The sequence below is a fragment of the Neisseria sp. HMSC070A01 genome (assembly GCF_001810165.1).
Lineage (GTDB): Bacteria > Pseudomonadota > Gammaproteobacteria > Burkholderiales > Neisseriaceae > Neisseria.
The window spans coordinates 56409-113291 of sequence record NZ_KV800123.1 but is presented as its reverse complement, the minus strand read 5'-3'; the positions used below and the strand labels follow the sequence as shown (position 1 = coordinate 113291).

General features: G+C 48.0%; 54 protein-coding genes, 1 tRNA gene and 1 riboswitch (2 of these 56 running past the window's edge). Of the genes, 25 read left to right on the top strand and 30 right to left on the bottom strand.

Features of this window, described 5'->3' with window-relative positions; all coding sequences use genetic code 11:
* The 9 genes from HMPREF2711_RS06030 to HMPREF2711_RS05990 form a co-directional block, all read right to left on the bottom strand.
* Positions 1 to 868: the 5' portion of a U32 family peptidase gene (locus HMPREF2711_RS06030; protein WP_003748768.1), read on the bottom strand. Its footprint begins 50 nt before the window's first position; only the first 868 of its 918 coding nucleotides appear in the window; its start codon is at positions 866 to 868; its stop codon lies beyond the left edge, outside the window.
* 10 nt (positions 869 to 878) lie between these two features.
* Positions 879 to 1886: a ubiquinone anaerobic biosynthesis protein UbiU gene (locus tag HMPREF2711_RS06025; protein ID WP_003748766.1), complete on the bottom strand. Its 1008-nt coding sequence runs from the start codon at positions 1884 to 1886 to the stop codon at positions 879 to 881.
* Between the two features lie 334 nt (positions 1887 to 2220).
* Complete coding sequence (locus HMPREF2711_RS06020; RefSeq protein WP_003748765.1) at positions 2221 to 2841, bottom strand: DUF2238 domain-containing protein; 621 nt, start codon at positions 2839 to 2841, stop codon at positions 2221 to 2223.
* Between the two features lie 108 nt (positions 2842 to 2949).
* Entirely contained in the window at positions 2950 to 3939 is a 990-nt protein-coding gene (locus HMPREF2711_RS06015) for a phosphatidate cytidylyltransferase (protein WP_003748763.1), read from the bottom strand.
* Positions 3936 to 4643, bottom strand: a complete 708-nt coding sequence (locus tag HMPREF2711_RS06010) for a lysophospholipid acyltransferase family protein (RefSeq protein ID WP_003748762.1) — start codon at positions 4641 to 4643, stop codon at positions 3936 to 3938. Before HMPREF2711_RS06010 ends, HMPREF2711_RS06015 begins: the two co-directional genes overlap by 4 nt.
* Positions 4644 to 4705: 62 nt before the next feature.
* Positions 4706 to 5080 (bottom strand): hypothetical protein, encoded by a 375-nt coding sequence (locus tag HMPREF2711_RS06005; protein WP_003748759.1) that lies wholly within the window; start codon positions 5078 to 5080, stop codon positions 4706 to 4708.
* A 2-nt stretch (positions 5081 to 5082) separates the two neighbouring features.
* Positions 5083 to 6381, bottom strand: a complete 1299-nt coding sequence (locus HMPREF2711_RS06000) for a phosphatase PAP2/dual specificity phosphatase family protein (RefSeq protein WP_003748757.1) — start codon at positions 6379 to 6381, stop codon at positions 5083 to 5085.
* Between the two features lie 51 nt (positions 6382 to 6432).
* Positions 6433 to 8175, bottom strand: coding sequence for a bifunctional alpha/beta hydrolase/class I SAM-dependent methyltransferase (locus HMPREF2711_RS05995; RefSeq protein ID WP_003748755.1), 1743 nt, complete (start codon positions 8173 to 8175; stop codon positions 6433 to 6435).
* Between the two features lie 157 nt (positions 8176 to 8332).
* Positions 8333 to 9103 carry a PP2C family protein-serine/threonine phosphatase gene (locus tag HMPREF2711_RS05990; RefSeq protein ID WP_003748753.1) on the bottom strand — a complete coding sequence of 257 codons (771 nt, stop codon included), beginning with the start codon at positions 9101 to 9103 and terminating at the stop codon, positions 8333 to 8335.
* A 231-nt stretch (positions 9104 to 9334) separates the two neighbouring features.
* Here HMPREF2711_RS05990 and HMPREF2711_RS05985 point away from each other — a divergent pair, with 231 nt between their 5' ends.
* A complete protein-coding gene (locus HMPREF2711_RS05985) occupies positions 9335 to 9619 on the top strand; it encodes a PepSY domain-containing protein (protein WP_003748751.1) in 285 nt (94 codons plus the stop codon).
* A 166-nt stretch (positions 9620 to 9785) separates the two neighbouring features.
* Complete coding sequence (locus HMPREF2711_RS05980) at positions 9786 to 11648, top strand: Pycsar system effector family protein (protein WP_070615814.1); 1863 nt, start codon at positions 9786 to 9788, stop codon at positions 11646 to 11648.
* 139 nt (positions 11649 to 11787) lie between these two features.
* Here the strand turns inward: HMPREF2711_RS05980 and HMPREF2711_RS05975 are convergent, their stop codons facing one another.
* Positions 11788 to 12387 carry a CDP-alcohol phosphatidyltransferase family protein gene (locus tag HMPREF2711_RS05975; protein ID WP_070615812.1) on the bottom strand — a complete coding sequence of 200 codons (600 nt, stop codon included), beginning with the start codon at positions 12385 to 12387 and terminating at the stop codon, positions 11788 to 11790.
* Between the two features lie 71 nt (positions 12388 to 12458).
* A riboswitch (PreQ1 riboswitch) is annotated at positions 12459 to 12504 on the top strand.
* A gap of 3 nt (positions 12505 to 12507) precedes the next feature.
* Here HMPREF2711_RS05975 and queC point away from each other — a divergent pair.
* Complete coding sequence (gene queC, locus HMPREF2711_RS05970; protein ID WP_003748743.1) at positions 12508 to 13167, top strand: 7-cyano-7-deazaguanine synthase QueC; 660 nt, start codon at positions 12508 to 12510, stop codon at positions 13165 to 13167.
* A 95-nt stretch (positions 13168 to 13262) separates the two neighbouring features.
* Here the strand turns inward: queC and HMPREF2711_RS05965 are convergent, their stop codons facing one another.
* Complete coding sequence (locus HMPREF2711_RS05965; protein WP_070615891.1) at positions 13263 to 14324, bottom strand: L,D-transpeptidase; 1062 nt, start codon at positions 14322 to 14324, stop codon at positions 13263 to 13265.
* A gap of 140 nt (positions 14325 to 14464) precedes the next feature.
* On the opposite strand from HMPREF2711_RS05965, the gene rlmD reads away from it, so the two are divergent.
* From rlmD to HMPREF2711_RS05920, 9 genes are all read left to right on the top strand, one after another.
* Positions 14465 to 15790, top strand: a complete 1326-nt coding sequence (gene rlmD / locus HMPREF2711_RS05960; protein WP_003748740.1) for a 23S rRNA (uracil(1939)-C(5))-methyltransferase RlmD — start codon at positions 14465 to 14467, stop codon at positions 15788 to 15790.
* Between the two features lie 124 nt (positions 15791 to 15914).
* The gene (locus HMPREF2711_RS05955; RefSeq protein ID WP_003748738.1) at positions 15915 to 17402 is read left to right on the top strand and encodes a hypothetical protein; all 1488 of its coding nucleotides are present in this window, start codon (positions 15915 to 15917) and stop codon (positions 17400 to 17402) included.
* Between the two features lie 23 nt (positions 17403 to 17425).
* Positions 17426 to 18529, top strand: coding sequence for a response regulator (locus HMPREF2711_RS05950; protein WP_003748735.1), 1104 nt, complete (start codon positions 17426 to 17428; stop codon positions 18527 to 18529).
* A 10-nt stretch (positions 18530 to 18539) separates the two neighbouring features.
* Positions 18540 to 19076 (top strand): GTP-binding protein, encoded by a 537-nt coding sequence (locus tag HMPREF2711_RS05945; protein WP_003748733.1) that lies wholly within the window; start codon positions 18540 to 18542, stop codon positions 19074 to 19076.
* A gap of 1 nt (position 19077) precedes the next feature.
* Entirely contained in the window at positions 19078 to 19719 is a 642-nt protein-coding gene (locus HMPREF2711_RS05940; protein WP_003748732.1) for a hypothetical protein, read from the top strand.
* Between the two features lie 39 nt (positions 19720 to 19758).
* Positions 19759 to 20118: a roadblock/LC7 domain-containing protein gene (locus HMPREF2711_RS05935; RefSeq protein WP_003679682.1), complete on the top strand. Its 360-nt coding sequence runs from the start codon at positions 19759 to 19761 to the stop codon at positions 20116 to 20118.
* 98 nt (positions 20119 to 20216) lie between these two features.
* A tRNA-Asn gene (locus HMPREF2711_RS05930) sits at positions 20217 to 20292 on the top strand.
* A 245-nt stretch (positions 20293 to 20537) separates the two neighbouring features.
* Positions 20538 to 20933: a hypothetical protein gene (locus HMPREF2711_RS05925; protein WP_036494005.1), complete on the top strand. Its 396-nt coding sequence runs from the start codon at positions 20538 to 20540 to the stop codon at positions 20931 to 20933.
* A gap of 455 nt (positions 20934 to 21388) precedes the next feature.
* A complete protein-coding gene (locus HMPREF2711_RS05920) occupies positions 21389 to 22948 on the top strand; it encodes a TerC family protein (RefSeq protein ID WP_070615810.1) in 1560 nt (519 codons plus the stop codon).
* 67 nt (positions 22949 to 23015) lie between these two features.
* Here HMPREF2711_RS05920 and HMPREF2711_RS05915 read toward each other — a convergent pair whose 3' ends face one another.
* Positions 23016 to 24119 carry an anhydro-N-acetylmuramic acid kinase gene (locus HMPREF2711_RS05915; RefSeq protein WP_003748727.1) on the bottom strand — a complete coding sequence of 368 codons (1104 nt, stop codon included), beginning with the start codon at positions 24117 to 24119 and terminating at the stop codon, positions 23016 to 23018.
* Positions 24120 to 24272: 153 nt separating this feature from the next.
* On the opposite strand from HMPREF2711_RS05915, the gene HMPREF2711_RS05910 reads away from it, so the two are divergent.
* Positions 24273 to 25847, top strand: a complete 1575-nt coding sequence (locus HMPREF2711_RS05910; protein WP_003748724.1) for an inorganic phosphate transporter — start codon at positions 24273 to 24275, stop codon at positions 25845 to 25847.
* Between the two features lie 348 nt (positions 25848 to 26195).
* On the opposite strand, the gene HMPREF2711_RS05905 is transcribed toward HMPREF2711_RS05910, so the two are convergent.
* From HMPREF2711_RS05905 to secA, 3 genes are all read right to left on the bottom strand, one after another.
* Complete coding sequence (locus tag HMPREF2711_RS05905) at positions 26196 to 26636, bottom strand: ProQ/FINO family protein (protein WP_003748722.1); 441 nt, start codon at positions 26634 to 26636, stop codon at positions 26196 to 26198.
* 117 nt (positions 26637 to 26753) lie between these two features.
* Entirely contained in the window at positions 26754 to 27854 is a 1101-nt protein-coding gene (aroC, locus tag HMPREF2711_RS05900) for a chorismate synthase (protein WP_070615808.1), read from the bottom strand.
* A gap of 128 nt (positions 27855 to 27982) precedes the next feature.
* The gene (secA, locus tag HMPREF2711_RS05895) at positions 27983 to 30736 is read right to left on the bottom strand and encodes a preprotein translocase subunit SecA (RefSeq protein ID WP_003748718.1); all 2754 of its coding nucleotides are present in this window, start codon (positions 30734 to 30736) and stop codon (positions 27983 to 27985) included.
* Between the two features lie 154 nt (positions 30737 to 30890).
* Between secA and HMPREF2711_RS05890 the strand changes: the two genes are divergently transcribed.
* The 7 genes from HMPREF2711_RS05890 (at position 30891) to argF (ending at position 36681) form a co-directional block, all read left to right on the top strand.
* Positions 30891 to 31313: a DciA family protein gene (locus tag HMPREF2711_RS05890; protein WP_003748714.1), complete on the top strand. Its 423-nt coding sequence runs from the start codon at positions 30891 to 30893 to the stop codon at positions 31311 to 31313.
* Positions 31314 to 31604: 291 nt separating this feature from the next.
* The gene (gene azu, locus HMPREF2711_RS05885; protein WP_003748712.1) at positions 31605 to 32183 is read left to right on the top strand and encodes an azurin; all 579 of its coding nucleotides are present in this window, start codon (positions 31605 to 31607) and stop codon (positions 32181 to 32183) included.
* 92 nt (positions 32184 to 32275) lie between these two features.
* Positions 32276 to 32785: a hemerythrin domain-containing protein gene (locus HMPREF2711_RS05880; RefSeq protein WP_003748710.1), complete on the top strand. Its 510-nt coding sequence runs from the start codon at positions 32276 to 32278 to the stop codon at positions 32783 to 32785.
* 33 nt (positions 32786 to 32818) lie between these two features.
* Positions 32819 to 33439: a glucose-6-phosphate 1-dehydrogenase family protein gene (locus HMPREF2711_RS05875; protein WP_003748707.1), complete on the top strand. Its 621-nt coding sequence runs from the start codon at positions 32819 to 32821 to the stop codon at positions 33437 to 33439.
* Between the two features lie 111 nt (positions 33440 to 33550).
* Complete coding sequence (dapE, locus tag HMPREF2711_RS05870) at positions 33551 to 34684, top strand: succinyl-diaminopimelate desuccinylase (protein WP_003748705.1); 1134 nt, start codon at positions 33551 to 33553, stop codon at positions 34682 to 34684.
* 98 nt (positions 34685 to 34782) lie between these two features.
* Complete coding sequence (locus HMPREF2711_RS05865; protein ID WP_003748702.1) at positions 34783 to 35538, top strand: methylated-DNA--[protein]-cysteine S-methyltransferase; 756 nt, start codon at positions 34783 to 34785, stop codon at positions 35536 to 35538.
* A gap of 147 nt (positions 35539 to 35685) precedes the next feature.
* On the top strand, positions 35686 to 36681 hold the full coding sequence (gene argF, locus HMPREF2711_RS05860; protein ID WP_003748699.1) for an ornithine carbamoyltransferase: 996 nt from the start codon (positions 35686 to 35688) through the stop codon (positions 36679 to 36681).
* Between the two features lie 98 nt (positions 36682 to 36779).
* Here argF and HMPREF2711_RS05855 read toward each other — a convergent pair whose 3' ends face one another.
* The 3 genes from HMPREF2711_RS05855 to hemN all read right to left on the bottom strand — a co-directional run bounded on the left by HMPREF2711_RS05855 (position 36780) and on the right by hemN (position 39533).
* Positions 36780 to 37766, bottom strand: a complete 987-nt coding sequence (locus HMPREF2711_RS05855; protein ID WP_003748697.1) for a TraB/GumN family protein — start codon at positions 37764 to 37766, stop codon at positions 36780 to 36782.
* A gap of 33 nt (positions 37767 to 37799) precedes the next feature.
* Positions 37800 to 38045 carry a DUF1289 domain-containing protein gene (locus tag HMPREF2711_RS05850; protein WP_003748694.1) on the bottom strand — a complete coding sequence of 82 codons (246 nt, stop codon included), beginning with the start codon at positions 38043 to 38045 and terminating at the stop codon, positions 37800 to 37802.
* 66 nt (positions 38046 to 38111) lie between these two features.
* Positions 38112 to 39533 (bottom strand): oxygen-independent coproporphyrinogen III oxidase, encoded by a 1422-nt coding sequence (gene hemN, locus HMPREF2711_RS05845; protein WP_003748693.1) that lies wholly within the window; start codon positions 39531 to 39533, stop codon positions 38112 to 38114.
* 162 nt (positions 39534 to 39695) lie between these two features.
* On the opposite strand from hemN, the gene fnr reads away from it, so the two are divergent.
* Positions 39696 to 40430, top strand: a complete 735-nt coding sequence (gene fnr / locus HMPREF2711_RS05840; RefSeq protein ID WP_003748691.1) for a fumarate/nitrate reduction transcriptional regulator Fnr — start codon at positions 39696 to 39698, stop codon at positions 40428 to 40430.
* Positions 40431 to 40516: 86 nt separating this feature from the next.
* Here the strand turns inward: fnr and HMPREF2711_RS05835 are convergent, their stop codons facing one another.
* On the bottom strand, positions 40517 to 41467 hold the full coding sequence (locus tag HMPREF2711_RS05835) for a CysB family HTH-type transcriptional regulator (RefSeq protein ID WP_003748688.1): 951 nt from the start codon (positions 41465 to 41467) through the stop codon (positions 40517 to 40519).
* Between the two features lie 442 nt (positions 41468 to 41909).
* Between HMPREF2711_RS05835 and HMPREF2711_RS05830 the strand changes: the two genes are divergently transcribed.
* Positions 41910 to 42671, top strand: a complete 762-nt coding sequence (locus tag HMPREF2711_RS05830) for an OmpA family protein (RefSeq protein WP_003748686.1) — start codon at positions 41910 to 41912, stop codon at positions 42669 to 42671.
* 135 nt (positions 42672 to 42806) lie between these two features.
* Here the strand turns inward: HMPREF2711_RS05830 and HMPREF2711_RS05825 are convergent, their stop codons facing one another.
* Positions 42807 to 43235: a DUF4149 domain-containing protein gene (locus HMPREF2711_RS05825; protein ID WP_003748681.1), complete on the bottom strand. Its 429-nt coding sequence runs from the start codon at positions 43233 to 43235 to the stop codon at positions 42807 to 42809.
* A gap of 98 nt (positions 43236 to 43333) precedes the next feature.
* Positions 43334 to 43810 (bottom strand): transcription elongation factor GreA, encoded by a 477-nt coding sequence (greA, locus tag HMPREF2711_RS05820; protein ID WP_003748679.1) that lies wholly within the window; start codon positions 43808 to 43810, stop codon positions 43334 to 43336.
* A 344-nt stretch (positions 43811 to 44154) separates the two neighbouring features.
* On the opposite strand from greA, the gene HMPREF2711_RS05815 reads away from it, so the two are divergent.
* On the top strand, positions 44155 to 45564 hold the full coding sequence (locus tag HMPREF2711_RS05815; protein ID WP_003748677.1) for a PepSY-associated TM helix domain-containing protein: 1410 nt from the start codon (positions 44155 to 44157) through the stop codon (positions 45562 to 45564).
* A gap of 201 nt (positions 45565 to 45765) precedes the next feature.
* Here the strand turns inward: HMPREF2711_RS05815 and rplS are convergent, their stop codons facing one another.
* The 9 genes from rplS to HMPREF2711_RS05770 form a co-directional block, all read right to left on the bottom strand.
* Positions 45766 to 46131, bottom strand: coding sequence for a 50S ribosomal protein L19 (gene rplS, locus HMPREF2711_RS05810; protein WP_003679470.1), 366 nt, complete (start codon positions 46129 to 46131; stop codon positions 45766 to 45768).
* Positions 46132 to 46145: 14 nt separating this feature from the next.
* Positions 46146 to 46895: a tRNA (guanosine(37)-N1)-methyltransferase TrmD gene (gene trmD, locus HMPREF2711_RS05805; RefSeq protein ID WP_070615806.1), complete on the bottom strand. Its 750-nt coding sequence runs from the start codon at positions 46893 to 46895 to the stop codon at positions 46146 to 46148.
* Positions 46895 to 47404 carry a ribosome maturation factor RimM gene (gene rimM, locus HMPREF2711_RS05800; protein WP_070615804.1) on the bottom strand — a complete coding sequence of 170 codons (510 nt, stop codon included), beginning with the start codon at positions 47402 to 47404 and terminating at the stop codon, positions 46895 to 46897. Before rimM ends, trmD begins: the two co-directional genes overlap by 1 nt.
* A gap of 15 nt (positions 47405 to 47419) precedes the next feature.
* A complete protein-coding gene (gene rpsP / locus HMPREF2711_RS05795) occupies positions 47420 to 47668 on the bottom strand; it encodes a 30S ribosomal protein S16 (protein ID WP_003684452.1) in 249 nt (82 codons plus the stop codon).
* Positions 47669 to 47743: 75 nt separating this feature from the next.
* Positions 47744 to 50134, bottom strand: coding sequence for a bifunctional acetate--CoA ligase family protein/GNAT family N-acetyltransferase (locus HMPREF2711_RS05790; protein ID WP_070615801.1), 2391 nt, complete (start codon positions 50132 to 50134; stop codon positions 47744 to 47746).
* A gap of 55 nt (positions 50135 to 50189) precedes the next feature.
* Entirely contained in the window at positions 50190 to 51587 is a 1398-nt protein-coding gene (locus HMPREF2711_RS05785; protein WP_070615799.1) for a HAMP domain-containing sensor histidine kinase, read from the bottom strand.
* A 15-nt stretch (positions 51588 to 51602) separates the two neighbouring features.
* Positions 51603 to 52280 carry a two-component system response regulator MisR gene (gene misR / locus HMPREF2711_RS05780; RefSeq protein ID WP_003748666.1) on the bottom strand — a complete coding sequence of 226 codons (678 nt, stop codon included), beginning with the start codon at positions 52278 to 52280 and terminating at the stop codon, positions 51603 to 51605.
* 206 nt (positions 52281 to 52486) lie between these two features.
* Positions 52487 to 54319: a PglL family O-oligosaccharyltransferase gene (locus tag HMPREF2711_RS05775; protein WP_070615797.1), complete on the bottom strand. Its 1833-nt coding sequence runs from the start codon at positions 54317 to 54319 to the stop codon at positions 52487 to 52489.
* Entirely contained in the window at positions 54316 to 54672 is a 357-nt protein-coding gene (locus HMPREF2711_RS05770) for a DUF2069 domain-containing protein (RefSeq protein WP_070615794.1), read from the bottom strand. The genes HMPREF2711_RS05775 and HMPREF2711_RS05770 overlap by 4 nt, the downstream gene beginning before the upstream one ends.
* Before the next feature lie 218 nt (positions 54673 to 54890).
* Between HMPREF2711_RS05770 and hisC the strand changes: the two genes are divergently transcribed.
* Positions 54891 to 55976, top strand: a complete 1086-nt coding sequence (gene hisC / locus HMPREF2711_RS05765) for a histidinol-phosphate transaminase (protein WP_070615792.1) — start codon at positions 54891 to 54893, stop codon at positions 55974 to 55976.
* An 18-nt stretch (positions 55977 to 55994) separates the two neighbouring features.
* On the top strand, positions 55995 to 56883 hold the 5' portion of the coding sequence (hisB, locus tag HMPREF2711_RS05760) for an imidazoleglycerol-phosphate dehydratase HisB (RefSeq protein ID WP_070615790.1). Its footprint extends 68 nt past the window's final position; only the first 889 of its 957 coding nucleotides appear in the window; its start codon is at positions 55995 to 55997; its stop codon lies off the right edge, out of view.

Genomic DNA, 56883 nt, shown 5'->3' with positions numbered 1-56883 from the left:
CGCGCCAATAGCCGTCAACCAGTGTTCCGGTAGTCAGTCGTTCCAATTCGGGGCGGACATCTTCCCATGTGGCTTTTCCGTCCAATACATCGCGGTGAATTTGGATAATTTCAGCCATGCCGTGCATTTGTGGCGACAGTCTGAGCATATTCACGCCGATTTTATTCAAATCTTCATGGTGGGGCAGTAGGTTTTGGCAGCCGTAAGACATGGTTTGGATGCCGTTGATGGTGAGAAACGGCTGGCCTTCTCGCGTATTCATGGCCATACCGTGCTCGTGGTCGAGACAGCGGAACTCGCAACTGTCTTTATTCAGATTGTAATGGCGGGCGGTAAAGCAACGTGATGAATAGGCGAGTGGCATTTTACCCCAAGCAAAGAGTTCGGTTTCAATGCCGTCTGAAGCCTTGATGATTTCGGCAACCTTATCGCGGCTCAGCTCGGACGGTGCAATCCAGCGGAATGCCCCTAATTTTCGGAATACGTCCAAAGTGGTTTCGTTGTAGATATTCAGGCTTGCACCGGCAACAAACGGGATGCTGTGTTCGCGTGCCAATTTGACCGCACCCATGTCGTTGGCTTCAACTTTAAACTTTCCCTGCTCCGTGATTTTACGCAGGCGTTTCAGATCGGATTCGCTTTCGAGCAGGACTTGTGAGGAAAGAATAATCTCCTTACCGCTTTCTGCCAGGTCTTCAGCCAGTCCGAACCAGTCGGCAAAGCGCATTTTCTGACGGCGTGAGCAGACTACCTCACCCAAATAGACCGTATCCAACGGCGTATCCAGCATGGAAACGTAAAATTCCAGCAGGGCTTCTTTTTGCCAGAAAAATAAAATAGGGCCCAACGACAATTTCAATGAATTCATTTTCTTCCCCTTATTTCCATGGGCGGTTGTATGCGCCCAAAGTTGTCTGATGACCTTCCGAAACTTTGCTCAAGGCATTGTTCCAGGACGGATTGACTTTGAAATGCGACGGGTCGGCTGCGGCTGCATCCAGTGCTTGGCGCAGGGATTTGGTTACTTGTGCCGTATACATCGGACTGCGTTGGCGTCCCTCGATTTTGATGGCGGACACACCGATTTTGATGAGTTCGGGCAACATTTCCAAAACATTCAGGCTGGTCGGTTCTTCCAAAGCATAGTAGGTTTCATCATTGACTTCAAAGCGGCCTTTGCACAAGGTTGGATAACCTGCCGGTTCATTGGGTTTGTATTGGTCTATTAATACTTGGTTTAGACGTACGTTCATGCGGTCGGGCAGTTGTTCCCAGCGGACGGATTTTGCCGGAGAGCAGACACCTTGCATATTGGGCGATTCGCCTGTTGCATAGCTCGACAAGATGCAACGGCCTTCTACCATCACACACAAACTGCCGAAGCCAAAGACTTCAATTTCCACATCAGTATTGTCAATCACATGTTTGACCTGATCGATGGTCAGTACGCGCGGCAAAACGGCACGACGGATGCCGAACAGCTCCTTCATCATATTGATGGCTTCGTAATTGGTAGCCGAACCTTGTACTGACATATGCAGGCGTAAATTCGGATGTTTGTCTGCCGCATACGCCATGATGGCGGGGTCGGCAACAATAATCGCATCGGCACCCAAATCCGCCGCCGTATCCACAGCGGCGTGCCAACGCTCCACTTGACCCGCTTGTGCAAATGTATTGATGGCCATCAGTACATTGCGCCCGCGCGCATGGGCGTAAGCTACACCTTCCCGCGCCGATTTCATATCGAAATTCAGTCCCGGAAAGTTTCGTGCATTGGTCGCATCTTTCAAACCCATGTAAACCGTGTCCGCACCGTTGTCCACAGCGGTTTTCAGTGCAGGCAGGTTGCCGGCGGGGCAGACCAATTCTGGAATTTTCTGCATTTTGTGTTCCTCGTCTTGATGATAACCTCTATCGGGTTAATCAATATTTTGTAGAATTCCGGATATTTTATGGATTAATGACACAAGATATGCTGATTTAAATCAAATTGAAAAATTCAGGTTGACGTAGGCATATTGTTTACAAAATCTTAACAGACGTTGTTTTTTATATATTTCATGTGCTTAAAAATTTTGATGACGGATTTTGTTTCAAAATCGGCTTATGTTTTTAACTATCGTATTTATTAATTTTTACAATAATAGCGATGGAAAAATGAAAAAAGGCCGTCTGAAAATCTGGTTTCAGACGGCCTTTTGCTTTAAAGGGATGTATTTAAGAGAAACCCAAACGCTTATCGGGTCGGGTAAACACAAAAATAAACAGCGAGGTTAACGCGCCCAAAGTATCGGCAAGCATGTCTTTTTGCGCGTCCCAAATATCGCCTTGAGAACCCAAGAACTCCAGTCCGGCCTCTCCGCCGTCGATAACGGCATATTGCCATTCGATGATTTCATAGGCGGCAGCCACGCTCATGATGAAGAACAGGGAGAAAAACAGAGCCAGCGGCAGATTACACAGCTTGCGGCGCAGCAGCCATTCAGCCATCGGGTAGGCATAAAAGCCGATGATGTAGTGGGCAATACGGTCGTAATGATTGCGGTTTTCGCCCAAAATCGGTTCGACAAAGCGGTTGATGGATTCAAACGGCACATCGGCAAAAGTATAGTATGCGCCGATGGAATGCATAATCAGCCAGAAGCTCATGAATAAGTAGGCCAAGTTGCTGAAGCGGAAAATGCGGTAAGTGGCAACCAGAAGGAAAAATGCGGAGGCTACGGGGATGATTTCGGCGTACCAAACCGCGCGGTCATGGGGATTGATACCTGACCAAACAATGAGGGCGAAGATAAGCGTAGCAAGAAAAATGGGAAAGATTGGAGAGGGTTTATTCATATTGTGTATATGTAATAACAAGAGTTGCGTATTGTATAACGAATCGGCGGATTGGCGGTTTCGGATATTAGAGGCCGTCTGAAAAATAGTTTTCAGACGGCCTGAAGTTTAGCCGTTCCAGAAATAGCGGGTGATGTGGAAAAACACGGGTGCGGCAAAGCAAATCGAATCCACGCGGTCAAGCATGCCGCCGTGGCCGCGTATCATATTGCCCCAGTCTTTGACACCATAATCGCGTTTGATGGCAGACATAACCAGGCCACCAAAGAAGCCCATCAGGCAGACGATAAAGCCGATAACGGCCGCTTGGCCGTGGGAGAACGGCGTGATCGGCGCCATCAACGCGGCAATGGCCGTGGCCGACAAAATACCGCCGACTGTACCGGAAATGGTTTTGGACGGGGAAAGCGAGGGCATGATTTTTGCACCGCCGATCAGTTTGCCCCAAACGTATTGCAACACATCCGATACTTGCACCACGCCAATCAGAAAAATCAGCAACAGGATATTGTTGCCGTTGTCAAAGCCGTCCAAGTCGAGAAACATCAGCGCCGGAACATGGGACAGGCAGAAGATGCAAATCATCGCCATCCATTGTGTTTTGGCGGCGCGTTCCAAAAAGTGCGCGGTTTGGCCGCTGAGGCTGGCAATAATCGGCAGTATCAAAAAGCCGTAAACCGGAATAAAAATGCTGAACATGCCGTACCAGCCGTCATAGACGAAATAGTATTGCACCGGCAGCAGCAGGTAAAAGCAGACCACCATGCTGTAATAGTCGCTGCGGCGGCGATAGACGAGGGTCATGAATTCGCGCAGTGCGGCAAATGAAATCAGGAAAAACAGTACAACCGTTCCGATTTTGCCGAACCAAAACGCACCCAGCAACACCAGCGTCATCAGCCACCATGCGTAAATGCGGGCGTTGAGGTTGGCGATGGTGGCATTATCTGCGCCGTTTTTGCGCTTGAGCCATTGCCCGATGATGCTGGCGAAACACAATACGGCAAATACGCCGACAAAAATATAGCCGGCTTGCGGAGTCAGATGAGCGGCGGTTTGTTCGACGATGATTTGTTGGGAAGTCGTAGAAAGGCTCATGCTTGTCCTCCTTTGTTTTGCTGAACTTCAGATTCATTTTGGCGAAGCTCGCTGCGGTCGTTTTCAGACGGCCTGAGTGCCAGCAATGCCTCACGGCTGCGTGTCAAAAAGCTGTCTTTGTCTTCGTTTTCCTGCAAGGTAAGCGGTTGTCCGATATGGACTTCACACAAAAGCGGGATAGGCAGGATTTTGCCTTTGGGCAACACGCGGCTGATGTTGTCTATCCAAATCGGCACAAATTCGGTATTGGGTTTGCTTTTCGCCAGGTGATAAATGCCGGACTTGAACGGCAGCAGGATGGTGTTGTCGTCAGTGTTACGCGTGCCTTCAGGAAAAATAATCAAGGAGTCGCCCGCGTTCAGCGCGTCTTTCATCTGTTCGGTAATCGCCTGCGGATTATCGCTATGGCGCGGAATCAGCAAGGCATTGAAAACGTTTTGAATGATGAAGCGTTTGAGTTTGCTCGTCAGCCAATAATCCGAACCGGCGACAGGGCGCGTGGACAAACGCCAGCGGCGGGGCAGGGAAATCCACACCAACACAAAATCGCCATGGCTGCCGTGATTGGCGTAATAAACTTTTTGGTGCTGATTGAATGTCAGCTCGCGCGGACTTTTAGGACGTACGCCCGTAAGAAAAGAGACCGACAGACACAAGGCTTGGTCGGTTAGCCAGGCAAGTTGTTTTTTAAGGAGGTTTTTCATTGTTTCTGCCTTTTGGGGTGAGATACCGCTAAGGATTCGATTTGAGTAAATCAGCAAAATAATCAAATGCTTTGGATAAGCAAAATTAAAAATTGGGCGGCGGTCAGGTATAAGCATTTGCGCCATAAGGAAAGTGCGCCGTTTATCCGTTGGGTCAAAGTACGGTTGCCTGAAATTTGGCGCAAACCGTTTTGCTGTAAGGATTGGTCAAAGTCTTCAGGCGAGTAGCGGTTGTCGGCAAAGTCTTGGAACACGCGGCGGTCGAAGTGAATGCGGATATGGCAGTACAACAAAACCGCTGCTAAGACGAGTTGCACCGCAAACCATGTGCCGCCATATTTTGCCGATAAGGCAAGCAGCAGGGCATTGCAGACGGCAATATAATGTGCGGTAGAGAGTAGGTGGGCAGTAATACGGCTATCGGTTGCGTTGTCCATCATTATCCTTGTTTTAAACGGTTGGCCGCAGCTTCGACTGCTTGGGCAGTGGCCGGCGATAATACCATTTGCGGCCGAGCCTGTTTGAGTTCGGCCTTCGCTTGCGCCAAGTCTTTGCAGCCACCATAGACCAGCAGCCACGTCAGCATCACTGCGGCACTTCTTCCATAACCTAAAGCGCAACATACCAATACTTTACCGTGTTTTTGGCGCAAGGTTTCCAATATCAAGGCCGTCTGAACCAAATCGTTTTCAGACGGCGTTGCCATATCCAGTAAAGGCAGAGCGCGATATTCTCCTTGATGGCTACGGCAGGGATATTCGGCGCATACATCCAATACCGCAGGCTGATGGTTTGAAATCCCTAAAACGCTGCCAATCCATACATTATGGTGGACTGGTACCGTTTTCGCTTTACCGCGTAACCAATACGCCATGTTTAGCCGTACGCCCACTAGATAAGGCAATAGTAAAACCGTCGCTGCTGCCGATAATTTACCGTTAGCCTGTTTTTGGAATACGTTTGCATTTCCAGTCAAATAGGCAAAAGCCACCATCAACAAAGACATGCTAATCCATATCAACCACAGCCACGCGCCACCCAGCAGCGCAGGTAAAGCCATCAAACACGCACCAAGTAAATACAGCAGCGCAATCTTTTGTGAGCGTGCATGACTCAAGCCCAGTTTTAGCGGTGAAGCCATCTGACGCGGGAAAGCCCACAACACCAGCCAGCCGAGCAATGCTCCGGTTGGCACGTCAATAAAATGATGTTGATAAGTCGTCAATACCGACAAAGCAATCAGGCTTTGCCATAAGAAAAGCGGCAGGCGGATTTTTGGAAAGCGCGTCCAATAAAACGCACCCACGATAATCGCCAACGCGATATGCAAAGATGGCGCTTGGTTGTACGGCAAATCAAATGCAGCCAATGAATCAAACAGCCAGCCCGACAGCCCATCGGCAGGCGGTTTAGACCACCCGAAACGCAGCGGAAACAGCACGAAGCAAAGAGTCGCAATCAGTTGGGCAGCTACAAGGTGCGCTACATATCGGTTTTGTTCATGTGTATCACGGCAAAGGAAAAATGCCGCGGCATACATCAGGTTTAGCGACCAATAAGGCACAATCGTCCATGCCCAAAACGGAATATTGCGCTCCCATGCAAAAGCGATTTCAGGCACATAGTCCAGCGATGCCGCAAAATGGTTGGACAGGCCGTAGCTGGTGTAGAACAGGATACCGACTGAAATCAGCTTGATTAGGGAGGTTTTGAGGGCGGGTTTCATGGATAGGTACATGGTTTAATAAGGCCGTCTGAAAGTTAAAAATTTGTTCAGACGGCCTATATTTTATTTCTTCACTGCCAAGCTCACGGTGAAAATACCGTCTTCGTCTATCCATTGATGGATTTTTTCAAAACCGGCTTTTTCAACCAGCTGATCCATTTCCTGTTGACTGCGGCGGCGCATTACCCAGTTTGGGCTGCCTGCTTTGTGGCTGGTCAGGGCGCGGGCAATCATTTCCAGTTGCGGATGCCAAGGTTGGCCGGTGTAAATCAGGTAGGCGCCGGTTTCAATGGCTTCGCCGAAGCCGTAGAGTGAGTTCAAAATTAAATCGTTGTCGGCAAACAATTCGTGCAGGCCGGAGACGATGCCCAGCGTTGGACGCGGCTGTAAATCGTGATAATTGGCGCGGTCGTAGGCATTGACTTCATTGAAGGTTACCGTGTTTTGCAAGCCGCGCTCGGCAATCAGTTTGCGTCCGGCTTCGACATTAATCGGGCTGTAATCGCGCAAGCGTACGGAATCAGGCAACGTATCGGTAGTCAGGGCATCCAATACATAGCGGCCATGACCGGATGCAATATCCAAAACGTGTACAGGTTTGCCTGCTTCACGCAGTTTGGCTGAGGCCGTCTGAATGGCTTTGCCGATATTGACTTTGCGTTGGCGGATGCCGCGCCAGCCGATGGCATTGAGATAGTATTTGTCCACCCATACACCGAAAGCGTTGCTGCCTTGCGGTTGATTGCGGTAGACGTAGTCCAGCGTGCTGCCTGAATCAAAACCTGTTTCTTGACCGATTCTCAAGCCTTCACTCCAGCGCGCACCCAGTTTGAGCGAGGCACGATATATTGCCCAAAATGCGCCGCGTGGCGAACAAATAGGCAAAGGCGTAGCCAGTTCGTCAGCTTCGCGGCGGCTGTCGCTGTACAAATGTGCTTGGGTTAAATCAACTGGTTGCAAAGGTTGGTTGAAACGCTCGCGGATAAAACGGCGCATTTCTACAAACGCAATTTCACGGTCTTGCTCGCCTAAAGTATCGTGGTAGAAACCGGGCAGGATATGGCGCTCTTTAATATGGCTGCCCAAACGATTGTAGAAATCGTGTTGCGGTTTGTGATGAACGACCCAATCGCTGCCTGAAATTAACAGTTGTACAGGCGTAGTAATCGCTTGTGCATCGGCAACGACGCGTTCGGCCGCTTCATATAAACCCAGCAGGATGCGCACAGAAATGGCGCGGGTAATCAGCGGGTCATTGTCGTAGCTTTTTTGACGTTCGACATTGTGGGTCAGATAGTGGGCTTTGACGTAGCTGTTGACAAAGAAATTGCCGCGCCATTTTTGCATGAGTTTCAAACCGGTACGGGCAAACGGAACATAGAGTTTGACTTTGAACGCAGGCGAAGCCAATACGGCGCAACGGATTTTCGGTGCGTAATCGTGCAACCAAGTAGAAACCAATACCGCGCCGACACTTTGCGCAATCACGCAGATGTTTTCAGGTTTGATGCCGTATTCGCTTTGAATGTGTCGGATAAAATCATCTACATCAGCAACCGAAGTGCCGATACTCGGACTATCGCCACGTTCACCGGGGCTGTAACCATGACCGCGCGCATCCCAAGCGAAATAGGAAAAATCGTTGAAACCCAGCTCATCCGCCACAAACATCATCCGGCCGGAATGCTCATGTCCGCGATGAAACAGCACAATGGCTTTATCGGAAGAACCATCGGCAGCAGGGCGATAGCGGTAGAAAAGCGAAGTCCCGTCTTGGGTTGAAAAGAATTTTTGCTGTTCGGACATGAGAAACTCCTAATAGTCATATTTTTTGAACAGTATCATGACATATCGAATAAATGCAATGATTATCCGATAGACGGATGAATGCAATGATGGAGAGATATGGTAAAAGATGGTTTCAAATTTCACTTAAAACTGATGACAGTGATTGTTAAAAGAGTTAGATAGAGGGCGTTTGGATAACCTTACAAACTACTACCGACATATCATCATAAACTTTTTGTTTCGCCATTAATTTACGAAATACAGTCAGACGGGACTTATCGTTATCATATTGTTGCCAAATTTTTTCTCTTATTTCTTCTGAAAGAGCGTCACTTAGGCCGTCTGAACAAAGCAGCAGGCTTTCTCCTGCTTTAAGCGTAAGCTCGACATGGCACATTTTGTCTTGGAAATCGGAATAATCTGCTACTAGATAAGAAGAAACACCGCCATATATGGTGGCAAACCCTTCTTCTTTTTTATCCGACAAACCATCCAGCAATTCGGAGAGTATCGAGTGATCTTGGGTCAGTTGCTTCCATTTTCCTTGTGTATCAATCAAATAGGCGCGGCTGTCGCCTACGCTGATGATTTTGGTTTTGCCGGTGGTTTGGTCGATTTCGGCGGCAACAAAAGTGGTTGAGGAACCAAAATAATCCTCTGCCAACTCTTTAGATAAAGCGGTTTGTACATGATTGATGGTTTGACGGCTGAGTTTGGTTGTATGGCTTAATAGGTGCATGGCTAATTTGCTGGCTTTTTCGGGACGATTGCTATTGGAAATGCCGTCGGCTATCCTGATGATAAAGCGTGGACGGGTTTCAAGACGTGTTTCAGCGGTTTTGAGTTTATATTGAAACACTTGCTCGCCGTTAAAAAGGGCATCTTGGTTGTGTTGTTTGTTGCTGCCGATTTGTTGGCAAAAGGTGATTTCGCAAAAGTTGTTCATGGTTTTTCCATTTGTTGGGTGAATATTCGCTGCAGGCTTTTCATTGTTTCTAACTCTCTGGATTTACACTTGAGCAATACGTTTGAAATTTGATGATTAAGGTTAAAGGCTGTCTGAACAGTTTTCAGACGGCCTTTACTGCGTTTAACCAAGCACTAATTAACTGCTAATTTTACTGTGTTTTAATACATCCATCGAAACCCGAATACACATTTGAAAAGGAAATCAAACATGAAAAAATTCTTATTGACCGCCATCGTTGCTTTGTCTGCCGCTACTGCCGGTGCCAGCGATTACATTGAACAAAAAATCTACAGCGACAAAAACTTCGAGCAAAATCGTGCTAAAGCCGTAAAAATATTGGAACAACGTGGCTATCAAGTTCACGATGTTGAAGCCGATAGCCGTCGAGGCCAGCCTGTGTTGGATATCGAGGCTTTTAAAGATGGTCGTGAGTACGACATTGTTTTGTCTTATCCTGATTTGAAAATTATTAAAGAACGCATCGACTATTAATATTTTGATGCAAAGCGGGTTGTCGCAGGACTTTGGGGTTCTGCGGCAGTTTGCTATTTAGGTATTTAAAGAATGTAAGCGGCATGTAAATTACCTAAAATAAATGAACTAAATATGCTTTTTATTTTCCATTTAATTCAAAGTGTTTGATGTTGGGAGTCATGATATGGATTTGAATGATTGGAAGGAAGACGGCCGGCAGAAGCAGATGGGCGACCAAGGCAGACCTTTAAACGGCGGTATATCTGCCGATTCCCAACAGGACGTTGATTTTTGGGATCGCGATCGAAACAATACTGTTGAAAACGAAGTTGGTGTTGCGGCTGAAGCGGTAGAAATTCAGGAGGCGGTAGAAGGTCAGGAAGCAGTTGAACATCCTGAGATGCCGTCTGAAAAAAGTGAAAAGAAAGCCAAACGCAAAAAAGACAAGGCGAAAAAGAAAAAAAATAAAGCCGAAGATTTGAATGCGCCTGATTTGTTGGGTACGAATAAGGGCGTGGAAACCATGTTCCGCAATGCCGTACGCTCGGAGATGGAATTGTTGGCGCTGGCGGCAACCAAAGCGAATATTATGATTTCGCTGAATGGTTTTATCGTGTCTGCACTGATGATTTCGGGTGCGTTTATTTTTTCATCGTCGCCCGAATTTCTGATTCCGGCCAGTACGTTTATGATTACTGCCGCCGCGTCTATCGTGTTTGCATTGCTTTCTGCTTCGCCGGAACGTATCGGCAAAATGCAGGCGGCGCGGACATGGTTTAAGGATTTTATCCGCGGCCGTTCTAAGCTGAAGGATTTGAAAACCCGTCTCAGCAGTACCGAAACGCGCTTTTTTGGCGGCAGCCAACCCAATATTTTGATTTATGAAGACCGTGTGAAACTGCAAAAAGATCAATATTGGGAAATGATGCAGGAGATTATGGGCGACCGTAAACAAATCTATGAAAAGATGAGCGACCATCTTTATTGGCTTGGTTTGTTGGCGGACAAACAGTTCAAATACATCAATTTGTCTTACGCGGTATTCCGCTGGGGCTTGCTGGCTTCACTGGTGGCATTTATCGGCGTGAAAACATTGCCGTCATTGCTGATACCGCCGGCCAACAATGCGGCAGAGCTGCGTTCGCTGGGAATCAATATGTTTAACGGTGTGTATGAGCCTTCCGCCGTACAACAGCTTCTGGACGGCAATTTGTTGATTGCGGAAGACGAACCCAACCATGCGTTCAGTATTGTCAGCATTGATAAAACCGGCAGGTTTGTGGAAGACGAGGCATTGGATACGCGCGTGATTACCGGTTTCAAACGCCGTCTCAGCGACTTGGAGGCTCTGGCGCGCGATGATGAAGGCTTTATCTACGCGCTGACTTCACATTCGCGCACCCGTAAAGGCAACCGTTCGCCCGACCGCGAACACCTGATGCGCTTTAAAATCCAAGACGGCAATGTGTTGGGGCTGACCAGTTACGACAATTTGACGCAGGTTTTGGAAACCGATCATAAGCTGCATGATTTGATTCGCGAGCGAACCAAGGCTGAAGTTTCTTTTGAAGAAATCAATATTGAGGGCATGGCGTTTGATCCGGTGAAAAAACGTCTCGTTTTGGGATTTCGTGATCCTGAGTTCAACAACATGGCTTTGGTCGCGTTTATCAGCAATCCGAAAGATGTATTTGAGCGCAACGCCAAACCTGAATTTGATGAAGTGGCGGTGATTGATATTGATGGCGGCGGTATCCGTTCCCTCAACTATGATCCTGTGTTGAAAACCTATGTGATTGCCAATGAAGTGAAGGATGAGAATGGACAGAAATTCTCGCAACTGTGGACTTGGAGCGGTAATCCGACCGATGAACCGCAAAAAATCTCTCTGCCTAATCTGCAACACATCACCAACGTTGAAGCCGTCGATTCGATTACCGTTAACGGCAAGCCGCAGATGATTTTGATGGGCGACGAAGGCAATGCTTCACAGAAAATTACTGCCAAGTATATGTTGGTAGATTACAGTCAACTGGGTAAACAGTAAGTTATCTTGGCTGACGGATAAAAGGCCGTCTGAAACCGATAGTTTATGGTTTCAGACGGCCTTCTTGTTTTCAGTAAAACAGGTTGATGGGTTTAAATACTCCAATCAATGATGATTAACCCAAGAACGTGGATAAATTTCAGACGGCCTTCAAGCCATTGATGACACGTTTGTAGCAGGTATAAACCAATGCCGCGCAGGCGAGCCACATAAGGATATAGAAAAGAGAATGGAAGCTGCCGGCGACTGCATACCATACGGCCAATGCGCCGATAAAGAATGCACGGTCGCTTTTGCCGAATGGCCCGTCATAACGCCGGCCGTTGCCGTGGATTTGCCCCAAAACGCCGCAAAACTCAGTCATTGCCGCCAGCCAAATAAACAGGGCAATTTGCACACCGCCGAAGGGCGCGATAAAGGCAAAAGGCAGATACAAAGCAGCATCGGCGACAATGTCGGTGATTTCATTCAAATAGCCGCCCAATGCCGATTGTTGACCGAACTCCCGTGCCAGCATACCGTCCATCGCATTCAGCGCCATGCGGACAAACAACCAGATCGGCAAAAGCCAGAATAATGTGGATACACCTGCAAACAATGCTAAAAGCAAACCGATCAAAATGGAAACGGTGCAGGCAAACAGGGTAACCTGATTGGCAGTAATGCCTTTTTGATACAGTCGCTTAACAATGGGGCGCAACAGGTTTTGAAATTTTGGTTTCAGGGCGTAGATGCTCATGATTATGCTATATAAAAGAAAATGAAGTGCCGTGATTATAGACGAAATCCGTTATAATCCGTCAATCTTCGAATCACGCGGTTCGCAAACCTCCCGCGTTAACAAAACTAGGAATTTACTATGGAAAAACAGCAGGCCCTCGTTATTTTTTCGGGCGGGCAGGATTCAACAACCTGCCTGATTCAGGCAATTCAAACCTATGGCCTTGAAAATGTGCAGGCCATCACTTTTCAATATGGACAACGCCACGCCATCGAATTGGAGCGCGCGCGTTGGATTGCCCAAGATTTGGGCGTGAAGCAGACCGTGCTCGATTTGAGCCTAATGCAACAGATTACGCATAACGCCTTGATGGATGATACGGCGGCGATTGAAACGGCTTCAGACGGCCTGCCCAATACATTTGTAGATGGGCGCAATGCTTTGTTTTTGCTTTATGCCGCCATTTACGCCAAAGGGCAGGGGATACGCCATATCATTGCCGGCGTGTGCGAAACCGACTTTTCCGGTTATCCCGACTGTCGCGATGTGTTCGTCAAGTCGATGAATGTTACGCTGAATCTGGCCATGGATTACGCTTTTCAAATCCACACGCCCTTGATGTATTTAACCAAAGCGCAAACTTGGGCATTGGCGGATGAAATGGGTGTGTTGGATTATATTCGCGAGCATACGCATACTTGTTATAACGGCGTGGTCGGCGGTTGTCATGAATGCCCGAGCTGTATTTTGCGCGAGCGCGGCTTGTCAGAATATTTGGAAAGCAAAAAGGCCGTCTGAATTAAGAGGGGCATCTATTTCCAATATCCAATTATACGAAAAGGCCGTCTGAACAATTCGTTTCAGACGGCCTTTGGTTATGTGTTTTGTTCTGCTTAGAACAGCAAATCTTCCGGTTCGCTGCTTGCCGGAGCCTCTTTCACAGGCGCAGAGGCCGGGGCAGTAGCCGGTTCGGAAGCGGCTTTAGGCTCCGAAGCAGGCGTCTCGGCAGGAGTGGTTGCCGGTTTGGCAGCTGGTTTTGCCGGTTTCACCGGAGTCGGACGAACGCTTTGTTTCGGTTCGGATGCTGCTTTGTTTGTATCGTCGGTAGCATCGACTTCGATTTCAGTGCCTTGAGGCAATACCACATCTTTAGCAGGAGCCGGTTTCGGCATGACTTTGGGTTTGCTGTAAGCATCCGTGCCGCTGGTCCATGCCAAAGATTTTAAAGGCGATTTGAGTTTCACGCCTTTGGCGCAGGTCAGACAGTTTGCCGCACCGGTGCGTCCTTTCAGGATTGCATCCACACGTGCGGCAGGAATGGTTTTGCCGTGCGCTTTTGCCCAAGCGGCAATGCTTTTTTTCAGGGCAGCCGTATCAAGGTTTTTCTTGTCGTACGGGTCGCGATAGGCAGCCAGCCACAAGTTTTGGTTGGCATCTTCGTTCAGGCTTGCCATTTGGTAGATAACGGAGGCAGGAGCACCTGTTGCGATGGTTTTGGCAAATTCCAATGCGTCAGGCGATTTCATGCGCACGCAACCATGGCTGCGGACGCCGGGTACGCTGGCAGGGGCATTGGTGCCGTGAATGCCCAGGCTCAATTTAGGGTCGCCAAGGCGGACAAATACGGGGCCCAGCGGGTTATTTGGGCCGGCCGGTACGCTTTTTACGCCGTCATTGCGTTCTTTTTGGATGGATTTAGGGATGTGCCAAACCGGGTTGTAGGCTTTGGCGCCGATTTTGTGTTCGCCCAGAGTGGTTTGGGTCATGGCTTTGCCGACGGCAACAGGATAAATTTTGCTCAGTTTGCCGTTGTCGTAGAGGAACAAACGCTGTTGCGTAATATTGATAACGACGTGTTGTCCGGAAGAGGCGGGAGAGACGTCTGGAATAAGTGTGTTTGCAGCAGCGGCCGAGGTCAGAAGGGCGGCTGTCAGGCCAAGGAATAATTTTTTCATGTCGTCTTTTTTTTGTAGGGATTGAAATGAAAGTTTTTGGCGCATGATACCTGAAACTCTGTGTTTTTGTGAGAAAATATGCGCTTTCGGTATTGGAAAGCAGTCAGACGGCCGGTAAGAGGCTGTCTGACGGAAACGGTATGAGTGTGAAAGAACGGTATCAAGAGGCGGAAGTTTTTTCTTTGGATTATGAGGGCAGGGGTGTTGCCAGAGTCGATGGGAAGACTGTATTCATCGGCGGTGCGCTGCCCGGAGAGCGTGTAACGTTTGCCATTCATAAAGAAAAAAAGCAGTTTGCAGAAGCTCAGGTCGAAACGGTTTTAAAACCTTCTTCCGAACGCGTTGAGCCAGCTTGTTGCTATTTTGATACATGTGGAGGTTGTTCGCTCCAACATGTTTCCTTTGGTGCGCAAGTTGCATTAAAGCAACGGATTTTAGAAGAACAATTGGAGCGGATAGGTAAGGTCAAACCGGAGATAATTTTGCCTCCTTTATATGGTTTCTCCTGGTATTATCGCGATAGGGCACGTTTAAGTGTTGCAGTGGATAACAAAGGCCGTCTGAAACTCGGTTTTCAGGCTAAAAAAAGCCATGATGTCGTCAATATCCGCCATTGTTCTATTTTGCCTAAACATGTTTCCGATAAATTGCCTGATGTCCGAAATTTGCTGCAAAAGCTGCATGATGACGGTGTAAAAGTGAAATTTGTTGAGTTTTATTGCGGGAGAAATGTGACCGTACTCAACATTCGTTTCGTAAATCAACCGTTTGGACAAATATTAAGCGAATTGCGTAATTGGTTTGATAAGATATTGTCGGGTGCTGAAAAAGCATGGCAAATATGGCTGCAGGATCATGTCGAGTCCTTGCCGTTTTATCCCGAGAATGCGCCTGCTCTGAACTATAATTTTGCTCAATTTGACGTGGAAATGCCTTACAAACCGGGTGATTTTACGCAGATTAATGCGCAATTGAACGAAGTGATGGTGGCAAGGGCGGTCAGGCTTTTAAACCCTCAAAAAGGGGAGCGGATTGCCGATTTGTTTTGCGGTTTGGGCAATTTCAGTTTGCCGCTGGCGAAAAGTGGCGCATCGGTTGTCGGTATTGAAGGCGCCGATTATTTGGTCGATAGGGCAAGGGAAAATGCCCGCCTGAATCGTTGTGCCGAGAATATGACGTTTTCTGTTGCCGACTTGTTCGATACCGATGAAAAAACTGTTGAGTCATGGGGAAAATTTGACAAGATGCTGCTGGATCCGCCGAGAAGCGGGGCTTATGCTGTTGTCAAATCGCTACATAAACCGTTTTTGCCCCAAAAGATAGTATATGTTTCATGCAATCCATCAACATTTGCACGGGATGCCGGTGTCTTGGTGGATAAGGGCTATAAGTTTAAGGCGGCAGGAATCATGAATATGTTTGCACAAACCTCGCATGTTGAATCCATCGGTGTGTTTGAGTTGTAAATTGGTATCAAGTCCTTTATGTGAGTAGGGTTTTTAATGTAAAAATGAGTGCATTCATGTTATCATCATTCGTTTGGGGAATTCATAACGTTGAAGTTGCGTGTAAAGCAACAGATGTTAATAAATGCAGTTTGCAGCACAAGACCGGGAGGTGTTCTTGAACTATCAACTTTTAACTATTTTTTTGCTGGTGCTTTTTTTGCTGGTGTTGTTTTTTGTTCGTCATAAACAAAGTAGCGAACAAAGAGGCAACTCAGGCAAGCAAAGCACACATGCATCAAAAGGCGGCCATAAATCTGCCGCTCATACAGCCTCCTCTGAGGATGGAAACGACTGGATTGAGAAAGTCAATCAGACAGTTTCCAATGTGGATAATCAAGATTGGGAATGGGGCGGAAGCGGCTCAAGCAATGCTACGGCTTCTGTTTCTGCACAAGAAGTCGATCCATTGACCGAATACCAGGTTTATAAACAATTCGGTTATGAGAGTAAGGCTGCAGAGTCTTTGGCCGGTTATCTCAATACCTTGGAAGACGGTGCGCCGGAAAAACTGGTTCATGAATTAATCGGTTTGAATCTGCGCGTCGGCAATATCGACATGCTCGCAGATACGCTTGAGCGCCATAGTGCTTCCCTTTCTGAAGACAGTGTTGCCGAATACTTGAAAGCCGGTCTGGCTTTGGATTCAACCAACCTGCGCTTGCGCGTTTTTGCCGAACATCATCTCGGTTGGAATATGCAGGAAGTGGATCGTCAAATTGGCGAACAAAGCGGTTTGGAAGTTGCTTCCGATGAGCATATTGCCTTTGAGAACGATTCGGCCGAACGCATTGTCATGCCAGGTATGGGCAAACGCGCGCCTATCGTATTAGGCAAGAAAGACTTTGGCGAAATCAGCCCTGAAGAGATGGGTGCGGTGATTGGTTTTGCCAAGCCGGAGCGTAGTGCAAAAATCCTGAAAAACAAGATTAGTTACGAGACTGCTTTGCATCAATACAACAAAGCAATCCAAACTTCTGCGAAACCTGCTGGTCTCATTATCGATGCCTTGCGTCTGGATTATCAGAATGAAGAAGTAGGGCAGTTTGCCAAGCATCTGTGGAAGCTTTACCACTCTTTGGGCCAATATGGCCGTCAAGTAAAAGAACGTATGCTTGGTTGGGGTTATAGCCTTGGTTATCACGAAATTTTTGATGATTTGGAAAAAGGGCCGTCTGAACAGCAAATTAAAGAGATTGGTTTGAAGCGCGGTTATATTCAGCCAAGTTCTTTGCAGATGAAAGCCAAATATCGCGATTTGGTTCAAAAAGATTCTTCTGTCATCAGTGCAAGCTCTTCACCTGCTGATGAAGCTCTGAAAGAAGTGGAATCTCTGTTGGCTTACGGTCAGTTGGATTTGGCTATCAGCACTCTGGAACAAGCTGTTTTACAGTATCCTCAAGAATCGCAGCTGTACATCATCTTGTTTGATTTGTACGAACGCGTCGAAGACTGGGGACGTTTAGAACAATTCCTGCGCCTGTTGCGCGAGCGTGTTGTCAGCCTGCCTGAAGAGGTTGTCTTGGCAATGAGCCGTCTCTTGCAACGAATGAACCAATATTCAAAAAAATAAGATAATCGTAGAAAGTACGAGTAATGAATAATCATTTACCAAAAATTAAAACCATACGGGTTATGTTACAGGAGATGGGTGAGCAACAGCAGGCGGTATTCCGTATGGCATTTAAAATGCACAATACGACGAATTACGTCATCGTTTCTCCTGATTCTGATGAAAAACCGGATTTGGTATTGGTTGATACCGATACGCCGGCAGGTGTAGAAGCTTGGAAAGAGTCGAAGAAAACTTATCCGGAAGTACCTGTGGCGATGTTTTCTTCCGAGTTGCCAACCGTAACGACTCCTTATTTGGCCAAGCCGGTTAAATTCGATACCTTGTTTCCTGTTTTGCGCAGCCTGGCTCAGGGCGGGAATGTTTTTGAGCCGTCTGAACAACAAGCGGCTGAAGAGAATAAAGGACAATCAAATTCTGATGGCGCAAGAAAAGCCACCATTCGCCGATTTAATCCAAATAAAGGCTTGTTGGGTGCGTTGAAATTTGCCAGTCAAGGACACCAAGATATTGCCGTCTTGCATGAAGGCAAGCCGATATTGATCGTGTTTCCTAGTATCCAGCGAGTACTGTTGACAGTCAGCGCCAATGAGTTGGAGAAATTGTGTAAGAACGATAACTTGGCTGTCGTGTGTAAGGCCGTTCCTGATAATCCTCAATGGAAAGAAAAAGCCAAAGTTACCATTATGTCATGCTTGTGGCAAATGGCTATTTGGACTGCATCAGGCCGTCTGATTTATCCGATGACGCCGCAAACTGTCTTTACACTCAAGCGTTGGCCAAACTTAACCCGTTTGGCGCATGTTCCGGAATCTATGCGTTTGTCGGCATTTCTGACGAAAACATCCGTTAATCTGAATGTTCTCTATAAAGTCATGCCATTAGAGATGCCTGATATTTTGAATTATTTATCGGCAACATATATAACAGGCTTTTTGGCGACAGATACAGAGTTTGCAACAGATGCGAACAATACGCCTTCCTTGAATGAACAGATTGATGTGAATAGCAAAGACGTACCTGAAACAGCAATGAGCAAAGAGGCTCAAAAAGTTGCCGGTCCGTCTAAAGAACAACCTCGCGGCCTGTTGCAACGCCTGATGCGTAAGTTGCTGGGTAAATCGTAAAGGACACGTCATGAAAGAAAATAAAATTATCTTTACCGGTCCTGTTGGCGTAGGTAAAACCACTGCAATTTCAGCTTTATCTGATGAACCGCCAGTTCAAACCGATGCATCCGCATCCGATATGACACTTGTCCGCAAGGGGTACACGACTGTGGCAATGGACTACGGTGTCATTCATTTGGATGAGGAAACCAAGGTTCACCTTTACGGTACGCCTGGTCAGGAGCGTTTTAATTTTATGTGGGAAATTCTGAGCCAAGGCAGTATGGGCTTGGTGCTTCTTTTAGATAATACAAGAAGCAACCCATTGAAAGATTTGCAATTCTTCTTGGATGCGTTCCGAGAGTTGCTAAAAAAAGCGCCTTTGGTTGTAGGGGTAACGAAGATGGATATCCGCTCCTTGCCAAGCGTAGATGTTTATCAAAAATATTTAGCACAGAATAATTTTAATGTACCGGTTTTTGAGATTGATGCACGTCGAGAAGACGATGTAAAACAATTGGTTACTGCCATGTTGTTCTCAATTGACCCCGGATTAGAGGTATAAGATGGAAGCGACACTCTCTTTACAATCAAATTTATATCCTAAGATTACACCGGCAGGTGCGTATTATGCCGTTTCAAGCGATACGCCTAGTGCCAGCAGAACTTTATTGTATGGTTTGTTACGCGCAGAGCCGTCTGAAACCATCAGCAGTGAAAAACTTTTGGCGTGGGCAGACACCAGCGATATCAATACCGCTTTAAACCTATTGTATCGCCTCCAACGCTTGGAGTTTTTGTACGGTGACGAGGAAATCAGCACAGAGGACATCCATCTGACTGACGAACAATTACCGACATTATTGGAACAGTTGTCTAATTCTGGCAAAGCTTTGTTGGCTGATGAAAACGGCTTGTATTTTGCCAATGCCAATTTCCATCACGAGGCTGCGGAAGAATTGGGCCTTTTGGCGAGCGAAGTGGCCAAAATGGAAGACAATCACCGTCTTTTGATTCGCAATAACCTGCATATCAATAATAGCGCATGGGGTATTTGTGATCCTTCAGGCCAAAGTGAATTGACCTTTTTCCCTCTGTATATTGGCATGACCAAACTGATTTTGGTAATTGGCGGCATGCCTGACTTAAATAAAGAGGCTTTTGTTACTTTGGTTAAAGTGCTGTACCACCGATACGGCAGCCGTTGATTTTTGCCTGACCGATATTTATTTTAGAATGGAGCGACTATGCAACAACTATTAATCTCTGTATTAAGCGATTTGAACAATACCTCTGCGGATATCACTGCTTCTGCAGTTATTTCTACAGACGGCCTGCCAATCGCAACCATGCTGCCTTCGCATTTGAATGCAGACCGTGTGGGTGCGATGTCGGCAACGCTTTTGGCGTTGGGTAATCGTTCCGTACACGAGTTGGCTTGCGGTGAGTTGGATCAGGTAATGGTTAAAGGTAAAAATGGCTATATTCTGCTGAGTCAGGCAGGTGAAAATGCAGTGTTGGCATTGATGGCAAAAGAAAGCGGTAAATTGGGTTTGATTTTGTTGGATGCGAAACGTGCGGCCAAACAAATTGCTGAAATCTTATAAAAGTTTTATAAATTAAAAAGATATAAAAATATTTTTGTTTTTATATAGATTGTTGCTTGACAGGTTTCTGATATTTTCTATATAATCTCATCTTTAATTCCCCGATAGCTCAGTCGGTAGAGCGACGGACTGTTAATCCGCAGGTCCCTGGTTCGAGCCCAGGTCGGGGAGCCAGATTTGAAAACCACCATCTTGTATGGTGGTTTTTGTTTTATCTATTGGTTAATATTTTAAGATATTTTGATGATAATTGATTAAATGATTACACTTAATTCATCAGCCTTTATAGGAACAAATCATCAAGGTTACATCACAACCATCCATGTGAAAAGTGGAAAAGACTTTTGGAGATCTATAAATCGTAGCAATCCAAAAGATAAAACAATTTATGAAGTAAAATAATTTATGAAAGGTTAAAAATGATTTACTCAGCAAAGCTAAAAAAAATGGATGAAATAATTGAGGAATTTGCATATTTTTCTATAGAAAATAACGACCTATATTGTTTCCTCGATTATTGTCCAATGGCTATTGAAGTAAATAAAGTTTACAATGTGGAACTTGACTATTTCATTGTTGATAAGTTTATATTGGAAGAGGTTAATACAGATGAATCTGTTATTATTCCTTTTGAAAGAATAGGTGATAGTGCACAATATAAGATAACAGGTAGGCTAGATGGCAATACATTTACAGCTGGAAATATTTGCTTTGTAGATGATGCTCTTCAATTAAAATATTCTTATTTAGATGGCAGATTAATTACTTTAACTGTATGGAGATTAAATATATCCGTAATTTCTGAAAGAATATAATTGTTATATTTTCTAAGAAAATTATTGTCTATATAAACCGTGCCGTCTGAAAAAATCCCAATTTTTTAGACGGTTTGAGACCTTGGTAAAAAAAAAATAAATTTTCACTCAGGCATTTAGGGGATTTCTTATAAGAATCTTCTTTCAGCAAACCGAACAAACCATAATCACCAAATATATCGACCGATTCCTTTTGTTAACGCTGGAGAAAGTGATTTGTTGGCAGCTGTAGGCTGTTTTTAAAAGAAAATATGCTGTCGGACTTTGCCTTTCTTTCGTCAAACTGATAAACTGTTTGCCATTATTTTTGACCGGGGCATAAATTTTTCATGAAAGACGCAGAGCAGAGTAGTTGTTATACCGCTTCTTTCCCTTTATTTATGCCCGAAATTTGGCAGTCTGTCCGTTTTAAGCGGAACGGCTGCCTTTTTGTATTTTAAAGGAACGCAATCATTATGGATTTCAGTTGGTTGGCCGAGCCGCATACTTGGATAGGCTTTGCCACGCTTCTGGTTTTGGAAGTTGTTTTAGGTATTGATAACCTTGTTTTCGTAGCGATTTTGGCAAACAAGGTCAAACCGTCGCAACGGGATAGGGCGCGGATAACGGGCTTGGGTTTGGCTGTCGTTATTCGGATTTTCATGTTGGGCTTCATGGCGCACATCATGACGCTGACACGGCCTTTGTTTGAGTTAGGCGGCTTGGAGATTTCCGGCAAAGACATGATTATGTTTGCCGGCGGTATTTTCCTGCTTTATAAAGCGACTACCGAGCTGCACGAGCGCCTTGAAGGCCGCAATCAATTTGCTGTTGCTGAAGGGCAGAAGAAGCATTCTTCCTTTTGGGGCGTTGTGGCGCAAATCTTGATTTTGGATGCGGTTTTTTCTATCGATTCTGTTATTACGGCAGTGGCGATGGTGGATCATATTGTGGTGGCAATGGGTGCAGTGGTTGTGGCGATGACGGTGATGATTTCTGCCAGCAAACTGTTGACTGCCTTTGTGGACAAGCATCCGACCGTTGTGATGTTGTGTTTGGGTTTCTTGTTGATGATTGGTTTCAGCCTGATTGCGGAAGCCTTCCATTTCCATATTCCGAAAGGCTATTTGTATGCGGCGATCGGCTTCTCGATTTTGATCGAACTGTTTAATCAGGTTTCGCAAAAGAATGCCCGCAAAAATGACTACATCAGTACCTCTTGGCGTAAGCGCACCGCTGAAAATGTGTTGGGCATGATGGGTATCCGCGAAAGCATTTTGGCAAAAGCAGGCGATAATGGCGGCGATGACGAGCATTTTGAAGAAAACGAAAAATCCATGATTCGCAGCGTGCTGACTTTGGCGGAGCGTCCGATTATGGGTGTGATGATTCCGCGTCGGGAAATCGAGAAATTGGATATTTCCCAAAGTCGGGAAGAACAAAATGCGCAGTTGAAAAATACGCCGTATAGCCGTTTGTTGGTTGTCGGTAAGGCAGGTGTAGATGAGCCTTTGGGCTATATCAGTAAAAAAGATTTGCTGAACCAGCTGCTTGAATCGGGAGAAATCAATATTCAGACGGCCTTGCGCCAGCCGTTGATTTTGCCGGACAGTACGACGGCGTTGAATGCGATTGAATTGTTCCGTCAAAGCAGCGCGGATTATGCCTTGGTGGTGGATGAATTTGGCGCGGTGTTGGGTATGGTGACCATGAAAGATTTGTTGGAAACCATTGCCGGTGAATTCCCCGAGGAATTCGAGCGTGAGGAAGAAGAGGCTGCTCCAGCCAGTCAGGATGAAACGCTGTCTGTGGATGGTGCATTGGAGTATGTGGAATTGGCTTCTCAATTAAGTCTGCCTGCCCAAGAGGAAGACGCTGACTTTCATACCGTTGCCGGCTTAATTATGGAAGAGTTGCAAAGTATTCCTGATGTAGGCGATTTTATCAATTATCACGGTTGGCGTTTTGAAGTGGTCGAGAAGGACGGACAACGGATTGCCCGTGTGAAAATCAACCGTTTGCCGGAAGAAGAATAAGTAGAGGCTAATTAATATAGATAAGGCCGTCTGAAAATGTTCAGACGGCCTTTTTATTTATCCGACTTTAGTTGCCGTAATGTCCAGAGCCTAAAATTCGGTGTGAATGTGCGCCGGTCGCATGGTGGGGATTGCTCGGAACTTGATTGCACCAACAGGCGGCAAGCCAGGCAAAAGCGGCGGCTTCGACCCATTGCGGGTCAAGATGGAGCTTGGCTGTGCTGTGCAATTGGGTGTCGGGAGAAAACAGGGTTTCCAAGTCTTGCATCAAAACCGGATTGCGGATGCCGCCGCCGCAGATATAAAGATGATGAATCGCCGGGGCAGCTTGTTTGGTCGCGTCAAAAATGGTTTGTGCGGTATAAAAGACCAATGTGCGCATGACGTCTTCCGGCTTTTCATCACCTTTCAGACGGCCTTGAAGCCAGCTTAGGGAAAACAACTCTCGGCCTGTACTTTTCGGATAGGGGCGGCTGAAGTAAGGATGGTCGAGCAGGGAAGCGAGCAGGTCAGGGAGGATTTCGCCTTGTGCGGCTTTTTCCCCATTTTTGTCGTAAGACTGCTGCCAAATATGTTGCATCCATGCATCCATCAACATATTGCCGGGTCCGGTATCGAAGCCGAAAGAAGGGCCGTCGGGCGGGAGGATACTGATATTGGAAATGCCGCCAATATTAAGTACGGCACGGGTTTCATTTACGTCTCGAAACAGCGCTTCGTGAAAGGCTGGGACGAGGGGCGCACCTTGGCCGTTGCAGGCAAGGTCGCGGCTGCGGAAGTCTCCGACCGTGAAGATGCCGGTCAGCTCGGCCAATAGGGGGAGGTTGACCAGTTGAATGCTGTAACCGTGTTCAGGCGCGTGGCGGATGGTTTGTCCGTGGCAGCCGATTGCGGTAATGTCTTTGGCAGACAGGTTTTGCTCTGTCAACAGTTGCTGTACGGTTTGGGCGTATAGGCGGCTGAGTGTTTGCGCCAGGATATTGCTTCTGTGCAATTCATTTTCGCCTATGTCTTGCAGTGCCAACAATTCTTGGCGCAGGCCGTCTGAATAGGGTAGAAAGCTATGGGCGACGGCGCGTTGCCATTGTTTACCCTGCATTTGAATCAGTACGGCATCGGCACCGTCCATGCTGGTTCCGGACATGATGCCGATATAGTATTGGGGTTGCATTTCGGTTACAGAAAGAGAAGGTAAAACGACATTTTAACGCCTTTTGACGTTTTTACGGGAATTTCGGCATTTAATGTAAATAGTTGGTGCAAGAAAGATTACAAAGAGGTTAAAATAGCGCGACTCAACATGTTTTCCAAAAGGAAACTTTCCATGGCTCAAACTCAGTCGAGTGCGAACTTGAAGCTGATTAATACGGCTTTCGCCGCTATGCTTGTGAGCATGGTCGGCTATTTTATTTATTGGGGCCTAGGTTATACCCATTACAACCATTCCGGCCTGTTTATCCTTGCCACCTTTTTCGGCGTCTTCATGGCGTTTAATGTGGGCGGTAACGATATTGCCAACTCTTTCGGTACAAGTGTCGGCTCCGGCACATTGACCATTCCGCAAGCTTTGCTGATTGCGGCGGTATTTGAAGTCAGCGGCGCAGTGATTGCCGGCGGCGAGGTAACAGATACCATCCGCAAGGGTATTGTCGATTTGAATGCGATGCATTTGGATCCGATGCAGTTTGTCTTTATTATGATGTCTGCGCTTTTGGCTGCGGCATTGTGGCTGCTTTTTGCCTCGCACAAAGGCCTTCCTGTCTCAACGACGCATGCCATTATCGGCGGTATTGTCGGTAGTGCATTGTGCATGGCGACGTTAAACGGCGTAGATTCCGTTGCATTGATTCAGTGGGATAAATTGGGTGAGATTGCCTTGTCTTGGATTTTGTCCCCGGTTTTGGGCGGCATCGTTTCCTATCTGTTGTTTTCACGAATCAAGAAAAATGTTTTGGATTACAACTCTTGGGCCGGCAATACGCTGAAAGGCATCAAACTGGAGAAGAAAGCCTATAAAGAAGAGCACCGCCAGTTTTTTGAGGCCTTGAGTGAATCTGAAAAAGTCGAATACGCCACTAAAATGGCGCACGATGCCCAAATTTATGATGAGCCGGACTTTGATCCCGAAGAGTTGCAGTCTGAGTATTATCGCGGCCTATACCGCTTTGACAGCCGTAAGGGCGAAGTGGATTCTTACAAAGCCCTGCATTCCTGGGTGCCGTTTATTGCCTCTGTCGGCGGTATGATGATTGCGGCCATGTTGATTTTCAAAGGTCTGAAAAATCTGCATTTGGGCATGAGCAATGTCAACAGCTTCCTGACCATTTTCATGATCGGTGCGGCTATTTGGATGGGTACGTTTGTATTTGCCAAAAGTTTGAAACGCAAAGATTTGGATAAATCGACTTTCCAAATGTTCTCATGGATGCAGGTGTTTACCGCTTGCGGTTTCGCATTCAGCCATGGTGCGAACGATATTGCCAATGCGATTGGTCCGTTTGCCGCGATTATGGATGTGCTGCGTACCAACAGCATTACTGCTCAAAACGCCGTGCCGCCGATTGCCATGTTGACTTTCGGTATCGCTTTGATCGTCGGTTTGTGGTTTGTCGGTAAAGAAGTGATTAAAACCGTAGGGACCAGCTTGGCGGAAATGCACCCTGCGTCAGGTTTTTCTGCAGAGCTTTCTGCCGCCGCCGTCGTGATGGCCGCATCATTTATGGGCTTGCCTGTTTCCAGTACTCATATCTTGGTGGGTGCAGTTTTGGGTATCGGTTTGGTTAACCGCAATGCCAACTGGAAATTGATGAAACCGATCGGCCTTGCTTGGGTCATTACCTTGCCTGCCGCTGCCGTTTTGTCTGTTGTCAGCTATTTGGTTTTGCAAGCCGTGTTTTAACTGAGTGCTTGATTGAAAAAGGCCGTCTGAAAGATAGATTTCAGACGGTCTTTGCTTATCTTTATAAGGGGTAGTTTTCAGTTTGTTTTAGAGATGCATAAATCATGCTTTTCAATGTTTGAACTGATACAAGAATAATCAAGATGATAGAGAAATACCTTATTGGGAATATTTTAGAAAAGATTTTTGGTTTCAAAACTTGGCTTAGTGAGGGCAAACAAAGTTATTTTTAATCAGTCCACTATAAGGTTAAGGCAATAAAAAGCCCCAATTCATCGACGTTAAAGATGTCGTATTGAATTGGGGTCTCTATTTATTTAGTGCAAGCCTTATCAGGCCGTCTGAACATTATTCAGCAGCGTTGTTGGTCTCCTCAGCTTGAGTAGGGGCCACTTCTGCTTCAGCGGCAGCTTTAGCGGCTTGGCGTTCGGCTTGTGCAGCCAATGCCTGTTGAACGGCAGGATGCTGTTGGGCGATGGTTTGCTCTTCTGCGCTGACTTCGCCTTTGAAGCGGTTGTTTAGGTCGAAACGTTTGCCGCCGCGGGCCAAGGCTTTCAGATAGCGTGGGCGGCGGCAGTGGTTGGCCAGTACGCGTGCAATCAGTGCAGGATCGTATTGGGGCAGGGCGGCAACCAAATCTTGGTCGATGCCGACAGCCAACGGTTTGAATCGTTTGAACACATCATATTTGCCGTAAATGTGGTCGGCAATCATGTCTGTTTGTTTTTTCTTGCTCATGGTTTGGACGGCAGATTTCAGTGCAGCGCCCAAAGCGGTTTCTTGTGCCATTGCGGTTGTATTCCTCTAATCTAAATCCGTATTTTCTTCATACGGCAATAAGGTGCTATTGTAGTATAAAGACTGTGATTTGGCTAAATTTTTCTGAGAATATTCAGAAATAAACGGTTATTTTCCCAGTTTGGCGATGTCCGGTGTATTGACCTGTACATCGGCATTTTGTGCACGATGGCGTAAGGCGTGGTCAATCAATACCAATGCCAGCATGGCTTCGGCAATCGGAGCAGCGCGTAATCCGACGCAGGGGTCGTGGCGGCCGTGTGTGGCAAGCTCGACAGGATTGCCTTCTATATCGATGCTGCGGCGCGGTGTGGCGATGGAGCTGGTCGGTTTGATGGCAATATTCACATGAATGTCTTGCCCGGTGCTGATGCCGCCCAAGATGCCGCCTGAGTGGTTGGATAGAAAGCCTTGTGGCGTGAGCTCGTCGCCGTGCTCGCTGCCGCGTTGCGTTACGCTATCAAAACCCGCGCCGATTTCTACACCTTTGACGGCATTAATGCCCATCATGGCATAGGCAATTTCTGCATCGAGGCGGTCAAAAACAGGTTCGCCCAAGCTGACGGGGACATTAACCGCTTCGATATGCAGTTTCGCGCCGACAGAGTCCAATGCTTTGCGCACGCTGTCCATATAGTTTTCCAAGTCCTCAATTTGGCTTTGGTTGGCGGCAAAAAAAGGATTTTGGGAAATATATTCGTAACCTTCAAACTGGATTTCTTTTTCGCCTACTTGGGTAACGTAGGCGGTAATTTCCGTGCCGAATTTTTCTTTCAGCCATTTTTTAGCGACTGCTCCGGCGGCAACACGTGCGGCGGTTTCGCGGGCGGAACTTCTACCGCCGCCGCGGTAGTCGCGTGTGCCGTATTTGTGCCAGTAGGTGTAATCGGCGTGTCCGGGACGGAAACTGGTGGCGATATTGCCATAGTCTTTGCTGCGTTGGTCGGTATTATGGATCAGGAGGGCGATGGGGGTGCCGGTGGTTTTGCCTTCAAATACGCCGGAGAGGATTTCGACTTGGTCGGCTTCGCGGCGTTGGGTAACGTGGCGGCTGGTGCCGGGTTTGCGGCGGTCAAGGTCAAACTGGATATCCGCTTCGCTCAATTCTAATCCGGGCGGGCAGCCGTCGATGATGCAGCCCAAGCCTGCGCCGTGGCTTTCGCCGAAAGTGGTAACGGTAAAGATTTGTCCGAAAGTATTGCCTGCCATAGGGATACTCTTTTGAAATTGGGTTTGGAAATTTTTTGTTTGGATAATTCTCAGGCCGTCTGAACAGACGTGAGAACGAAATCAAAGATTCTCGTTTCACTGTTCAGACGGCCTTTTGAATTGACTGCTTAGTTCAATTTACCGTGGCACTGTTTGTATTTCAGGCCGCTGCCGCAAGGGCAAGGATCGTTGCGGTGAACAATCAGGCCGTTTTGAGCAAGTGCTTCAGGGCTGAAGTCGGTACCGTCAGGATCGAATGCTTCGGTCACCAAATCGGTTTGCGATTGGCCGAGCAATTCTTCCATATCGGGCGCGTCGGAGTGGACGGTTTGAACATCACTGACGCTTTGTGCGGCAGTGTGGTCGTATTCGCTGTTGCGCTCGATTTGAACGGCAGTCAGCAAAGCGGCAATGTTTTGTTTGATGCTGCGCCACAGGTTTTCAAACATGATGAAAGCTTCACGTTTGTATTCTTGTTTCGGATTTTTCTGAGCATAGCTGCGTAGATGGATGCCTTGGCGCAGGTAGTCCATGGCGGCGAGGTGTTCGCGCCATTGGTTGTCGATAACTTGCAGCATAACGTTGCGTTCGAAATCCGACATGGCTTGTTTGCCGACCAATTCGACTTTCTCGGCATATTCGTCTTCGATGCGTTTGATGAGACGCTCTTTAATGTCTTGGTTGTCCAAAGTGCTGTCTTCTTTCAACCAGCCTTTAATATCGACATGCAGGCGGAAATCGGCGGCAAGTTGGTGCTCAAGTGCCGGAATGTCCCATTGCTCTTCCATGCTGTCAGGCGGAATGTGGTAATCAACCAAGTCGCTGATAACGTCGGCGCGGATTTCGCGGGTCAAATCGCTGACGTCTTTAGTTGTCAGGATTTCGTTGCGTTGATGGTAAATCACTTTACGTTGGTCGTTGGCAACGTCATCGTATTCCAAAACCTGTTTACGCATATCGAAGTTGCGGCCTTCGACTTTACGTTGCGCGCCTTCGATTTGACGGGTCAGCAGGCCGTGTTCGATGGCAACGCCGCGCTCGGGTGCCAGGCGGTTGAGGATGGCGGCGGCACGGTCGAGTGCGAAGAGGCGCAGCAATGGGTCTTCAAACGACAGATAGAAACGGCTGGAGCCGGGGTCGCCCTGACGGCCTGCACGACCGCGTAATTGGTTGTCGATACGGCGGCTTTCGTGGCGTTCCGTACCGATAATGTGCAAACCGCCTGCGGCCACAACTTGGTCGTGTTCGGTTTGCCAACCGCTTTCAAGGGCGGAAATTTGCGCTTGTTTTTGCTGTTCGCTCAGGGTTTCATCGGCGTGGATGGCTTCGATTTGATGTTTGAGGTTGCCGCCCAAGACAATATCGGTACCGCGGCCGGCCATGTTGGTGGCAACGGTAATTGCGCCGACTTTACCGGCTTGGGCCACAATCAATGCCTCGCGCTCGTGTTCTTTGGCGTTGAGGACGTTATGTGGCAGACCGGCTTCGTGTAACAAACGGGAAACCAGTTCGGAGTTTTCGATGCTGGTGGTACCGACCAAAACCGGTTGGCCGTTTTTGTGACATTCGGCGATGTCTTTGACAACGGCTTCAAATTTTTCTTCGGCCGAGCGGAAGATTTGGTCGTTGAAGTCTTTACGTTGTACCGGACGGTTGGTCGGGATGATGACGGTTTCGAGGTTGTAAATGCTTTGGAACTCGAAGGCTTCGGTGTCGGCCGTACCGGTCATGCCGGACAGTTTGCTGTACAGGCGGAAGTAGTTTTGGAAGGTAATGGAGGCAAGCGTTTGGTTTTCGCGTTTGATTTCTACGCCTTCTTTGGCTTCAACAGCTTGGTGCAAGCCTTCGGACCAACGGCGGCCGGCCATCAGACGGCCTGTGAACTCGTCTACAATCACGATTTCGCCGTCTTGAATGACGTAGTGTTGGTCTTTGTGGAACAGGGTGTGTGCACGCAATGCCGCCATGAGGTGGTGCATCAGGGAGATATTGGCGGCAGAGTAGAGCGAGTCGTTTTCCTGCAATAAGCCCATTTGGGTCAGGATTTGCTCGGCGTGTTCGTGACCGGCTTCGCTCAGAATAACTTGGTGTGCTTTTTCATCTACCCAGTAATCGCCTTCGCCTTCTTCGGTTTCTTGGCGGATAAGGTGGGCCGGAACAGCATCCATCACGCGGTAGAGCTGGATGTTGTCATCTGCCTGGCCGGAAATAATCAGCGGCGTACGCGCTTCGTCGATCAAAATGGAGTCCACTTCGTCGACAACGGCAAAGTTCAATTCGCGCTGAACTTTGTCGTATTGGTCAGTCACCATATTGTCGCGCAGGTAGTCGAAGCCGAATTCGTTGTTGGTGCCGTAAGTAATGTCGGCACCGTAAGCGGTTTGGCGTTCGAAAGGTTGCAAATCGGCTACGATCACGCCGACGCTCAAGCCTAAGAAATTGTACAACGGCTCCATAATGCCTGCGTCACGGGAGGCGAGGTAGTCATTGACGGTAACGACGTGTACACCTTTTCCTGACAATGCATTCAGGTAAACGGCAAGGGTAGCCACCAATGTTTTACCTTCACCGGTACGCATTTCGGCGATTTTGCCATGGTGCAGGACCATACCGCCGATCAGCTGTACATCGAAGTGGCGCATGCCCAATACGCGGCGGGATGCCTCGCGGCAGACGGCAAAGGCTTCGACCAAGATGTCGTCCAGGCTTTGTCCGTCGGCGAGACGTTGTTTGAATTCGGCTGTTTTAGCTTGCAGTTCTGCATCGCTCAAGGCCTGCATTTGTTTCTCAAGCGCGTTGATTTTGGCAACGGATTTACGATATTGTTTCAGCAGGCGGTCGTTGCGGCTGCCGAAGATTTTCTTAGCAATGTTTGTCAGCATGAATAATTCCTGCGCCTTGATATAATAGTGGGCGAAACTGGGATTTTAACACAAGCGCTTGTATAACGCGGTAATGCTGTTTGAAATAAAGGCGGTTTTGCTGTATTTCAATTGTAATTGTTTGGTTAATTTACTGAGAGGCCGTCTGAAATATATGGATTTAGCACAATTAGGCAAGCGCGATCATTTATTGGCGGGCTTGTTGCAACAATCGCAACAATGGCGGAAATTGGATACAAAAATCAAAACGGTTTTGCCGGCCAACCTGCATCCGCATTTTCAGACGGCCTGCGTAGAAGACGGAAGATTGGTCTTGCTTGCCGCCAACAATATGGCTGCTTCGCGTTTAAAAATGATCCTGCCCGCCATGCTGCCCAAGTTGCAAACATTGCATGCAGGCGTGAGGGAAGTGGTGGTCAGGGTAGTCCCCAAGCCTCCGGCTCAGCCGAAAACCAATAGTTTGCGATTGAGCGAGGCAGCTTTAGACAGTTTCGATGAGGCGGCAGCCAAATTGGAAGGCAAACATCCCGAATTGGCGGCGGCATTGGCAGAATTGGTACGCAAGCACAGCCGCTAAAATCATGCCGAATGAGATTATGGTTAATAAATGTTAAAACTTATTTCATTTGACCGATAGCATCTAATACTAAAGAAATACGACCTAAACAGTAACTGTTTTCTTTTAGGTAAACTGATGTAAACTTGGCCTGAAACTTTGATTTCGTGCGAAGTTTATAGCAAAATAACGCCTGAATTTCTTATCGCTCTGCGTGAATAAGTTTAAGTCTGGTATTTGCCTTTGTTAATATATTCGCGCGGGTTCTATTAATAGAACTTAACAAGACTCTCATCATTAGGAGATACATCAATGAAAGCTTATCTGGCTCTGATTTCCGCTGCCGTTATCGGCTTGGCTGCATGCTCTCAAGAAGCTGCAAAACCTGCTGAAGCACCTGCTGCTTCCGCTGCTTCTGAAGCTGCTCCTGCAGAAACTACTGCACCTGCCGATGCCGCTCCTGCCTCTGAAGCTGCTCCGGCCGATGCTGCCGCCGCTCCTGCTGCCGGCAACTGCGCAACTACTGTTGAAGCCAACGACGCTATGCAGTTTAACACTAAAGAAATCCAAGTAAGCAAAGCTTGTAAAGAATTCACCATCACTTTGAAACACACCGGTACCCAACCTAAAGAAAGCATGGGTCACAACATCGTCATCGGTAAAGCCGAAGACATGGACGGTATTTTCAAAGATGGTGCCGGTGCTGCTGCAACTGACTACGTTAAACCTGACGACGCACGCGTTGTTGCCCACACCAAACTGGTTGGCGGCGGCGAAGAAGCTTCCCTGACTCTGGATCCTGCTAAATTGGCCGGCGGCGAATACAAATTCGCTTGTACCTTCCCAGGTCACGGTGCTTTGATGAACGGTAAAGTTACTTTGGTTGACTAATCCGCTTTAAGCTTAAAAATAGACAGCCTGCCTTGCGCAGGCTGTTTTGTTATAATCTGGAAACATTAATTTAAGAATAAAACCTCAAAACCATGAATCCGTTTGAAACCAAAAGCGTTACTTTTGCCGAACCCATTGAAATGCTGTACGCCTGTCATGGTAAAGTGCGCCGTTTCTGCAGCCAGGTTGCCATGTTGTCGGACTATATTACCGAAAACGGCTGCAATCAAATCGTTTTGCAAACCATCCACCAGATTGCCCAATATTTTAATGTTGCCGCGCCGTTGCACCATGAAGACGAAGAAGAAAATTTCTTCCCGCTTCTATTGCAATATGCGCCGCAAGCTCAAGAAAGCGTTGACGAGCTTTTGCGCCAACATATCAGCCTGCACAACAACTGGGCGGCGGTATCCGCTGAATTCGCCAAACTCGAAGCAGACAACGCCTATGTCCCCGATGCGGAAGCGTTCAAACGCTTTGTCGCAGGATATGATGTTCATCTGGCGATTGAAGAGCCGCTGTTTGATATGGGCAAAACCTTTATCCCCAAAGAAAAACTGACCGAAATCGGAGAAATTATGGCTGCACGCCGCCGCAAATAAGGCCGTCTGAAACAATCGTCTCAAGGATATATTATGCTGACCCCAAAAAGTTGCGATTTGTTCAATATTCCCTTTTTCCAATTTTCCCAGCTTAAAAAATATCAGCCTGAAAGCATTCCGCAAATCAAGGCCGACTATAAAGAAAACTGGCAAGTATGGCAGCAGCTGATCCAGCAGGTTGCCGCCGAATTGGGTGCACCGTTTGCGCCGCCGCATATCGAACGCTGGTGTAACGGCTGGCAGGTCCGCGCCCATTTCTTTGCCTATTTCAAATACGAACAATATAAAAATTCCGCAGCAATTTTATCGATTTTGCTCAACCGCCGCCGTTTGAGCGTCAGCTTGGATTGGCACTGCTATAAAGCCGATGTTTCCCCCATTGCGCTGCCCGATTACAACCGCTGGCTGGATAATTTTGATACCGAAAAATACGCTTCATTCGATATGTGGCACGGTGCGGAAAGCGAATATGACGATTATCGTACCGTCGCCCAACAAAGCGACGGCGATAGAAAGCTTCGAGACGACAAAGATTTCTTCTGTATCGGCAAACACATCGAACGCGATGATTTGGGCAAGCAGGATGTTGCGAAATGGATAGTGGAAACAGTGGAAGAATTACTGCCGCTTTATGAAGCTTGCCATGGAAAATAACTCAGAATACTGAAAGGCAGACTGCCCATTCAGTATCTTCAAATAAACTCAAGGCCGTCTGAAAATCATATTCAGAACGTTTCAGACGGCCTGTTTTTCAAAGTAAACACAATGACCGAAACCCAATCCCTAGAACTCGCCAAAGCATTGATTTCCCGCCCGTCCGTTACGCCGGATGACCAAAATTGCCAACAACTGCTGGCCGAACGCCTGCAAAAAATCGGTTTTGCCGTAGAAGAGCTTCATTTTGGCGACACCAAAAATGTTTGGTTGCGCCGCGGTACACAGGCTCCGGTGTTCTGCTTTGCCGGACATACCGACGTCGTGCCGACAGGCCCTGTTGAAAAATGGGATTCGCCACCGTTTGAACCGACCGAGCGTGAAGGCCGTCTGTATGGTCGCGGTGCAGCGGATATGAAAACCAGCATTGCCTGTTTCGTTACCGCCTGCGAGCGTTTCGTTGCCGAACATCCCGATCATCAAGGCAGCATCGCACTCCTGATTACTTCGGACGAAGAGGGCGATGCGCTGGACGGCACGACCAAAGTCGTCGATGTGTTGAAAGCGCGCGGCGAGTTGATTGATTACTGTATCGTCGGCGAACCGACTGCCGTGGATAAATTGGGTGATATGTTGAAAAACGGCCGCCGCGGCTCGTTGTCGGGCAACCTGACCGTCAAAGGCAAGCAAGGCCATATTGCCTATCCGCATTTGGCCATCAACCCCGTGCATACTTTTGCCCCAGCCTTGTTAGAGCTGACACAGGAAGTCTGGGACGAGGGCAACGAATACTTTCCGCCGACCAGTTTCCAAATTTCCAATATCAACGGCGGCACAGGCGCGACCAATGTGATTCCGGGCGAGCTGAACGTCAAATTCAATTTCCGTTTTTCTACCGAGTCCACCGAAGAAGGTCTGAAACAACGCGTCCACACCATTTTGGACAAACACGGCGTGCAATACGATTTGCAGTGGTCTTGTTCAGGCCAACCGTTCCTAACCCACGCGGGCAAACTGACCGACGTGGCACGCGAAGCCATTGCCGAGATTTGTGGCGTTGAGGCCGAATTGTCCACTACCGGCGGCACTTCGGACGGACGCTTCATCAAAGCCATTGCCAAAGAACTCATCGAATTAGGCCCATCTAACGCGACCATCCACCAAATCAACGAAAACGTACGTTTGGAAGATATTCCGAAGCTGTCGGCGGTGTATGAGGGTATGTTGAAACGCTTGTTGAAGTGAAAAGGCCGTACCGTAGGCTTTGAAAAACGATAGGGCGATATGATTCTTTTGCTCTTTTTGTTTTCTATGAAGTTATCAATAATTGCATAAGGCAAAATATGATTACTCTGCCTTCTTTAAACGAGCTTCCATCAAAGTGGAATGAAATCCGCGAGCGGCTGGAAACCGATTTTTCCACAGACCTCGAAACCTTGTTACACGAGCGTCTTACGGAACATGAAGCCAAGCAGCTTGAGCAGGATTTTATCGACAGTATCGGTTGCGCCCCTGAAGAATATGTCCGTACCCGCCGAACCATCGGACTGTTGGAAACGCGTTATCCGGATAGTCCGAACGAACTGACTGTTGCCGCAGTTGCCACGCCGTTGGGCGAGATGTTGGCGGTGTTCGGTGGCAAGGGTTTGTGTCTGCTGGAATTTGTCGGTCAGAAACAGCTAGGGCAGGAAATCACGGCTGTCCAAAAAGCTTTGCACGGACAGTTTATTTTCCAAGAAAATGAGCAAACGCAACTTTTGCACCAAGAATTGGATTTATACTTCCAAGGCCGTCTGAAAGCTTTTGCGACGCCTTTGGAAATGATAGGCACGGCCTTTCAGCAGCAGGTATGGAATGCGTTGCTGACTATTCCTTACGGCGAAACGCGCAGCTACAAGGAGCAGGCGCAACAGTTGGGCAATCCTAAGGCTATTCGCGCCGTTGCCGCTGCAAACGGGCAGAACAAGGTGTCCATCCTGATTCCCTGCCACCGTGTTATCGGTAGTGACGGCAAACTGACCGGCTACGCAGGCGGTTTGAACCGCAAACAATCGTTGCTTGCGTTGGAGCGAGGCGAGGTTCAGACGGCCTTGTTTTGAGTTTTGATAGAGCATAAGGGGTCATGCTTCGGGTAGGCTTCGCACGTTAAAAAAAATTGAGCAGCAGAAGGTCGGTGGAAGCCCGACGAAATCTGCATGGAGAAAAATGTTGGGTAACGCCCACGCTAGAAAAAAGAGAAATAAGACATGAGCCTGAAAAACCGTCATTTTTTAAAACTTTTGGATTTCACACCCGAAGAAATTACTGCCTATCTCGACCTTGCCGCCGAATTGAAAGCCGCTAAAAAAGCAGGGCGCGAGGTGCAGCGGATGCAGGGAAAAAACATTGCCCTGATTTTTGAGAAAACATCGACCCGCACCCGTTGCGCGTTTGAAGTGGCCGCGCGCGACCAAGGTGCAGGGGTGACCTATCTGGAGCCTTCTGCCAGCCAAATCGGGCATAAGGAAAGCATTAAGGATACGGCGCGTGTTTTGGGGCGGATGTTTGACGGCATCGAATATCGCGGCTTTGGACAGGATGTGGTGGAAGAGCTGGCCAAGTATGCAGGCGTACCTGTGTTCAACGGTTTGACCAACGAGTTTCACCCGACTCAAATGCTCGCCGACGCGCTGACGATGCGCGAGCATAGCGACAAGCCTTTGAACCAAATTGCGTTTGCCTATGTCGGCGATGCGCGTTACAACATGGCCAATTCGTTGCTGGTGTTGGCTGCGAAACTGGGCATGGACGTGCGTATCGGTGCGCCGAAAAGTTTGTGGCCGTCTGAAAACATTATCGAGACGGTGCAGGCTGTTGCCAAAGAGACCGGCGGACGGATTTTGTTGACGGAGAATGTGAAAGAAGCCGTGAAAGGCGTGGATTTTATCCATACCGATGTGTGGGTCAGCATGGGCGAGCCTAAAGAGGCGTGGCAGGAACGTATCGATTTGCTGAAAGATTACCGAGTTACGCCCGAGTTGATGGCGGCGGCTGAAAATCCGCAAGTCAAGTTTATGCATTGCCTGCCTGCTTTCCATAATCGTGAAACCAAGGTCGGCGAATGGATTTATGAGACATTCGGCCTGAATGGTGTGGAAGTAACGGAAGAAGTCTTTGAAAGCGAAGCCAGCATCGTGTTTGATCAGGCAGAAAACCGGATGCACACGATTAAAGCGGTGATGGTAGCGGCATTGGGCGATTGATTTTGCGCTCAACATTGCTTACCGCTTCATTTAATAGAGATTAAATAAAGGCCGTCTGAAAGAAAGATTTTCAGACGGCCTTGTTGTTGGATTGGGGTTTATTGCCAAATCAGGACTTTGGGTTCGGGGGTTACTTGATAGCCTTCTTGACGTAGCAATTCGATTAAGCCTTTTTCGCTGGGTAAATGGGCAATGCCGACGGCAAAGAGGGTACTTTGTTTGGCGGATTGCTTGCGGATTTCAGGCAACCATGCCTGGTTGCGACGGATCAGGAGGTCGTTTTTCAGCCAATCGGACATGGCTTTGGCGTATTTGGCATCAACACGTTTGAGGGTGCGTTGTTCGGTTTCTTCCAAAAGTGGGATCAGTTCTTCAAAGCGGCCGTCTGAATAGGCTTGATGGAGTTTTTTGACATCTTCGGTTTCTTCTTTATTGGTTTTAATACTGGCTTTCAGAAAGTTGAGCATGGTTTCTTCAGGCTGGGCTTTGAAGATCGCGGTAACATCGTTCAAGCTTTCTAATGAACCACGCGGCTTATTGATGCCGACTGCCGCGTTGGTCAGCAACATATCTGCACCGGTTTCTGAGCTATACTCTTGGGGAAATGTACTGCCGGCAAAAATGAATGCCGCCCACGGATGGAGTTTGTCGGCAATTTGGGCGATGGGTCGGCTTTCTTCATTTTGTGAATAGATTTCTTGTAAAAGACGGAAATCTGTTTTGCCAAGCTTGCGGCTGAGCGGTTCGGTACTCATGACTTCTTTGAAGTATTTTTGATACATTTTTTTTGTTTCCGGACTGCTGTCCGGCAATGCGTTAACTTCTGTGGTCAGTTGGTCGGTGGATTGTAATAGTTTGAGGGCATCGGAAGACAAGGTTTGATTGGTTTGCCCCATGTGGATGGTGCCGAGCAGATAGGAATCGGGTTGGCCTTCTTTGCTGATTTTCCAAACATTGCTGGTCAGTTTAGGCTGCTGCCAGTTAAGTTCGGCAGGTTTGTTGTCGGTTGAAGTTGCGGCGGGTTTGCAGGCACCCAAGGCAAGGGCGGTCAATGGAACAAGCAGGCAGGCGAGTAGTTTTTTCATGTTTTTCCTTTTGGTGTGTGCGGTAAGGGCGGTTTAGAAATCGAGCAGGTTTTGAACCGGTTGTTCGCCCGTGTCGGGCTTTTCTGTTTTGCGGTTGCGGATTTTGGTTTTTCTGAGGGCTAGGAGGTGCATGACTTGATGTTTTTGGCTGTCGGTCATCTGGTGCCAGTACAAGCGCTCTTCCCGGCTGCGCAGGCAGCCTTTGCAATAGCCTTTGGCATTGGCTTCGCAAACGCCGATACAGGGGCTGGGAATGGGGAAGAAATCGGGTTGATCCATTGTGTTGCTTTTGATGTGAAAAAGGCCGTCTGAAATATAACACATACTTTCAGACGGCCTAAGTGTTTATACGGTTTGCGAGTATTTGGCTTTGGTTTCTTTATGGCGCAGATGATAATCGAACACCATGGCGATGTTGCGGATCAGGAAACGTCCCTTCGGCGTAACGGTCAGGCCGTGCGGTTTGAGGCGGACCAGGCCGAGGGTTTCCAGTTGTTTCATGTCCTCCAGTTCGACCGCGAAATAACGGCTAAACGGAATGCCGAACACGCTTTCGTAAATCCGATAGTCGAGCGAGAAGCGGCACATCAAATCCTGAATGATGTTGCGGCGCAAAATGTCGTCTTGATTGAGCTGGTAGCCGCGCATGATGGGCAGGTGTCCGGCGTCGAGTGCGGCGTAATAGGCATCGATGTCGCGCTCGTTTTGGGAGTAGGTGCTGCCGATTTTGCCGATAGAGGACACGCCGATTGCTACCAAGTCGCAGTCGGCATAGGTGGAATAACCTTGGAAATTTCGTTGCAGGAAACCTTCTTTGAGGGCGATGGAGAGCTCGTCGTCAGGTTTGGCAAAGTGGTCCATCCCGATGAAGACGTAGCCGCGCTCAGTCAGGGTTTGGACGCAATATTGCAGCATATCGAGTTTTTCTTCGCTGCCGGGAACGACATTGGTGTCGATACGGCGTTGCGGTTTGAAGATATGCGGCAGGTGGGCGTAGTGGTAGAGGGCGAGGCGGTCGGGGTTGAGGGACAAGACCGTGTCGATGGTGGTTTTGATGCTTTCGGTGTTTTGGTGCGGCAGGCCGTAAATCAAATCAACGCTGACAGATTTGAACCCTGCTTCGCGGGCGGCATCGATGACTTCTTTGGTTTCTTCGTAACTTTGGATACGATTGACGGCTGCCTGCACTTTAGGGTCGAAGTCTTGAATGCCGACACTCATGCGGTTGAAGCCGAGTTTGCCCAGTTTGAGGACGGTTTCGCGGCTGACTTTGCGCGGGTCGATTTCGATGGAGTATTCGCCGTTGGGAATCAGCTGGAAGTATTTGCGGATCATGTCGAAGACGCGTTCGAGTTGGTCGTCGCTTAGGAATGTCGGCGTGCCGCCGCCGAAGTGGAGTTGCGCGAGCTGGTGTCTTCCGCCCAAATGCGGTGCCAGCAATTCCATTTCTTTTTCCAGATATTGGATATAGGCATCGGCACGGCTTTTGTCTTTGGTAATGATTTTATTGCAGCCGCAGTAGTAGCAGATGGTATTGCAGAAGGGAATGTGGATGTAGAGTGAAAGGGGTTTGTTGAGCGCGCCCATGTTGCGCAGGTTTAAAGCTTGGATATATTCGGCTTCTTTAAAGCCTTCATGGAAGCGGTCAGCGGTCGGATAGGATGTATAACGTGGACCGCTTGATGGCAAACTGGCAATCAATTCGCGGTCGAATTCCGGTAATTCATTGTTTGCGTTGGTGTTATTTGAGATGGGGATGATTTTCATGGTCGGGGCTTGTAGTATGAAGTAAGGAAATTAGGGAAAATTTTAGTCAAAATTTCGATAGTTTGGTAGAATGCCTCATAATGATATGCCGACTTTGATATGGGTCAATAGTTATTCGGCTTAATCAGGGATTGAGAGAACTAAGCAAATTAAAGGTGCGTTATGGCTACACACAATGCAACACATCAAATGAAAACCTTGTGTTCCACATGTTCTTTACGCGAACTGTGTTTGCCTGTTGGACTAATGCCTAACGAATTTTTACAATTGGATGCGGTGATCCGTCAAAGCCGCCGTCTGAAAAAAGGCGAGTACTTATTTCGTGCCGGCGAGCCGTTTACCTCTTTATTTGCCATCCGTGCAGGCTTCTTTAAGACAACAGTCGCCAGCCAAGACGGACGGGATCAGGTAACCGGCTTTTTTATGTCGGGCGAGCTGATCGGGATGGATGGGATTTGTTCCCATATTCATAGTTGTGATGCTGTGGCTTTGGAAGATAGCGAGGTATGCGAGCTTCCGTTTACACACATTGAAGAACTTGGTCAGGATATTCCCAGTCTGCGCTCTCACTTTTTCCGCTTGATGAGCCGTGAAATTGTCCGAGATCAGGGCGTGATGTTGCTTTTGGGCAATATGCGCGCCGAAGAGCGCTTGGCCGCATTTTTGCTTAACTTGTCTCAGCGTCTCTATTCACGAGGTTTTGCCGCCAACGATTTTATCCTGCGAATGTCGCGTGAGGAAATCGGCAGCTATTTAGGGCTGAAGCTGGAAACGGTCAGCCGCACCTTATCCAAATTCCATCACGAAGGCTTGATTTCGGTTGAACACAAGCACATCAAAATCCTAGATGCGACGACTTTGAAGAAAATGGTTTCCGGTTGTTCGCACGCTATCTGAATCTGAGGCCGTCTGAAATTGTTCAGACGGCCTTTTTAACAAAAGTTAAAGAATAATTGTTAAGTTACGCAGGTGATAGTTAGATGTTAAATTGAAAAATCTTCAACAACCGGCGTGTACAGAATGCAGTCGACTACTTCTCTGGTCAGTTTCGGTGCGAACATCTGTATAAAATCATAGGCATAGCCACGCAGGTAAGTGTCGGTGCGTAAGGCTATCCAAGTGGGCGATGGCTCAAATAAGTGCGCCGCGTCTATCAACTGCAAGTCTTGATCGACAACGGGATCGTAAGCCATTTTGGCCATCAAACCTACGCCTAAGCCTAAGCGTACATACGTCTTCAATACATCCGTATCGGCAGCCGATAAAGCAACATCAGGTTGCTCGATATGCGCTTTATTAAAGGTACGCGCAATGCTGCTGCCAGAGTTGAACGCAAATTCGTAAGTAACCAGCGGAAAAGAAGCTAAATCTTCAAGGCTTAAAGGATTGCGGCAGTCTAAAAGAGGGTGGTCGTGCGGGACAATGACGGCATGGTTCCATTCATAGCAGGGCAGTTTGCCCAACTCGGGGTGATCGTCAATGCGTTCGGTAATAATTGCCAAATCTGCTTCTCCGCTGCTGACCATTTGGGCAATGGCGGAAGGGCTGCCTTGTTTGATGGTCAAATTGACCTTAGGGTAGTTTTTCACAAATTCTGCAACGATTTTAGGCAATGCATAACGCGCCTGGGTGTGCGTCGTGGCAATGGTCAGGGAGCCGCTGTCATGATCGGTAAATTCGCTGCCGATATTTTTAATGTTCTGTACATCGCGCAAAATCCGTTCCGAAATCTCTAACACGGCTTTGCCCGGTTGCGAAACGGAAACCACACGCTTGCCGCTGCGGATAAAAATTTGGATACCCAATTCTTCTTCAAGCAGGCGGATTTGTTTGGAAATGCCGGGCTGGGATGTAAAAAGCGCATCGGCAGCCTCGGAGACATTCAGATTGTGCCGGTAAACTTCAAGGGCGTAACGTAATTGTTGCAGTTTCATGGTGGCAGTATCGGATACGTTGTTATTGTGGATTTTGTGCGACAAACGGTCTGTAATTTAACATATTTTGCCCGGTTTTGCCCTGAGTTTTGAAAATGGTTGTTTTTAATGAAAATATCTTTTAATGATATGAAAACAGGAAATCTGTGAATGAAAGGGGGATGAAGTTTTGTTGTTTTTGTACAACTTTGGGCGGGTGAATTGGCTGATTTTGCCCTAAATTAATGACACAAGATTGATTTTTCGGCATGATTAACTACTAGGAAGCAGGCACTTCATAATTGTTTGAAGGCATCGAGTATTGACAGTTTGCCTTGCGCTTCTTTATAGTGCAACCTGATATATCCGATTTGCCGCTGTTTTGATACTGCGGCCTGTATATTGGTACTTTGCAGCGGTTGCTTTCCTAGTCCGCCGCATAACAATTTGATGAGGGAATAAAATGACCAAACAGCTGAAATTAAGCGCATTGTTCGTTGCCTTGGTTGCCTCTGGCACCGCAATGGCCAGCGAAGCGCATACCAAACACGGTTACACCGTAAGCAGCCAATCTCAAGAAATCGTCCGTAACAACTACGGCGAATGCTGGAAAAACAGCTACTTCGACAAAGCTACCCAAGGCCGTGTTGAATGTGGTGACCGCGAAGCAGTTGCTCCTGTACAACAAGCTCCTGAGTATGTTGATGAAACTGTTTCTCTGTCTACTAAAACTCTGTTCGGCTTCGACAAAGACAACCTGCGCCCTGAAGCTCAAGAAAACCTGGACGCTTTGGCTCAACGCCTGAGCAACGAAAGCGTACAAACCGTACGTGTTGAAGGTCATACTGACTTCATGGGTTCTGAGCAATACAACCAAGCTCTGTCTGAGCGTCGTGCCAACGTAGTTGCTAACTACTTGGTAGGTCATGGCGTTGCTTCTAGCAAAATCTCTGCAGTAGGTCTGGGCGAATCTCAAGCTCGCATGACTGCTACTTGTGAAGCTGAAGTTGCTAAACTGGGCAAAAAAGTTTCTAAAGCTAAGAAACGTGCTGCTCTTATCGCTTGTATCGAACCTGACCGTCGCGTTGATGTTAAAATCCGCAGCGTTGTCACTCGTCAAGTTGCTCCAGGCCAAACTATCGAAGGTCAAGGCGAATTGCCTGCTACTGATGAAGGTTGGATCCCAGCTCCTTACAATGGCGTTCACGGTTACGCTAAACCTTAATCGGTTTGTGAAAAATGCCCTGCAATGTGCAGGGCATTTTTTTATGGTTTATATTTGAAGATTTGGGGAATTCATGATTCAAAATAAAAGGCCGTCTGAAAGATTTATTTTCAGACGGCCTTTTATTAAGACAGATTAGTTTGGCTTCGGCCATTTCCATACGCAAACAGCGGCGAGTATTGTGCAAATCAAAAAGATGATATTGGATAAGCCGTGCCAAACTCCGAATGTTCCGCCTACTAGGGACAGCAGCCAGTTATCCAGCCCGTACTTGTGCGCCTCGATAACCGGTGTAACCAAAAGATGGTTGCAGGCTAAGAGTAGCCAAAGAACCAATATCCACCAAGAAAGTGAGGCCAGTTGCTTTCTGAAAAAGGCATAGGCTACGCCAAAAATAACTAAGCCACATAGTGCTGTAATGGCAAACAAGATGCCGGCAATTTCTCCTGCCTGCATTTTAGGCAGGAGGCGGAACAGGACAGGAGCAGTAACATAGCCTGCGGTCAGCTGCATACCGAGCCACATGGCGGAAGCGGTTTGGATAATTTTGTACAGTAGATTCATTATGCTTCTCCTGGGAAGATTTCGCTTTCTTTGATTATGGTGTTTTTAGGTACAACAAAAGGCCGTCTGAAAATGTTTTCAGACGGCCTTTTGTTTATTTAGATATATTGTACGGCAATGATGTCATATTCACGCACGCCGCCGGGGGCCTGAACTTCTGCAACGTCGCCTTCTTCTTTTCCGATCAAGGCACGGGCAATTGGGGAGCCAACGTAGATTTTGCGTTCTTTAATGTCTGCTTCGTCTTCGCCGACGATTTGGTAGGTAACCTGTTCTTCGGTTTCCAAATCTTCCAGTGTTACTGTTGTGCCGAATACGATTTTTCCTTCAGCATGGATTTCGGCAGGATTGATGATGTGGGCCATAGAGAGTTTGTGTTCCAGCTCGGCAATACGGCCTTCGATAAAGCCTTGACGCTCTTTGGCGGCTTCGTATTCGGCATTTTCAGACAAATCGCCGTGTGAACGTGCTTCTGCAATGGCTTCAATAATTTCTGGACGAGCCACGCTTTTGAGGTGTTGAAGTTCTTGTTTCAACAATTCTGCACCACGGACGGTCAAAGGGATTTTTTGCATTGAGTTCTCCATGAAAGCATGATGATGCTTTTAAAATTTTATCCGGCCACGCGCGGCAGCCGGATTGGAAATAAAAATACAAGCCGCCAAAGCTTGGCGGCTTGATGAATAAATAAGTAATGCCTGTATTCTACCAAATTCTGCCGAAACCGCAATGATTAAAATGGGTTTTCAGTAAAGTGTTGTTTTCTGTCTATTTTGTTTTTTCAGACGGCCTGCAAACTAAATGTTGAAGTATTTCAAAGCTACGCTTGAAAAACGGTTTCGTAAATGAATGGTTTTGATTAAAATGTTTGCTAATAATCCTTAAGGATTAGTCTACTTTAATTATATAAAGAGAATATATGGAAACAAAACCAACTTCCCAAAATGAACAACAGGCTAACCGCCGTTATTTGACTGTTTGGCGATGGCATTTTTATGCCGGACTTTTGGTTGCACCGTTTTTAACCCTGCTGGCTGTTACAGGGTTGGGAATGCTGTTATTTGCCAATATTACCGGTAAAGAAGGCGAGCGGATACATGTTACGCCGCAAGCAGTGGTGCAGCCTTTGTCGGCTCAGGCTGAAGCCGCCAGACAGTTTGTTAATCCGGAAACTGCTTCTGTAGTGCAGTATATTGCGCCGCGCGCAGATGATATGGTGGCCGTATTTCGTGTGAACAACGACGATAAAGCCACTATGGTTGCCGTTGATCCTTATACGGCAAAAGTCGTGAATACGATGCCGCGCAGTCAAGGCTGGTATCACACGATGGACGAAATCCACGGCGATATGATGATGGGTGCGACTGGTGACTACTTGTTGGAAACTGCTGCGTCGCTAACCATCATCATGATTGTGACCGGTATCTATTTGTGGTGGGTGAAACAGCGTAGTCTGAAGGCCGTCCTTTTGCCTAAAGCAGGCAAAGGCCGTTCTTGGTGGCGCAACCTGCACGGTGCATTTGGCTCTTGGGTTTCTTTGATTTTGCTGCTGTTCTGTTTGTCTGGTATTGCTTGGGCCGGTATTTGGGGTGGTAAAGTGGTTCAGGCATGGAGTCAATTCCCAGCCGGTAAATGGGGCGTGGAGCCTAATCCGGTATCTTCCGTGCCAACTCATGGCGATGTGTTGAATGATGGCAAATCCAAAGAAGTGCCGTGGATTTTAGAGCTGACGCCTATGCCGGTTTCCGGTACGACACTGGGCGAAAACGGCATTAATCCAAGTGAACCGATGACGTTGGAAACGGTTGACCGCTTTGCGCGCGAAATTGGCTTCAAAGGCCGCTATCAGTTGAACCTACCTAAAGGCGAAACCGGCGTATGGACGCTGTCGCAAGACTCAATGAGCTACGATATGGTTAGTCCGACTGCGGATCGTACGGTACACATTGATCAATACAGTGGCAAAATCCTGGCTGATATTCATTTTGACGATTACAACTGGTTTGGCAAGTTTATGGCGGCAAGTATTGCTTTGCATATGGGTACACTGGGCTGGTGGAGCGTGTTGGCGAATGTTGTGTTCTGCCTGGCGATTATTTTTATCTGTGTCAGCGGCTGTGTGATGTGGTGGAAACGCCGTCCTTCGGAAGCACGTGGTTTGGTTCCTCCTGCACAGAAAATCAAATTGCCGGTATGGTGGGCAATGGCTGTGCCACTTCTTATTTTGGCTGTGATTTTCCCGACGGCTATTGCCGCAATCGCTGTTATTTGGATTTTGGATACACTGTTATTATCACGTATTCCAGCATTAGCGGGATGGTTTAAATAACCGCCCGATGTAATTCAAGGCCGTCTGAATCTTTTGTTTCAGACGGCCTTTTTTATAGAGGTCAAAAGTAGGGGATTCTGTTTAAGTTTATGCGTGAGATGGGAATTGTGATTGGCTTACAGGATTGTGTAAGAAAGACGAGGAGATCTTGTATAAAAACAAAAAACCCACTTCATTGAAGTGGGTTTTTGAAGAAAGCGATTAACCTTTGCGAGCAGGCAATTTTTCTTTAATGCGGGCCGCTTTACCGGTCAGGCCACGCAAGTAGTACAGTTTGGCGCGACGTACGTCACCACGGCGTTTAACTTCGATTTTTTCTACGGTAGGGGAGTACAGTTGGAAAGTACGTTCTACACCTTCGCCGCTAGAGATTTTGCGAACGATGAAGTTGCTGTTCAGACCACGGTTGCGGCGGGCGATAACCACACCTTCGTATGCTTGCAGACGGCTGCGGGAACCCTCAACCACGCGTACAGATACGACAACGGTGTCGCCTGGAGCGAATTCAGGGATTTCTTTGTTCAAGCGAGCGATTTCTTCTTGCTCTAATTGTTGAATCAAGTTCATTTGTTTTTCCTAAGTTATGATTGGATTTCCTGTTGCTCTTGCAAGATTTCTTTTAAGAGGCGGGATTCCTTTGGGATTAAACTGCGCTTTTCCAATAAATCGGGTCGGCGCTCTAAAGTGCGTTGTAGCGATTGTTTCAATCGCCACTCGGCAATCAAGCCATGATTTCCTGAACGTAAGACATCAGGAACCATCATGCCTTGGAATTCTACGGGTTTGGTGTAATGAGGACAGTCTAAAAGGCCGTCTGAAAACGAGTCTTGTTCGGCTGACTGTATATCGCCCAATACACCCGGAACCAATCTTAAGACGGCATCCATCAACATCATGGCGGGCAATTCGCCACCCGAGACGACAAAGTCGCCAATGCTGATTTCTTCGTCCACACTGCGTTGCAACAGTCTTTCATCTATGCCTTCATAGCGTCCGCATAGAAGAATAAGATGGGGCAGTTCGGCAAGTTCTGCGGCTTTTTTATGTGTCAGCGGCTGACCTTGCGGACTGAGATAAATTACTTTGGCAGGTTTTGGCGAGTTTGCTTTGGCTTCTTCAATTGCCGCTTGAAGCGGTGGCGCCATCATAATCATTCCCGGGCCGCCTCCGAAGGGGCGATCATCGATATAGCCAAGTTTGTTGTCGGCAAATTTTCGGGGATTAATGGCTTGAAACTGCCAAAGGTTTTGTTTTCTTGCCCTGCCTGTAACGCCGTATTCGACAATGCTGTCGAACATCTCTGGAAAAATGGTGATGGCTTGAATCAGCATCAGTAGTCCAAACCCCAGTCGGCGATAATGGTTTTGCTGTCGGTCTCGACAGATTCGATATAGTTGGAGACGAAGGGAATCAGGATTTGTCCGTGTTCGCCTTTAATCATCAAAACGTCATTCGCACCGGTTTCCATCAGGTTGCTGACTTTGCCGAGGACGATGTTTTCTTTGTTGATGACGGTCATGCCGACTAAATCTGCCCAGTAGTATTCGTCTTCCTCAGTAGGGGCGAATGACTCTCTGGGAATTTCGATGGTATAGCCGCGCAAGGCAAATGCTTGATCGCGATCGTCTATACCTTCAAATTTGACCTGAAGTTCGCCATTGACAATTTTACCTGTTTCAAGCGTGACATTCAGGGTTTTGCCATCCTTGCACAACTGCCACTCTGGGTAGTCCAGCAGGCTGTCGGTGTATTCGGTATTGGCGGCAATTTTAAGCCAGCCTTTAATGCCGAATACGCCTTTGATGTAGCCCATGGCTACCCGTTTTTGAGTGTCTGTCATGGTCGTTTCAGCTGATTAAGCAGCGATTTTTTGCTCTTTAATCAGTTTGGCAACTGCATCGCTAACTTTCGCGCCTTGAGCGACCCAGTGGTTGATGCGGTCTGCGTCGAAACGTACGCGTTCTTGTTTTTCGTTGGCAACGGGGTTGTAGAAACCTACGCGCTCGATGAAGCGGCCGTCACGACGGTTGCGAGAGTCAGTTACGACTACGTTGAAGAAAGGGCGGTGTTTTGAGCCGCCGCGAGCCAAACGGATAACTACCATTTTGAGTCCTTTTGAAAAATGCGGATATATAGAAACCGCTAATTTTAGGATATTTCACACGGGTTATGCAAGTTTTTATTTGTTTTTGTTGCTGTTTTGCCATTCGTTCAAATCGAGGCTTGCTTGATACAGTCCGCGGTCGGTTTCCGATGGGGTAACGGTAAATCCTGATTTTTCAGCGAGTTTGAGCATCGGTGTGTTTTCTTTGAGGATTTCCGCATTCATGGTTTGATAACCTTGCTGTGTGGCAGTTTGGATAATGAGGCTCATCATTTTGCCGGCCAAGCCGGTTTTGCGGGCTTCGGCGGCCAATGTAATGCCGAATTCGCATTCGTTGCGATTGATGCGGCTGTAACGGCTGACTGCGACGATACGGCCGTCTGAAGCGAAGGCGGCCCATGCGCATTCGTTATGGAAATCGGGGCAGGTCAGCCGTGCGAGTGTGGGCTGCGGCAATTCGTTGGTGTGGGTCATGAAGCGCGTATAGCGGTCGGCCGCGGGTAATTGACGGACAAATTTTTGTTTGGCTTCGGCATCTTCAGGCTCTAGTGCGCGAATGTGCAGGGTGTTGCCGTCGGGTAGGGTGAATGTGTCGGTTTGGTTCGGGTAGGGGGCGAGTACGTTTTGTATTTCGGGTGTTTCGGTTTTAGGATGCAGCAGTTCGGACGCGGCTTCGCCGGTGTTGCGTAGAAACTCGGCTGCGGCCGGATTCTTTTGTTGGAGGTAGGCGGCGGCACTTTGCATTTTGGCGGCGGCCTGTTCTAAGGTTTGGACGGCTTTTTTGGGGATTTTGGTTGTTGGCGCGGCTGGTTTTTCCACAATTTCGGGAATGATGGTGCTGCTGTATTGGCTGCCGTTGTAGTTGAGGATGATGTCGCCGATATGCTGGTTGTTGTGGATAAGCGTGTTTAGGGAATGCAGGAATTGATTGAGAACGGAAGTATTGTCAAGTTCTGCAAATTGGCTTAAACGCTGGATATCGAGCGTGGTAAAGGGCGGTAATGCGGCTTGGGTTTGGCCGTTGTAATGGGCGGTAAGGATGTTGCCGTAAATGGGATGACGGCTGAATCGGAATTGAACGGCATTATGCTTTTGGGTTTGGCACGGAGGCAGGTACAGGGCCTCTGCCATCAGGTCGGTTTGACCGGATGCAATGGCTTTATCGATACTTTTGTTTTTAGGCGTTTTCAGACGGCCTGTTTTTGCTGGGGCAGGGGTGTTTTGCGCTTGTTGCAAACAGGCGGTTTGATTGCGGAAATAAAGTGTCAGCAAGGCTTCTTCCGGGGTGTTGAACCGGGTCAGGCCGTCTGAAAAACGATGGCTGATGAGAATGGGCTTGCTGGTTTTTTGTGCTAAGTTATTCAGTGTTTGATGAATACCGTACGCGTCCGGCGTGTCCGACGAAATAATGCCGAGCAGGGCTTGGGTGTGCGGATTTTGCAATTGTTCGAGTGCCAGGCGGTGGATGCGTGCGGGCGTGGGGTCGCTGCCGATGCAGCCTTGTTGGATGGATGGTGCGTCGGTTGGGAGGTTGAGGGTCAATTGGCAGGCATCGGCGGTGCTGCGCAGCCATTCTATCGGCGTATCGGACAAAATAGTGGGATGGGTAATGACGGGAATGCCGGAAAGATGGGCTTTTAAGGCTGCTTCGAGTTCGTTGGTATTGAATACTGGCAGGAAGTTGCAATGGCGGCTGAGGCTGTGTAGGACGGCTTTATCTGTGTCGTCGGTGTAGTGTGTGGACAACAGGATAAGCGGGGTGTGGCGTGCAAAGTGTCGGATGGCGCTGAACAGCTCGCGTTGGTTTTCGGCCGGATTGTAGTGAATGACGGCAACTTTGGTATGGCGGTTGTGGCCGAAGCGGTTGAGCCAGTCGGCGGATGTGGTGGGGCTTAGGTTGTAGTTGAGGCTGATGTGGCGCGATACGCCTTGATGCATTGTGTTCAGCAGATGGTTGATGTTGCGGCTGACAGTGCTGTGGCCGGTGAGTAATGCGATATGGCCGGCCGGATAGTCGGCTTGGGTGCCGATATTGAGATTGAGTGAGGGAAGTTGGACGCCTGCGCTGTTGCACACGCTGATGTTTAATTCGTCGCCGTGATATTTTTGAATGATGGAACGGGCGTTTTTGCAGGATTCGGGCGGCAGGTTTTCCCAATCTTGGATCAGGATAATGTGGCGCAGGCCTTTTTTGCGGCAGGCTTTGAACAGTGTGTCGTAATGGTCGTGCGGGATGACGGCAACAACTAAGTCGGCCTGGCCTGGAATTTTGCTGAGGCTGGAGTAGGAGGGGAGGCCGGCGACGCTGCTGTGGCGGAGATTGACGGGCGTGATTTTGCCTTGATATGAGGAACCGAGCAGGTGGCTGAAAATGCGTTCGCCAAGGCTGTGCGGACGTTCGCTGGCGCCGACAAGGATGATGTGTTCGGGCATGAAGAAGTAGCCGGTTTGGACGGTTGCATTCATGATGGTTCCTTATTTGTGTTTTGGGCCGTCTGAAGAGTTTCAGACGGCCTTATTTTTAGGCTTCTTTTTTGTCTCCGGCTTTCTTTTTGGGAAGGATGAAACGCATCCTCAGGCCGTTGGGTTTGATGTTTTCAGCAATGATTTTGCCGCAGTGCTGTTCCATAATGTGTTGCGTCAAGGCAAGCCCCAAGCCGGTGCCGGGTTTGTGTGCGCTGGAGTCGGCACGATAAAAGGCGGTAAAAATATGCGGAAGCTGCATTTCATCGACACCCGGGCCGTTGTCGGTAACATCGATAATCCAGTTTTTGCCGTCTTGTCCGATATGGGCTTGAATGGTGCTGCCTTCCGGACTGTAATTGATGGCATTACGGATAACGTTGTCAAAGGCGCGGTACAGATAGCCTTCGTTGGCACTGATCACGGCATTTTCAGGGATTTTAGGGTCAATGCTCAGGGTAACGCTTTGATTGTTTTGGTGGGCAATGCTTTGGTTGTCCTCAATCAAGTTGGTCAGGAACGGAACGAGTTTGAGGTTTTCTTTTTCCAAAGGAATATTGGAGGTCTCCAGGCGGGAGAGGGTCAATAATTCACCTACCAAAGTATCCATACGCACCAATTCGCCTTCAAGCCGCTTGAGGTATTGCTCTTGTTTTTGCGGCTGAGATTGAATCAGGCCGACAATTGCCTGCATGCGCGCCAGCGGCGAACGCATTTCATGAGAAACGTGGTGGAGCAAATGACGCTCTTTGGCCACAAGTTTTTCCAATTTTTCGGCCATTTTGTCGAACTGTACGGCAAGGTGGGACAATTCGTCGTCTCGGTCGTCAACCTGCTGGGAAATGCGTGTTTCGAGTTCGCCGTTGGCTACCCTGTCCATACCGCCGCCGAGAATTTTAATGGGCTTGGTGATGTTGTTGGCAAGGATATATGCCATCAAGAGGCCGACGATGATGATGAAAGACAGAATGATAAATTCGTGCCAAATCGGCGAAAGCGGCAGGCCGGGAATGAAAAGCGGGCTGGGTAGGCGTTGGGCTTGATGGTTGTCCCAGCCTTTAATGAAGAAGAGGTATTCTTCGCCGAAACGGTCGTATTCAATGTGGGCTAAATCGGATTCGGGATTGTTGATGGCAAAGATGCGGGCGCGTTCGATGGACAGGCTGTCGATGTTGCGGCCTAAAATATCTTTTTTATCGTCGCCGGTAATCACATAAACGGCATTGGAAACCGGATTGTTTTTCCATTCTGAAAGAATTTCGCGCGCACCGCTGTCTCCGCGCGAGTTGAACGCGGAGATGATGCTGCTCATCAATGTGGTTTCGATGGTGCGGCGTTGGTTGAATTGGTTTTCGGCGAGGGTGTTTTGTACCAGCCAAAATGAAAAACTCGCCACAAAGATTGCGCAGACGATGACTGCGCAAAATGTGGCGAAGATGCGTTGAAACAGTTTCATTGATCTGTTTAATCTTTAGTTTTTAACAAACAGGTAGCCTAAGCCGCGTACAGTTTGAATCAGGGAAGCATCGCCCAATTTGTGGCGGATGCTGGAGATGTGTACGTCGATGCTGCGGTCAAATTTAGCCAGTTTGCGGTCGAGTGCCTCGATAGACAGGGTCTCTTTGCTGACGACTTGTCCGGCGTGGCGCATTAAAACTTCGAGCAGGTTGAATTCGGTGCTGGTCAATTCGAGCGGAGTATCTTTGATGCTGGCTTGGCGTTTGGCCGGGTACAAAACGACGTCGCTGACAGAAATGCTGTTAGGCGCGTTGTTTTGTTCGTTGCTGTGTTGCGCACGGCGCAAGATGGCGTTGATGCGGGCCAAGAGTTCGCGCGGTGTGCATGGTTTCGGAACATAATCGTCCGCACCCATTTCCAGACCGATGATGCGGTCGATATCGTCGCCTTTCGCGGTCAGCATGATGATGGGTACGGTGCTTTGGGTGCGTACGTTTTTCAGTACGTCCAAACCGTTCATTTTAGGCATCATGGAGTCTAATACGACGACATCGTATTGTCCGGTCAGAATTTCTTGAACGCCGGCTTCACCGTCGGGAACGCTATGAACGTTGAGGCCTTCGGCAGTCAGGTATTCGGTCAGCAATTCGGTCAAGAGAGCATCGTCATCTACGAGTAATACGCGACTCATGGAATTTCCTTTTCGTGATTGTATGCGCCGCGGTACTAAATGGCAGTACGGCGCTTAAAATAGAGTTGTGTTCAATCTTAACATGCAATCTGCTTTTGTTGATAGCGTAATTTTCTGTGCTTTTGCGCTTTTTTGCATAGAAACTCGCTGCTCTTTACATTTTCAGACGGCCTGTAAGGACAAACTGACAATTGGGTGTGTTTTGTTCAGGGTTTGTCGCATGATTGGGCGGTTTGGTGTTTCGGTGCGTTGATGAAATCTTTGCAATCGGACAAAAGTTTGGGCAGCAAGGGGGCGAATGCCGGGTGGCTGCGTATTTTGTCGGCGTAGAAATACATCATATAAGGGTAATAATATTGCATTGCCTGCATCCATTGCGCACCTTCTTCTTTTTTATCTTGCCGGTAGAGGTAGAGGCCGACTTGGTAGGCGCTGGAGTAGGGGCGGTAGGTCAGGGCTTTGAGTGCGGCTTCTTCCGCCCACGGACGGATGTAGGCATCGGTCGGGTCGGCACGTTTGCTCAAGCTCAAATCGGCGTAATAGGCAAGCATGGGGCTTTCTTTGGAAAGTCGTTGCAAGCCGTCGATTTTGTTTTGAACCGTTTGCTGATCATCGGTTTTCCCTACACGGCTATATTGGGTCAGATTTTGATATTCCCAGCTGAGGTTTGCTATGCCGATTAAAATCGATAAAGCAGCTATACCGCCTGTCCACTGTCTGATTCGGGTAGATAAAGGGCCGTCTGAAACATCTTTCGGATAAGAGGGTGTCAACGACAGAATCAGGCTGAATACGGTGAGGAAGTAGATATACCAAAGCGGATATTCAAGCATGCTGTGGCAAAGGCTGACGGCGGCGGCAGTCAGTAAAAACAGCGAGGCCGGTGTTTGGTTGCGGCCCAACAGTCGCCACACGGCTGCAAGCAGGGTTAAGGCTGCGAGCAAGGTGCCGGCAATGCCCATTTCGGACAATAACTGCATAACGATGTTGTGCGAATGGGTGAACAGTACGCCAAGGATGTTGTTGGGGAAGTATTGTTGTTGGGCATTGATCAGGAAGGTTTGCTGGGCAAAGCTGTTCCAGCCGTGGCCGAACCAAGGTGCGGATTGAAAGGCAATCCATGCTTTGCTCCATTCGATTTGGCGCATGGAACCTTCAAAACCGCTGGTGCCTGCGCGTTCGACAGCGGTTTCGTATTTGACGTTGCCAAACAAGTCCAACAGGCTGCCCATACCGAATTGGAAAGCGGCGGCCAGGATGGCGGTCAGGAGAAAAATGCACAGTGCGCGTTTGTGTTGGAAACGGGTACGCCAAAACCATAACGGCGTAATCAGGAATAGGGCGGCAATGTAGCCTAAGATGGTGCGCGAGTTGACAAGGCCGAGGGTTGCGGTCAAAGCCAATACGAACAGAAAACCTGCTGCATTGGACATTTTGCGTGCCGTCCATAAATAGGACGCCGCCAAAATGCCCCACATTAAATAATGTCCCAAGTGGTTGCGCTGGCCGAGTTGGCCGTTTACGGTGCCGTTGCTTCGGGCAATAATGCCGTTCAACCATTCTACGTTGGACCAGCCTTTAAATTGCAGCCAGACGATGGCGGCCTGTATGGTGGCCCCTATCAATAAAGACCAAGCAAAGATGCTGACGATGCGTTCCTGTCCGTAAGCTGCTACCCAGCCGCGAACCGACCATGCGCCCAGTGCCAAAATGACAAAGGTCCAGGCAGTGATGTCGCTCATACCGGGGTAGGTGGAATGCATGAAGCGCGCTTGGAGCGACCAAAATGCAGCCATGGCAAACAAACCGATACTGAGTGCGGGAAGACGGATATTCAGCAGGCCTTTGTGTGCGCTAATCAATGTCAGTACCAATGAACCGCTCAGTGAAATGGCTTCCAGATAAAAGCTGGGCAATGGGCCGACTCGGTAGAGTGAAAGAAAAGGGATGGCGCAAATCCAAATAAAGCTGAGCCATAAAGGCCAAAAGGTTTTCACTGAAGATTGGGTCAGGCCGTCTGAAAGTGTGTGGTAGGTCATTTTGATGTGTGTTTTTGTTGTTTGATAAATGCAAGGCAGCCGAGGAAAAAGGCAATGCACAATAATACGGAAATAGCGGCGCAAATCCGGCTGGCGAGAGCCGTGTCTGCCAGGCGCATACAGGCTTCGGCAAAGTAAATCAGAATCAGCATGGAGCTGTATTGGTAAGTGTAGATGCGTTTTTTCAAAATGCCGGTCAACGGCAGGCACAAAGGCAGGGCTTTCAGTGCCAGCCATGAGCCGCCTTCGCGCAATGGCGCGATCCATAATTCCCATGATAAGGAAAGCAAAATCAAAAGGATAAGGCTTATGGAAGTTGCAAGATAAGGTAACGGGGAGCGTGTATTGTTCACGATATAAAGGGCGTAAGCCGTACTGGAAAACTCGAAATTATACCGCTAAAAATGCGGGGGAAGCCAAGAATATTGCTTAAGGATATTCAAGAAAGAATTTATTGTTTTTCTTTAAATTAATGAAACTTTATCCTGTTTTATAGTCTTATTAATATATTTATCAAATAAAGATTGTGCTATTATTATAGACGCTTTATCTTAAGGAGGATAAGAAAACCATGAATCGCGTTGCTGACGTTATCCGTGATGATATTAAAGTAATGACAGCTTATCAGGTTGCCGATTTGCCGGAAGGTTTTATTAAGTTGGACGCCATGGAGTGTCCGCATCATCCTTTCGCCGGATATGAATCTTTGTTGTCAGAATGGGCGGATATAGTAAAAGAAGCCCCGATTCATTTGTATCCTCATACGGCCAAGAGCGGGATTTATGAAGAATTAAGGGAAGTCTTCGGTATTCCCGGCAAGGCGGAAATCGCATTGGGCAACGGCTCCGACGAGCTTATCCAGTTTTTGACCATGCTGGTTGCCAAACCCAATGCGTGTGTATTGGGTATTGAGCCAAGTTTTGTTATGTATCGTCATAATGCCGCGCTTTATGGCATGGAATATGTCGGCGTTCCCTTAAATCCGGACTTCACTTTAAATCTTTCTGCCGTTTTGTCCGCGATTGAGCAACATCAGCCGTCATTAATTTTTATTGCCTATCCCAATAACCCTACCGGCGTGTGCTTTAAACGAGAAGAAGTAGAGGCGGTTGTTCGCGCGGCAACCGGCATTGTGGTCGTTGATGAGGCATATGGCGCATTTCATCATGACAGTTTCCTTCCGTGGGCGGGAGAGGTTGAGAATCTGGTCGTAATGCGTACCATCAGCAAAATCGGCTTTGCCGGATTGCGGATGGGGTATGCGGCGGCAAGCCCGGGCATTATTGGAGAGCTGGCTAAAATCCTGCCTCCTTACAATATGAATCAATTGAGTTTGGCGGCGGCGAAATTCTCATTGAAACATCATCCAATTATTCAGCAAAACATTGATACATTGAAAAACGAGCGTTCGCGTGTAATGAATGAATTGTTGAAATTAAACCGTTTGCAAGTTTTTCCGAGCGAAGCCAACTTTATTACCGTTCGCGTTCCTGATGCGGACGGACTGTTTGAAACATTGAAGCAAAACCGCATACTGATTAAAAAACTGCATGGCAGCCATCCGCTTTTGGATCAGTGTGTCCGCATAACCATAGGCTCGGCAGCGCAAAATGATGCCGTCTTGGCCGTTATTAAAAACCTTTACCCCAATCTTTGATTTCAAGGAACTATTATCATGAACAAAGCTCAACTGCATTTGACCAATTTTCTGTTACTGGTTGAAGAAGCCGGCTCATTGACCAAGCTTGCACGTGCGTGCGGTTATGAAAACTCCGCCTCTCTGTCTCAGCTCAAACGCCGTTTGGAACAACAAGCAGGCGATGAGTCTGCGCGCGGCATCCGTCCGAGCCTGGCTGCGAAGTTGGAATCCGGTATGCACAAACGCAAAGGCTGGCTGAACCGTGATCACAGCAAAGACCAAGAAAAAGCAGCAGCGGTTGAAGCGGTGCGTTTGGAAAAACAAACCGCCGAAGCGGCAGATGCCGGTGTTTCGACCGAGGGCCGTTTTGTTACCGTTACCCGCAATACCAGCGAAACCCAAATTACTGTCAGCCTCAATCTTGATGGTAGCGGCAAATACCGCTTGGATACTGGCGTTCCTTTCCTTGAGCATATGCTTGCCCAAGTAGCACGTCACGGTTTGATTGACTTGGATATTACCTGCAAAGGCGATTTGCACATTGACGACCATCACACCGTTGAAGACATCGGTATCGTATTGGGTCAAGCCCTGAAACAAGCGCTTGGCAATAAAGCCGGCATTACCCGTTACGGCCATGCTTATGTTCCACTGGATGAGGCGTTGAGCCGTGTGGTCATCGACCTTTCCGGCCGCCCCGGTTTGGTATACAACATCGACTTTACCCGCGCCCTGATCGGCCGTTTTGACGTCGATTTGTTTGAAGAATTTTTCCACGGCCTTGTGAACCACAGCATGATGACCTTGCACATCGATAACTTGAGCGGCCGTAATGCGCACCATCAAGCCGAGACCGTTTTCAAAGCCTTCGGCCGCGCCCTGCGCATGGCAGTCGAATACGATCCGCGCATGATTGGTCAAACGC

Excerpts from the sequence above, each read along its gene's own strand:
- HMPREF2711_RS06025 (WP_003748766.1), bottom strand. The coding sequence starts at position 1,886 with ATGCAGAAAATTCCAGAATTGGTCTGCCCCGCCGGCAACCTGCCTGCA.
- HMPREF2711_RS06020 (WP_003748765.1), bottom strand. The coding sequence starts at position 2,841 with ATGAATAAACCCTCTCCAATCTTTCCCATTTTTCTTGCTACGCTTATC.
- HMPREF2711_RS06015 (WP_003748763.1), bottom strand. The coding sequence starts at position 3,939 with ATGAGCCTTTCTACGACTTCCCAACAAATCATCGTCGAACAAACCGCC.
- HMPREF2711_RS06010 (WP_003748762.1), bottom strand. The coding sequence starts at position 4,643 with ATGAAAAACCTCCTTAAAAAACAACTTGCCTGGCTAACCGACCAAGCC.
- HMPREF2711_RS06005 (WP_003748759.1), bottom strand. The coding sequence starts at position 5,080 with ATGGACAACGCAACCGATAGCCGTATTACTGCCCACCTACTCTCTACC.
- HMPREF2711_RS06000 (WP_003748757.1), bottom strand. The coding sequence starts at position 6,381 with ATGTACCTATCCATGAAACCCGCCCTCAAAACCTCCCTAATCAAGCTG.
- HMPREF2711_RS05995 (WP_003748755.1), bottom strand. The coding sequence starts at position 8,175 with ATGTCCGAACAGCAAAAATTCTTTTCAACCCAAGACGGGACTTCGCTT.
- HMPREF2711_RS05990 (WP_003748753.1), bottom strand. The coding sequence starts at position 9,103 with ATGAACAACTTTTGCGAAATCACCTTTTGCCAACAAATCGGCAGCAAC.
- HMPREF2711_RS05985 (WP_003748751.1), top strand. The coding sequence starts at position 9,335 with ATGAAAAAATTCTTATTGACCGCCATCGTTGCTTTGTCTGCCGCTACT.
- HMPREF2711_RS05980 (WP_070615814.1), top strand. The coding sequence starts at position 9,786 with ATGGATTTGAATGATTGGAAGGAAGACGGCCGGCAGAAGCAGATGGGC.
- HMPREF2711_RS05975 (WP_070615812.1), bottom strand. The coding sequence starts at position 12,387 with ATGAGCATCTACGCCCTGAAACCAAAATTTCAAAACCTGTTGCGCCCC.
- queC (WP_003748743.1), top strand. The coding sequence starts at position 12,508 with ATGGAAAAACAGCAGGCCCTCGTTATTTTTTCGGGCGGGCAGGATTCA.
- HMPREF2711_RS05965 (WP_070615891.1), bottom strand. The coding sequence starts at position 14,324 with ATGAAAAAATTATTCCTTGGCCTGACAGCCGCCCTTCTGACCTCGGCC.
- rlmD (WP_003748740.1), top strand. The coding sequence starts at position 14,465 with ATGAGTGTGAAAGAACGGTATCAAGAGGCGGAAGTTTTTTCTTTGGAT.
- HMPREF2711_RS05955 (WP_003748738.1), top strand. The coding sequence starts at position 15,915 with ATGCAGTTTGCAGCACAAGACCGGGAGGTGTTCTTGAACTATCAACTT.
- HMPREF2711_RS05950 (WP_003748735.1), top strand. The coding sequence starts at position 17,426 with ATGAATAATCATTTACCAAAAATTAAAACCATACGGGTTATGTTACAG.
- HMPREF2711_RS05945 (WP_003748733.1), top strand. The coding sequence starts at position 18,540 with ATGAAAGAAAATAAAATTATCTTTACCGGTCCTGTTGGCGTAGGTAAA.
- HMPREF2711_RS05940 (WP_003748732.1), top strand. The coding sequence starts at position 19,078 with ATGGAAGCGACACTCTCTTTACAATCAAATTTATATCCTAAGATTACA.
- HMPREF2711_RS05935 (WP_003679682.1), top strand. The coding sequence starts at position 19,759 with ATGCAACAACTATTAATCTCTGTATTAAGCGATTTGAACAATACCTCT.
- HMPREF2711_RS05925 (WP_036494005.1), top strand. The coding sequence starts at position 20,538 with ATGATTTACTCAGCAAAGCTAAAAAAAATGGATGAAATAATTGAGGAA.
- HMPREF2711_RS05920 (WP_070615810.1), top strand. The coding sequence starts at position 21,389 with ATGGATTTCAGTTGGTTGGCCGAGCCGCATACTTGGATAGGCTTTGCC.
- HMPREF2711_RS05915 (WP_003748727.1), bottom strand. The coding sequence starts at position 24,119 with ATGCAACCCCAATACTATATCGGCATCATGTCCGGAACCAGCATGGAC.
- HMPREF2711_RS05910 (WP_003748724.1), top strand. The coding sequence starts at position 24,273 with ATGGCTCAAACTCAGTCGAGTGCGAACTTGAAGCTGATTAATACGGCT.
- HMPREF2711_RS05905 (WP_003748722.1), bottom strand. The coding sequence starts at position 26,636 with ATGGCACAAGAAACCGCTTTGGGCGCTGCACTGAAATCTGCCGTCCAA.
- aroC (WP_070615808.1), bottom strand. The coding sequence starts at position 27,854 with ATGGCAGGCAATACTTTCGGACAAATCTTTACCGTTACCACTTTCGGC.
- secA (WP_003748718.1), bottom strand. The coding sequence starts at position 30,736 with ATGCTGACAAACATTGCTAAGAAAATCTTCGGCAGCCGCAACGACCGC.
- HMPREF2711_RS05890 (WP_003748714.1), top strand. The coding sequence starts at position 30,891 with ATGGATTTAGCACAATTAGGCAAGCGCGATCATTTATTGGCGGGCTTG.
- azu (WP_003748712.1), top strand. The coding sequence starts at position 31,605 with ATGAAAGCTTATCTGGCTCTGATTTCCGCTGCCGTTATCGGCTTGGCT.
- HMPREF2711_RS05880 (WP_003748710.1), top strand. The coding sequence starts at position 32,276 with ATGAATCCGTTTGAAACCAAAAGCGTTACTTTTGCCGAACCCATTGAA.
- HMPREF2711_RS05875 (WP_003748707.1), top strand. The coding sequence starts at position 32,819 with ATGCTGACCCCAAAAAGTTGCGATTTGTTCAATATTCCCTTTTTCCAA.
- dapE (WP_003748705.1), top strand. The coding sequence starts at position 33,551 with ATGACCGAAACCCAATCCCTAGAACTCGCCAAAGCATTGATTTCCCGC.
- HMPREF2711_RS05865 (WP_003748702.1), top strand. The coding sequence starts at position 34,783 with ATGATTACTCTGCCTTCTTTAAACGAGCTTCCATCAAAGTGGAATGAA.
- argF (WP_003748699.1), top strand. The coding sequence starts at position 35,686 with ATGAGCCTGAAAAACCGTCATTTTTTAAAACTTTTGGATTTCACACCC.
- HMPREF2711_RS05855 (WP_003748697.1), bottom strand. The coding sequence starts at position 37,766 with ATGAAAAAACTACTCGCCTGCCTGCTTGTTCCATTGACCGCCCTTGCC.
- HMPREF2711_RS05850 (WP_003748694.1), bottom strand. The coding sequence starts at position 38,045 with ATGGATCAACCCGATTTCTTCCCCATTCCCAGCCCCTGTATCGGCGTT.
- hemN (WP_003748693.1), bottom strand. The coding sequence starts at position 39,533 with ATGAAAATCATCCCCATCTCAAATAACACCAACGCAAACAATGAATTA.
- fnr (WP_003748691.1), top strand. The coding sequence starts at position 39,696 with ATGGCTACACACAATGCAACACATCAAATGAAAACCTTGTGTTCCACA.
- HMPREF2711_RS05835 (WP_003748688.1), bottom strand. The coding sequence starts at position 41,467 with ATGAAACTGCAACAATTACGTTACGCCCTTGAAGTTTACCGGCACAAT.
- HMPREF2711_RS05830 (WP_003748686.1), top strand. The coding sequence starts at position 41,910 with ATGACCAAACAGCTGAAATTAAGCGCATTGTTCGTTGCCTTGGTTGCC.
- HMPREF2711_RS05825 (WP_003748681.1), bottom strand. The coding sequence starts at position 43,235 with ATGAATCTACTGTACAAAATTATCCAAACCGCTTCCGCCATGTGGCTC.
- greA (WP_003748679.1), bottom strand. The coding sequence starts at position 43,810 with ATGCAAAAAATCCCTTTGACCGTCCGTGGTGCAGAATTGTTGAAACAA.
- HMPREF2711_RS05815 (WP_003748677.1), top strand. The coding sequence starts at position 44,155 with ATGGAAACAAAACCAACTTCCCAAAATGAACAACAGGCTAACCGCCGT.
- rplS (WP_003679470.1), bottom strand. The coding sequence starts at position 46,131 with ATGAACTTGATTCAACAATTAGAGCAAGAAGAAATCGCTCGCTTGAAC.
- trmD (WP_070615806.1), bottom strand. The coding sequence starts at position 46,895 with ATGCTGATTCAAGCCATCACCATTTTTCCAGAGATGTTCGACAGCATT.
- rimM (WP_070615804.1), bottom strand. The coding sequence starts at position 47,404 with ATGACAGACACTCAAAAACGGGTAGCCATGGGCTACATCAAAGGCGTA.
- rpsP (WP_003684452.1), bottom strand. The coding sequence starts at position 47,668 with ATGGTAGTTATCCGTTTGGCTCGCGGCGGCTCAAAACACCGCCCTTTC.
- HMPREF2711_RS05790 (WP_070615801.1), bottom strand. The coding sequence starts at position 50,134 with ATGAATGCAACCGTCCAAACCGGCTACTTCTTCATGCCCGAACACATC.
- HMPREF2711_RS05785 (WP_070615799.1), bottom strand. The coding sequence starts at position 51,587 with ATGAAACTGTTTCAACGCATCTTCGCCACATTTTGCGCAGTCATCGTC.
- misR (WP_003748666.1), bottom strand. The coding sequence starts at position 52,280 with ATGAGTCGCGTATTACTCGTAGATGACGATGCTCTCTTGACCGAATTG.
- HMPREF2711_RS05775 (WP_070615797.1), bottom strand. The coding sequence starts at position 54,319 with ATGACCTACCACACACTTTCAGACGGCCTGACCCAATCTTCAGTGAAA.
- hisC (WP_070615792.1), top strand. The coding sequence starts at position 54,891 with ATGAATCGCGTTGCTGACGTTATCCGTGATGATATTAAAGTAATGACA.